Source organism: Kytococcus schroeteri (assembly GCF_042433515.1).
In the GTDB taxonomy this organism is placed as follows: Bacteria; Actinomycetota; Actinomycetes; order Actinomycetales; family Dermatophilaceae; genus Kytococcus; species Kytococcus schroeteri.
In genome coordinates this window covers 1-42,832 of sequence record NZ_JBHLVH010000017.1, presented here as the reverse complement: position 1 = coordinate 42,832, position 42,832 = coordinate 1, and the positions used below count along the sequence as shown (strand labels likewise).

Genomic DNA, 42,832 nt, shown 5'->3' with positions numbered 1-42,832 from the left:
ACTCCGCATGCTCCTCATCGGCGGAGGACTCACCCCATGACCCACGCTCAACTCCGAAGAGCCCGTTATCATTTCGTGACTTGCGCCAATGGTGGCCAGTGTAGCCTCGAAGTGAGTCCTTCGGCAGAAGGTGCAAGGTGAGGTGGCACGTGGCGGGCATCCTGAGCGTTGCGATATGTCTTAGTCTTGATGGTGGTCCAGTTCAAGCTGGGTCGAAGGCGGATGGCGGGCCGCCCGTTGGGCATTCCGGGGTGATCGGTGGTGAAGAGTACACCAGTCTGATCGACTGGGGCTGCAACTACAGTCGCAGCAAGACTCGCATCTCATATCATTTCCGGGATGTGACAACGCGTTATCAAACGGCAACCTACCAAGCACGTGAGGCGTGGAACGACAGCCTGTCGGTGCCACACTTTTATGGTACCGGGAGCACCTCGGCCGACTTCAATGTTTATGATGCCGAGTACCAGTCGAATGACTGGTGGGCTTGGGTGGTGCATGACTGCTCCAGCACTCATGTCAACAAGAAGTACATGCATTGGAACGCTAGAACGATGGCTGGCTTGTCTAGTTCCATGCGTGCGAAGATTGGCATGCACGAGATGGGGCACATCTACGGCCTGCGTCACGATGATGGCCCTTGCGGCGGGCCCACCATCATGGGCCCGAATGTCACCAATTGTGCGGCGAATATCACGTGGCGTGACTATTCTGCCGTCAACTATATTTACTAGGTGAGGGATTTGACATGAGAGCTTCACGCCGGCGGACATGCGTCGTGACGGTCATGGTGGGACTGATCGCCGCCGGGTGCGGGGACAGCAGCGACGGCCGGGCGCAGGGTGCCGACACCGCGCCCTCCTCGGTCGAGAGCAGTTCGCCAGCTCCCTCGTCCCCGTCCCCCTCACCGTCCCCGTCGACCGCACGGCGCCACATCGAGGCGTCCGGGCCCAGCTACCGGGACCTGGAGGACGCCAGTACTCGATCCACGAGTGCTGGGGCGATCCGGGCGACGGTGCTGCGGCAGATCAGGACCACGGACCGTCTCGATCCTGTGCAGGAGGACTCACCGGCGCTGGAGTACGACCTGTGGGAGGTGCGTGTCGACGAGGCCCCCGGGGCCGATGCCACGCCCAGGTCGTTGGTGGTCGCCCAGGTGGCGAACACAGCGAACCAGAGCCACAGCGGTCCCGGGCCCCGGTTGCAGGAGGGTGCACGGGGAGTGCTCGTTCTGGGGACGGCGATGTCGGACGAGTGGGTCCACCCGGAGTTCGGCTGGGTCTACTACCCGGTGGCCTTCTACGGGGAGGAGGGGAAGGGCCAGCTGCGCGACCGGGCCACGGAGCGACTGGCTGCAGCGAGCCCCCAGGGAAAGACGGTGGACGAGGTGCTGCGCGAGGCCAACCAGGGCGTGACCTTCCACGCGTCGACGATGACGGACTGACCTGCTGCACCCGGGCGCCCAGCCATGAGGAGGCCCCCACCGCGGTGCGGTGGGGGCCTCCTTCGTCGTCGAGGGGGTCAGCCCTGCTGGTTCTTCAGCGCGGCGAGGCGGGCCTCCACCTCGGCGGACTTGGTGGAGTCCTCGAGCTGCTCGAACTGGCCCTCCAGCGTCGCGGACTGGGCCTCCTGACGGCCCTGCACCAGCGCCTCCTGGCGGCGCACCTTCTCGTCGAAGCGCCCCAGCTCGGAGGACGGGTCGAGGATGGAGATCGAGCCCATCGCGTCGGACACCTGCTGCTGCGCCTCGGCGGTCCGGGCGCGGGCCACGAGGGCGTCGCGGCGGGACTTCAGCTCGTCCAGCTTGGAGCGCATCTCGACCAGGCCCTGCTTGAGGGTCTCGACCGTCTGGCGCTGCTGGGTGATCATCGGCTCGGCGGTGCTCACGTCGCCCTCGAAGCCGATCTGCTTCTCGATGGCGGCCTTGGCCAGGTTGTCGAACTTGTCCGCCTCGGCGGTCTGGCCGGCGGCGCGCAGGCGGTCGGCCTCGGTGGAGGCGGCGGCGGCCTTGCGGCCCCAGTCGGCAGCCACCTTCTGGTCCTGCTCGAGGTCCTGCTCGGCCATGCGCAGGCCGGCGATGGTCTGCGCCACGGCCTCCTCCGCGTCGGCGATGGCGTTGGTGTAGTCCCGCACCATCTGGTCGAGCATCTTCTCGGGGTCCTCGGCGCGGTCGAGGATCGCGTTGATGTTCGCGCGCGCCAGCGTGCTGATGCGGCCGATGATCGTCTGCTTCTGAACCATGAGGTGTTCCTCTCCTGCCGCGGGGCGCGGCGTCCGTTCGCTCGGTCGTCAGTCTGTCCTACAGGGCCTGCGGGCGCCAGCACAGCCGCAGGGGTCGGTGGGGAGGGGACTCAGAAGCGGCCGCCGCCGCCGAAGCCACCGCCGGAGCTGTCCCCGATGCCGCCGAAGCCGCCCCCGCCGCCTGAGGAGTGGCCGCCGCCGAAGCCCCCTCCGTACCCTCCGCCGCCGAACCCGCCGGAGAGGATGCCGCCCAGCACCAGGGAGCCCACGTCGATGCCCCCGTAGCCGCCGCGGCGACCGCCGTAGCCCCCACCGAAGGGGCCACCGGGGCCACCCCCGAAGGGCCCCTGCTGCAGGTCGTCCTCGGCGGCGGTCCGCGCGGACTCGATGAGGCGCTCGGCCTGGTCGAGCAGGCCGCCCGCACCCTGCGGGTCGGAGCCCAGCTGGGCCTCGGCGGCGTCGAGCAGGCGCCCGGCCTCGGAGATCTCGGTGCGGGCCCGACCACCCACGGCCCCGCGACGGGTGCGGATGAACTCGTCGACGCTCGCATGGGCGGCGCGGAGTCGGGTCAGGCGCTGGCCCACCGTCCCGGCGACCCGCTGGCGGTGGTCGTCGGCGGTCCGGGCCGGTTCGAGGGCGGCGTCGATGGCCTCCTCCGCGGCGGTGAGCTCGGCCAGGGCCGCCAGCGGGTCGCCCCCGGAGTGGCTCCCCTCGGCCTGGGCGATCGCGCGACGGGCGCGGTCCACCAGCGGGGCCAAGGCGGCGTCACCCGGGCGCAGCCGCTCGGCATCGGCGATGTCCTGCGAGATCGACCCGATGGCGCGGGCGAGCTCGTGCTGCGAGTTCTCCAGGGTCTGCCGGGCGCCGTCCACCTGGTCGAGCAGGTCGGCGGCCTGGCCGAGGGCGTCCTCACCGGTGCGGGCGGCCGTCACCGCGGTGCGACGGTCGCTGCCGGTGAGGGCCTTCTGCCCGTTGGTGGCCGCCTGGCGCGCCGAGGCGATGAGGCGCTCGGCCTGCTCGATGTTGCCCGCGACGGTGCCCAGGGTGCGCGGGTCGTAGCTCACCTGCAGGGCGCGCAGCTGCTCGCGGGCGCCGGGCAGCCGGCCCTCGAGCTCGTCGGCCCGGGCGGGGATGCCCTGCAGCACCTCCGGGGCCCGGGCCTCCAGGTCGCGCAGCTGCTCGAACTTCTCACCCTGGGCGTGCAGGGTGGCCAGTGCCTCACCGGCCAGGTCGTCGATGCGCTCCAGGGTGCCGCGCTGGGACTCCTCGGTGGCACCGGAGCGCAGGGCCTCGTCCACCTGCTGCTTGAGCGCGAAGGCCTCGGAGGCTCGACTCCGCGCGGCCTGCACCGCGTCCTCGAACTCCTGCGTGGCCTGCGCGCCGAACTGGGCGCGGGAGTACCGCACCTCCTCGTCGGCCGAGCGCACGGCGTCGTCCACCTGCACGAGGCGCTCGGACACGCGGTGCGCGACCTGCTCGGTGGTCTCGCCGGTGCCCTGGGCGTCGGCGGGCGCCGTGGAGGGCTGCGGTGCGCGGCGGCCGCGCCGCCCCATCCGCGTGAGCATGACGACACCACCCACCAGGAAAGGGGCCGCCAGGAGCCAGACCGGGAAGCCGGTGCCACCGCCGGCGCCCGAGTCCCCGCCGCCGCCGGCGAGGTCGCCGGTGGCCGCGTCCTCGAAGCCGCGCACGGCACCCTCGACGGCGCCGTCCCAGTCGTCCTTGCCCAGGGCGGGCTCCACGTACTCGGTCTCGATGGTCGAACCCTCGGCCTGGCTCACGGTGCCCGTCCCGCCGTACATGCCGTAGCGGCGCTGGTCGGTGGCCACTGCCAGGATCGCGTCCTTGGAGCCGAGCCCGGAGGCGTCGAAGGTCTGCTTGGCCCAGGTCTCCCCGTCGACGGCCTGGCCGGAGGAGTCGGTGAACTCCTCCACGTAGACCACGAAGAGCTGGAGGCCGTGCTCGGAGCGCAACTGCTGGAGCTCCCGCTGGAGTCCCTTCTCGTCCTTCAGCACGCCTGCGTCGTCGACGAGCTGGTCGGGCAGGTCCATCGGCTGGGTGGCCGGGAGGGCGCGCGTTCCCGTCACCACCGTCGTCGCGGGCCGGGCGCCGTGCGGGGTGGCCACGGCCGAGGCGGGCGCGAGGGCCGGCACAACGGCCGAGCCGGCCAGGCTGACGGCCAGGATCCCCCCGGCGAGACGCCCACCGCCTCGGCGGGCGTGGGGCGTGCGGACGGACGAGGAGCGCTGTCGGTGGGCCACGGGGTCGATCCTCACCGAGCCACGGCGTGGACGCAACATCGCACGCCGCCGGTCCACAGGGGTCCGGACCCGGGGCCGACGGGGTGTCGGTGGTGGCACCTACCCTTGGCGTGTGCCCGATGCCGTGACGCCTCAGCCCGCCCCCGCCACCACCCCCGCCGACCAGGACGCCGCACCGCCCCTGGGCGGGTTGCTGGCACAGGTGGCCGCCTCGCCCTGCTTGGCGCGGATGCTGGAGATCCACCGCCGCGGGGACGCCGAGGTGGACCTCACGGCCGTGCCCGGGGTGCGGCCGTGGGTGGCCGCGGCGCTGGCCCGTGAGATGGAGGCCGACGGGGGCGTGGTGCTGCTCGTGACCGCCACCGGCCGCGAGTCCGAGGACCTCGCGGCCAGTCTGCGCTCGGTGCTGCCGCCCTCGTCGGTGGTGGTCTTCCCGAGCTGGGAGACCCTGCCGCACGAGCGGCTCAGCCCGCGCAGCGACACCGTCGGCCAGCGCCTGGCGGTGCTGCGGAGGCTGGCCCACCCGGGCCGCGACGACCACGACGGCCCGGTCCGCGTGGTCATCGCGGCGGTGCGCTCGCTGCTGCAGCCGATCCCCACCGGCCTGGGCGACCTGGAGCCGGTCTCGGTGCAGGCCGGTCAGGAGCGCGGCCTCGAGGAGGTGGCCCAGGCCCTCGTGGCGGCCGCCTACACCCGCACCGACCTGGTGGAGAAGCGCGGTGAGTTCGCCGTGCGCGGCGGCATCCTCGACGTCTTCCCGCCCACCGAGGACCACCCGCTGCGCCTGGAGTTCTGGGGCGACGAGGTGGAGGAGGTGCGCTGGTTCCGGGTGGCCGACCAGCGCTCGCTGGAGGTCGCGCCCGGCGGGCTGTGGGCCCCGCCGTGCCGCGAGCTGCTGCTCACCCCCGAGGTGCGCGAGCGCGCCGCACGCCTGGTCCCGGAGCTGCCGGGCGTGGCCGACATGCTCGAGGCGGTGGCCGCCGGCGTGGCCACCGAGGGCATGGAGTCGCTCACCCCGGTGCTCGTGGACGGCATGGAGACCCTGCTCGACGTGCTGCCCGCCGGGTCGCGGCTGCTCGTGAGCGACCCCGAGCGCATCCGCCGCCGCGCGGCCGACCTCGTGACCACCTCGCAGGAGTTCCTCACCGCCGGGTGGTCCTCGGCGGCGGCCGGCGGGCAGGTGCCGGTGGACCTGGCCGCAGCACTGGGGGAGGGCGCCTACCGGGAGCTCGCCCAGATCCGCGAGCATGCGCTGGAGACCACCGGGTGGTGGGCGCTCTCGCCGTTCGCCCCGGACCTGGACACGCTCGACGACGACGCCACCCACCTGCGCCTGGACGCCGAGGAGGTGCCGAGCTACCGCGGTGAGCCGGACCGCGCCGTGACGGACGTGCGCGCGGCGCTGGCCGCGGGGCGGCGCGTGGTGCTGCTCACCGACGGGCCGGGCCTGGCCAAGCGCCTCGCCGAGGTGCTCGGCGAGGCCGAGGTGGGTGCCCGCCTCGTGGTGGCCCCCGGGCCCGAGGGACCCGCGGGCGTGGCCGAGATCTGCACCGCCTCGTGGGGGCCGGGCGTCAGCCTGCCCTCGGTGGGCCAGGGGCTCGTCGTGGTCTCCGAGCAGGACCTCACCGGGCAGGCCGTCAAGGGCTCCACCAAGGACATGCGCCGTATGCCCTCGCGCCGCCGGAAGATGGTGGACCCGCTGCAGCTCAACCCGGGTGACTTCATCGTGCACGAGCAGCACGGCGTGGGACGCTTCGTGGAGATGGTGCAGCGCCAGGTGGGTGGGGCCACCCGGGAGTACCTCGTGGTGGAGTACGCCTCCTCCAAGCGTGGTCAGCCGGCCGACCGGCTCTTCGTGCCCACCGACCAGCTCGACCAGATCACCCGCTACGTCGGCGGCGAGGCACCCACGCTCAACAAGCTCGGCGGCTCGGACTGGTCCAAGACCAAGTCCCGGGCGCGCAAGCACGTCAAGGAGATCGCCAACGAGCTCATCCAGCTCTACTCGGCGCGCATGGCCACTCAGGGGCACGCCTTCGCCCCGGACTCGCCCTGGCAGCGGGAGCTCGAGGACGCCTTCGCCTACGTGGAGACGCCCGACCAGCTCTCCACCATCGACGAGGTGAAGGCCGACATGGAGAAGTCGGTGCCCATGGACCGCCTGCTGTGCGGCGACGTGGGCTACGGCAAGACCGAGATCGCGGTGCGCGCCGCGTTCAAGGCCATCCAGGACTCCAAGCAGGTGGCCGTGCTCGTGCCCACCACCCTGCTGGTGCAGCAGCACCTGCAGACCTTCAGCGAGCGCTACCAGCAGTTCCCCGTCACCGTGCGGGCCCTCTCGCGCTTCACCCCGGACTCCGAGGTGGAGCAGACCCTCGAGGGGCTCAAGGACGGGTCGGTTGACCTCGTCATCGGGACCCACCGACTGCTCAGCCCCTCGGTGCGCTTCAAGGACCTGGGCCTGGTCATCATCGACGAGGAGCAGCGCTTCGGCGTGGAGCACAAGGAGCAGCTCAAGACGCTGCGCACCGCGGTGGACGTGCTGGCCATGTCGGCCACGCCCATCCCGCGCACCCTGGAGATGGCGGTCACCGGCATCCGCGAGATGTCCACGCTGGCCACTCCGCCGGAGGAGCGCCACCCCGTGCTCACCTACGTGGGCGCCTACGAGGAGAAGCAGATCGCCGCGGCCATCCACCGCGAGCTGCTGCGCGAGGGGCAGGTCTTCTTCGTGCACAACAAGGTGGCCACCATCGACAAGGTGGCCGCCCGGCTGCGCGAGCTCGTGCCCGAGGCGCGGGTGGAGGTGGCCCACGGCCAGATGGGGGAGCACCGGCTGGAGCAGGTGGTCACCGACTTCTGGGAGCGCAAGTTCGACGTGCTCGTCTCCACCACCATCGTGGAGACCGGCCTGGACATCGCCAACGCGAACACGCTCATCCTCGACCGGGCGGACACCTTCGGCCTCTCGCAGCTGCACCAGTTGCGCGGCCGCGTGGGGCGTGGCCGGGAGCGCGCGTACGCCTACTTCCTCTACCCGCCGGAGAAGCCGCTCACCGAGACCGCGCACGACCGCCTGCGCACCATCGCCAGCCACACCGACCTGGGGGCCGGTATGCAGGTGGCGATGAAGGACCTCGAGATCCGCGGCGCCGGCAACCTGCTGGGCGGCGAGCAGTCCGGGCACATCGCCGGGGTGGGCTTCGACCTGTACGTCCGGATGGTGGGCGAGGCCGTGGCCCGCGCCAAGGAGGGCGACGAGGGCGACGGCGAGCCCACGGAGATCAAGGTGGAGCTGCCGGTGGACGCCCACCTGCCGCACGACTACGTGCCGGGGGAGCGCCTGCGCCTGGAGGTCTACAAGAAGCTGGCCGCAGTGCGCGACGACGCGGAGCTCGACGACATCGTGGCCGAGGTCACCGACCGCTACGGCACCCCGCCGCAGCCGGTGGAGGCCCTCTTCGCGGTGGCGCGCCTGCGCACCCTGGCGCGGCGTGCCGGGGTGGCCGAGATCTCCGCGATGGGGTCCAAGGTGCGCTTCGCGCCGGTGGAGCTGCGCGAGAGCCAGGAGCTGCGCCTGCTGCGCATGTATCCCGGCACCGTGGTGAAGCCCGCTCTGGGCGTGCTCCTGGTGCCCACGCCGAAGACCGCCAAGGTGGGCGGCCAGCCGCTGCGTGACGCCGAGGTGCTGGAGTGGGCCGGGCAGCTGCTGCGGGCGGTGCTGCTCGACGACATCGCGCAGGGGCAGGCATGAGCGGCGAACAGCGCGGCGACGGTGCGACGGCGGCACCCGGCGCCTCGCTGGCGCGGGTGGTGGAGCTCATGGCGCGGCTGCACGCACCGGACGGGTGCGCGTGGTCCCGTGCCCAGACCCACGCGTCCCTCGCCCCCTATGCCACCGAGGAGGCCGCCGAGGTCCGCGAGGCCATCGACGAGGGCGACCCCCAGCACCTCTGCGAGGAGCTGGGCGACCTGCTGTGGCAGGTGGTGGTCCACTCCCAGCTGGCCAGCGCGGCAGGGCAGTTCACCATCGACGACGTGGTGGCCACGCTGGAGGCCAAGGTGGTGCGCCGCCACCCCCACGTGTTCGACCCGGAGGTGCCCAACGTGGCCACCGCCGAGGAGGTGGTGCCGATCTACCAGGCGGCGAAGGCCCGCGAGAAGGCCGCGCGGCACCAGTAGGCTCACCCCCGGACCGCACGCACCCCGCGCGCGGCGCACCCCGTCCTGAGCACCCACGAGGAGCACACCTTGGCACTCATCGAAGGAATCCACGCCCGCGAGATCCTCGACTCCCGCGGCAACCCGACCGTCGAGGTCGAGGTGATGCTGGAGGACGGCACCGTCTCCCGTGCGGCCGTCCCGTCGGGCGCCTCCACCGGGCAGTTCGAGGCCGTGGAGCGTCGTGACGGCGACTCCGGCCGTTACCTGGGCAAGGGCGTGGAGCAGGCCGTGGAGGCCGTGATCGACGAGATCGCCCCCCGCCTGGTGGGCGAGGAAGCCTCGGACCAGCGCCTCATCGACGCCGACATGCTGGCCCTGGACGGCACCGACAACAAGGGCGAGCTGGGGGCCAACGCCATCCTCGGCGTCTCCCTGGCCGTGGCCAACGCCGCCGCCATGTCCGCCGACCTGCCGATCTTCCGCTACGTGGGCGGCCCGAACGCCCACGTGCTGCCGGTGCCGATGATGAACATCCTCAACGGTGGCTCCCACGCGGACTCCAACGTGGACATCCAGGAGTTCATGATCGCCCCGATCGGTGCGCCGACCTTCCGCGAGGCGCTGCGCTGGGGCACCGAGGTCTACCACGCGCTGAAGGCCGTGCTGAAGGAGAAGGGCCTGTCCACCGGGCTGGGCGACGAGGGTGGCTTCGCGCCGAACCTGGAGTCCAATCGCGCCGCCCTGGACCTCATCGCCGAAGCCGTGGAGAAGGCCGGCTACACCCTGGGCAAGGACATCGCCCTGGCCCTGGACGTGGCCGCCAGCGAGTTCGCCGAGAAGGGCTCGTACACCTTCGAGGGCGAGCAGCGCACCGCCGAGCAGATGGTGGAGTACTACTCCGAGCTCGTGGACGCCTACCCGCTGGTCTCCATCGAGGACCCGCTGGACGAGGAGGACTGGGAGGGCTGGAAGGCCATCACCGCCGCCCTGGGCGACAAGGTCCAGCTGGTGGGCGACGACCTGTTCGTCACCAACCCGACCCGCCTCCAGCGCGGCATCGACGAGCAGGCCGGCAACGCCCTGCTGGTCAAGGTCAACCAGATCGGTTCGCTCACCGAGACCCTGGACGCGGTCTCCCTGGCGGCCCGCAACGGCTACGCCTCGATGATGTCGCACCGTTCGGGCGAGACCGAGGACGTCACCATCGCCCACCTGGCGGTGGCCACCAACTGCGGCCAGATCAAGACCGGTGCCCCGGCCCGCTCCGAGCGTGTGGCCAAGTACAACGAGCTGCTCCGCATCGAGGAGGAGCTCGACGACGCCGGCGTGTACGCCGGTGCGTCGGCCTTCCCGCGCTTCAAGGGCTGACACCCGCGTCACCGCACCGGCCGCTCGGACCCTCGGGTCCGGGCGGCCGGTCGTCGTCCGGGGGAGCGGGCCGGGCGGGCGGGTGGTGCGGCAGAATGGGGGGATGGCCCCCGGACACCCGCGCACCCCGCGACGAGCTCCCGGCTCCGCGCGCCGCGGTGCCCAGGTGGCCCTGGTGGGAGCCACCCCGTGGCGCGGCGTGGCGCTGCTCGTGACGGTGCTGCTGGCGGCGTGGATCGCGGTGCCGCCGTTCGCCGGGTGGTGGACGCAGCGCGCGGAGATCCGGCAGACGCTGCAGGAGTCGGCCCAGGAGCAGGACCGCACCCGCGAGCTGGTGGCCCAGCGCGACGAGCTGCGCGACGACGAGCACCTGCGTCAGCTGGCCCGCACCCGCCTGGACTACGCCGAGCCGGGCGAGAAGCGCTACCACGTGCTCACCGACGGCGAGGTGGCGCAGGCCGGCCACGACGCCGGGACCGGCGGGAAGGCCGCCTGGTACGAGCAGGTGTGGGGCTCGGTGGAGCAGTCCGCCCAGGGTGTCTCCGTGGAGCCCCAGCCTGCCGAGGAACCGGCCCCCGAGCCGGGCTCCCCGGCCCCCAGCGACCCCGTCCGTGAGGTGGAGCAGCCGGTGCCCGACGGGGTGCCGAGCCTCATCACCGAGGACGGCTTCGACCCCGCAGACATCCCGGCCTCCGACCTGCAGGGCGGCGAGGAGAAGCCGGCAGCCGAAGGAGCACAGTGATCGACCAGTTGACCTTCCCCGGGCCGAGCGAGCCCACCGAGGACGACCTGCGCACGGTGGAGGGCCAGCTGGGCCGTCTGCCGCGCGGTGTGGTGTCCGTGGCCCACCGGTGCCCCTGCGGCTGCCCCACGGTGGTGCAGACCGAGCCGCGCCTGCCGGATGGCACGCCCTTCCCGACGACCTTCTACGCCACCTGCCCGCGCCTGACGGGCGCGATCTCCACGCTGGAGACCACCGGGCTCATGGCCGAGATGACGCAGCGCCTGGCCGACGACCCCGAGCTGGCGACGGCCTACGAGGCCGCCCACGAGCACTACCTGGCCGCCCGCCGGGCACTGGGCGTGGTGGAGGAGATCGACCACGTGAGCGCCGGCGGCATGCCCACGCGCGTGAAGTGCCTGCACGTGCTCGTGGCCCACTCCCTGGCCGCCGGGCCGGGCGTGAACCCGCTCGGCGACGAGGCCCTGGAGGCGCTCGACCCGTGGTGGCACACCGGGTGCTGCGCGGACGCCATCGCGGCCCGGGGCGAGCGGTGAGCGCCGCGCAGCCCGGGCGGGGCGTGCGCGTCGCCGCCGTCGACTGCGGCACCAACTCCATCCGCCTGCTCGTGCTCGAGGCCCACCTGCGCGACGGCGTGGTGGTGGCCGGCGAGCAGCCCCACCGGGAGAACCGCATCGTGCGCCTGGGGCAGGGCGTGGACGCCACCGGGCGCATCGCCCCGGACGCGATGGAGCGCACCGTGGCCGCCGCCGCGGACTACGCCGCCCTCTGCGCCGCGCACGCCGTGGAGCAGGTGCGCTTCGTGGCCACCTCGGCCAGCCGCGACGCAGAGAACGCCGCCGAGTTCACCGCCGCCATCGCCGCGGTGTTCGCCGAGCACGGGTTCACCACCGCTCCGGAGGTCATCTCCGGCGACGAGGAGGCACGCCTGAGCTTCCTCGGGGCCACCGGGCCGCTGCGCGCCCGCGGAGTGCCGGGGCCCTTCCTCGTGGTGGACCTCGGGGGTGGCTCCACGGAGTTCGTCCTCGGTGACGAGGCCGTGCAGGCCGCGCGCTCGGTGGACATGGGCAGCGTGCGCCTCACCGAGCGCCACCTGCACTCCGACCCGCCCACCCCGCAGGAGGTGGCCGCGGCGCTGGAGGACGTGGACGCCGGCATCGACCTGGCCGCCGAGGTGGTGGACCTCTCGGCCGTCACCACGCTGGTGGGCGTGGCCGGGACCATCACCACCACCACGGCGCACGCTCTGGGACTGCCGGAGTACGACCGCGCCGCCATCGACGGGGTCACCCTGCCGGTCGATCAGGTGCGTGCGGCCGCCCGGGACCTCACGGCGCGGATTCGTGCGCAACGGGGCGAGCTGCCCTACCTGCACCCGGGGCGGGTGGACGTCATCGGCGCCGGGGCGCTGGTGTGGCAGCGCGTCGTCCAGCGCGTGGAGCAGGCCGCCGGCATCACCACCGTGACGGTCAGCGAGTCCGACATCCTGGACGGCACGGCCCTGGACATGGCGGCGCGGCACCTATCCTGAGTCCGCCCTCGTGGCCCAACTGGCAGAGGCAGGCCACTTAAAATGGCTCACGGTGCGGGTTCGAGTCCCGTCGAGGGCACGGAATCCCCCCGGCCCGCCCGGCGTTGACCCCAGCGACGGACGCCGACCGCCCCGGCGGCGACCCGACGTCCCCGAAGGAGACACACCCATGGCTTTCAACCCCACCATGAACCGCGTGGAGAAGGAGAGCCGTTCCGGGCAGCCCCGGTACGGCCAGTACGCCGACTTCGACGCGGCCCCGCAGTACGGGCAGGCCACGTACGGCCAGCAGCAGTACGCCCAGGCACCCTACGGGCAGCAGTACGCCGGCATGGAGCAGGCCTACGCCGCGCCGGCCGTCGACCAGGGCCGCACCGGCCGGGTCAGCCTCGACGACGTGTTCGTGAAGACCGCCGTGCTCTTCGGCATCGTGCTCGCGGCGGCCGCGGGCACGTGGGTCGTCGTCGGGGCGCAGCCCCAGCTGGCCATGGTGGTCTGGCTGGCCGGCATGTTCGGATCGCTGCTGCTGAGCTTCGTCATCGGGTTCATGAAGACGGTCAACGTGCCGCTGATCCTCCTGCACGCGGTGTTGCAGGGCGCCTTCATCGGTGCGGTGAGCGCCACCTACGAGTCCCTCCAGGACGGCATCGTGGCCACCGCCGTGGTGGCCACCGTGGGCACCTTCGCCGCCATGCTGCTGGGGTGGAAGGTCGGCCTGGTCAAGGTGAGCAGCCGCGCCATGCGCATCTTCGGCCTCATCGCCCTGGGCTACCTCGTGTTCCAGCTGGTCAACCTCGGGTTCGCCTTCTTCGCCGGGGCCAGCATCTACTCCACCGGCCTCGGCTGGATCGTGGCCCTGGTGGGTGTCGCCCTGGCGGCCTACTCCCTGGCCATCGACTTCGAGACCGTGCAGCGCAGCGTGGCCTCCGGCATGCCGCAGAAGTACTCGTGGCTGCTGGCCCACGGCCTCATCGCCTCGCTGGTGTGGCTGTACATCGAGATCCTGCGCCTGCTGTACGTCCTGCGCTCCAACGACTGACGCAGCGGCAGCCCGCGGGTCCGCCCGCACGCGACGGAGCCCCCGCCGACCAGCTGGTCGACGGGGGCTCCGTCGCGGGGAGCGCTGAGCTCAGGCGCGGCGACGGCCGGCCACGACCAGGCCGGCGCCGGCCAGCAGCGCGGCCACGGCGCCACCGACGGCCGCCGGGGCGGTGGAACGGCCCTGCGCACCGGTGTCCACGATGGGGCCCTGAGCGCCCACCTCGGGCACGTCGGGGTCCTCCGGGGTGTACGGCGAGTTCTGCTTGAGGTACGCGCGGAAGGCGTCGATGTCCAGGCCACCGAAGTACACGTCGCGGCCCTCGGCGAAGGTCGGGAAGCCGTCGCCGCCACCGGCCAGGAAGTTGTTGGTCACGACGCGGTAGGTGCGCGAGTCGTCGTTCGGCACGCGCTCACCGTCGATCATCACCGTGCCCTCCACCAGCTGCGGGGTCTCGGCGTCGTCCACGCCGTAGGTGAAGCCCGCCGAGGTCTGCAGGACCTTGGGCTGGCCAGCGTTCTCGCCGCTCCACTGCTCGGTGAGGATGTCGTGGATCTGGCGGCCCGTGAGGTCCATGGACACCAGGTAGTTGTTGAACGGCTGGGCGCTGAACGCCTCCTCCATGGTGACCTTGCCGTCGGTGCGGCCGTCGGCGCCGGCCTGGTCCAGCTCCGGCACGCGGATGCCGCCGGGGTTCATGAAGGCCACCACCGGCTCCTTGCCGCCGGTCACCACGGACTCGTCGGCCAGCTGGGCGTCGGCGATCATGCGGCCCAGCGAGGAGACGCCGAAGGCGTAGCGGTCGTGGGAGACCTGCGCGGTCACGGTGCCCAGCACCTCGTCGGCGATGGTGCCCACCACGGCCTTGTAGCGCTCAACGATCTCGGCCACCTCGGCATCGGGCGTGACGTCCTGGCTCACCTCCACCTGGGTGGCCTTCGCGGAGCCGGGCACCACGTCCTTCGTCCGCGGGTCGAGCTTCATCCGCACGTCGGTGAGCAGCTGGCCGTAGTTGCCGGACTGGGTGATGAGGCGGCCGTCCACGGTCGTCACGTAGGTCTGGTGCGTGTGGCCGGAGACGATGGCGTCGTACTCGGGGTCCAGCTGGGCGTTGAAGTCCATGACGTCGCCGGAGACGTTCTTGCCGTCCTGGGACTCGCCGCCCTCGTGGATGACGGCCACCATGGCCTCCACGCCCTGCTTCTTGAGCTCGGGCACGAGCTCGTTGGCGCGCTGGGCCGAGTCCACGAAGTCCACGTCCTTGATGCCCTCGGCCGAGACGATGTCCGGGGTGGTGTCCAGGCCCAGGCCCACGTAGGCCACCTTGACGCCGTCGTACTCCTCGATGACGTAGCTGGGCAGCATGGACTCGCCGCTGTCCTTCCACAGGACGTTCGCCGCCAGGAAGGGGAACTGGGCGCCGGCGAAGGGCTGGTCGGGCAGCGGGCAGGAGTTGCGGCCGCCCTCGCCGTCGCCGTCGTCCTTGCAGCCGCCCTTCTGCATGCGCAGCAGCTCGGTGGTGCCCTGGTCGAACTCGTGGTTGCCCACGGCCACGGCGGTGAGGTCCATCTGGGAGAGGACGTCGATGGTGGGCTCGTCGCGGAACGCCGCGGAGAGGAAGGGCGAGGCGCCGATGCTGTCGCCGCCGACCACGGTGGCGGTGTGCTCCTGGCCCTCGCGGAGGCGGTCGAGGTGCGCGGCCATGTTGGCGGCGCCACCGGCCTTGGAGGGGTCCTCCGGGGCCTCGATGTTGCCGTGGAAGTCGTTGAACGACAGGATCTGCAGCTCGACCTCGCCGGACGTGGGGGCGGGGGCGGTCTGGGCGGCGGGGGCCAGCGCCACGAGCAGCGCGGCCGAGAGGCCCAAGGGGGCGGTGCGACGGAACATGTCTCTCCAAGGACGGGGTGGGTGTGTGCCCGCGCAGTGTGCCCAGCCCGTGTGAACCGGTGGTGAACCGCGAGAATGCGCAGCATGACGACCGTGCCGGAGTCCCTGCAGACCGAGCTCGCCCGCGCCCGCCGCATCGCCGCACGGGCCACCGTGGACCCCGCGTGGGTGGAGGGTGCCGCCGCCCTGGCGCAGGAGTGGGCCGATGCCGAGGCCGCCGCCCACGGCTGGCCCCCCGCCCCGGTGCGCGTGCCCTCGGTGGCGGCGCTGCCGGACGTGCTGGCCGCCGTCGCCCGCGGCGTGGTGGCGGGGCAGCACGCCACCCCGGACGCCGGCGAGGTCGGTGACCGCCTGGCCACCGACCTCGCCGCACTGCGCCGCCGTGCGGGCGCCTGACCTCAGCTGAGGCGCTCCAGGATCATCGCCATGCCCTGGCCGCCGCCCACGCACATCGACTCCATGGCGAACTGGGCGTCGCGCTCCTGCATCGCGTTGATGAGCGTGGTGGTGATGCGCGCGCCGGTCATGCCGAAGGGGTGGCCCAGCGCGATGGCGCCGCCGTGCACGTTGAGCTTGTCCAGGTCCATGCCCAGGTCGTCGGCGCTGGGGAGCACCTGCGCGGCGAAGGCCTCGTTGATCTCGTAGAGGTCCAGGTCGCCGATGGACATGCCGGCCCGGGCCATCGCCTGGCGGCACGCCTCCACCGGCCCCAGGCCCATCACCTCGGGGGAGAGCGCGGAGACACCCGTGGACACGATGCGGGCCAGCGGCGTCAGCCCCAGCTCCTTGGCCTTCGTGTCGCTCATGACCACCAGGGCGGCGGCGCCGTCGTTGAGCGGGCAGCAGTTGCCCGCGGTCACGGTGCCGTCCTCGCGGAAGACCGGCTGCAGGCCCTGCAGCTTCTCCAGCGTGGTGCCGAAGCGGGGGCCGTCGTCGGTGGCGTGGGTGGTGCCGTCGGGCAGGGTCACCGGGGTGATCTCACGGGCCAGGATGCCGGCCTCGATGGCGGCCTGCGCCCGGTTCTGGCTGGTGACGCCCCACTCGTCCTGGCGCTCGCGGCTCACGCCTCGGGAGGTGGCCACGTTCTCGGCGGTCTGCCCCATCGCGATGTAGACGTCCGGCAACAGCCCCTCGGCGCGCGGGTCGGTCCACGGGGTGTTCTCGGCGGCGATGCGCTCGGTGCGCTCGCGGGCCTCGGCGAAGCGCGGGTTCTGCCACGCCACCTTGGACATGCCTGCCCCGGTGAAGTCCGCGTAGCGGCTCACGCACTCCACGCCGCCGGAGACGAACACGTCGCCCTCGCCGGCCTTGATGGCGTGCATGGCCATGCGGGTGGTCTGCAGGCTGGAGGAGCAGAAGCGGTTGACCGTGGCGCCCGGCAGGTGGTCCATGCCGGCCAGCACGGACACCACGCGGGCCATGTTGGACCCGTGCTCGCCCCACGGCTCGGCGCAGCCCAGGTAGAAGTCGTCGATCTCGCGCGGGTCGAGCTCGGGCACCTGCGCCAGCGCGGCGGTCACCATCTGGGCGGCGAGGTCGTCGGGTCGCACCTCGGTGAGGCTGCCCTTGAAGGCGCGCCCGATGGGGGAGCGGGTGGCGGCGACGATGACGGCTTCGGGCATGGGGTGACTCCTGGTCCTCGATGCGGTGCGGACGCGTGCGTCCGGCGTCATCCTAGGCAGAGGGCGTGACCTGGGTCACGGGCGGGGCTCCTCCGCCGGCCGGGCGGGGGCCGCGGTGTCCGCGTCGTCACCGGGGTCGCGCCGCCGGCGCTGCACCAGGGCGCGCAGGCGCCCTCGGCCACCCTCGGCGGGCCTGACCTCGGTGCCCTCGTGCGCGGCGGCCCGCAGGGCGGCCTGCTCCAGGCTCAGCGGCACCCCGCGCTCCACCACCGCGCCGGCGGCACGGCGTTCGTCGCGCTCGCTCACCGGCAGGCCGAGGGCGTCGAGCAGCGAGGGCACGAGCACCTGGGCAGCCCGCTTGTACCCGCGGGCCGAGGGGTGGAAGCGGTCGGTGTGGAACATCGCGTCGGGGTCGTCGAGGAAGGCGCGCGTGGTGAGCGCGCCCAGGGACACGGTGCGCCCGCCGCACTCCACTACGGCGACGGTCTGCCGGGCGGCGTAGCGGCGGGAGCGGGCCTGCATGATCCACCGCAGCGGCTGGCCGAGGGAGGCGATCATCCCGAAGTCCGGGCAGGTGGCCACCACCACCTCGGCGCCGGCGGCCCGGAGCCGCAGCACGGTGCGCCGCAGCTCCACCAGGCAGGCCGACAAGTCGGCGTTCTTGGCGATGTCGTTGCCGCCGATGCTCAGCAGCACGAGGTCGGGTCGGGGGAACTTCCGCAGGGCGCGGTCCACCTGCTCGCCCAGCCCCACGGAGGTGACGCCGTTGACGGCCACGCTCTCCAGGTAGACGGGGCGGCCGGAGATGGCGGCGATGCGGCGCGCGCACCGGGCGCCGATGGTCTGCGCGGGGCGCTGGGCGCCCACCCCGTTGGCCACCGAGTCGCCCATCATCACGAACTCCCAGGGCGACTCCACCTCGTCGCGCTGGTGGCCGCCGGACGGCGTGTAGACGCCGTTCTCGTCCGGCGCGTTGCCGGGCGATCCGTCCGAGAGGCGGCTGGCCTGCCACAGCTCCACCCCCAGCGTGCCGACGGTGGCCAGCGCGGCGGTGGCCAGGCCCCACCCCACGGCCGGTGCCCGGCGCGCCAGGGCGGCGCGCGCCTCGTCCCACGTGCTCACGCTGCCTCCCGCAGGCGCTCCAGTCCGTCGTCGAGGGAGACCGCCGGACGCCAGCCGAGCGCCGTGTGGGTCTCCCGCTGGGAGAACCAGTGCGCGGTGGTGAGTTGTTCCACGAGGAAGTGCGTGAGCGGCGGCTCGGTGATGGGGTGCACGTGCTGGCTGGCGGCCACCGCGGCGTCCACGAGGTGACCGACGCCCCCGGCGGGGGTGGTGGGCACGTGCAGCCGGGGCAGCGGGGCGCCGTGGGCCCGCAGGATGCCGGCGATCAGCTCGCCCACCGGGCGCGGCTCGTCGTTGGTCACCACGAACGCCCGGCCGTGGGCGGAGTGCTCGCCGCGGGGGAGGGCCAGGGCGTCGAGCGCGGCCACGAGGGCGTCGCGGGCGTTGTCCACGTAGGTGGAGTCCACCAGGGCCGCCCCGTCGCCCACCCACGGCAGGCGCCCGGCGCGGGCGCGCTCCACGATGCGGCCCACCAGCTGGGTGTCGCCGGGGCCCCACACCAGGTGCGGGCGGACGGCCGTCACCGCCGTCGAGGGGGAGTCCGCGGCCAGCGTGAGCAGCTCCGCGGCGGCCTTGGTGCGCGCGTAGCTCCCGCGGGCACGGCGCGGGTCGGCGGGCTCGGCGCCCACCCCCACCAGCGCGCTACCGGCGTGCGCCACCGAGGGCGAGCTGGTGTGCACGAAGCGCGCCACCCCCTCGCGCCGGGCCGCCTGGAGCAGCAGCCGGGTGCCGGTGACGTTGGTGCGCTCGAACTCCGCGAGCGGACCCACCACGTCCACCTTGGCGGCCAGGTGCACCACGGCCTCCTGTCCGGCCACGGCGCGCTGCACCGCCTCGGGATCGTCCACGCTGCCGAGCACCTCCCGCAGGCCGCTGGACGACGGGCGCCGCTGCATCACGGTCACCTCGTCACCCCGCGCGGCCAGGGCACGCGCCACAGCACCCCCGAGCATCCCGGAGGCGCCGGTCACCAGCACCCGCGTCACGGCCGGAAACCCACCCGGTCGACGCGGCCCAGCAGGCGGGCCGGGGCGGCGGCCACGCGGCGCAGGCGCTGCGGCAGGCTGCGGTTGCCGTCGCCGGCAAGCACCTCCTGCGCCCAGTCGGCCAGGGCGGCGCGGTCGATCTTCGAGGCGTGGCGGATGTCCACCGGCAGGCTCCCGCGCACCAGCACGGCCGCGACCGGTGCGGCGCCCGGCCCCTGCTGGGCGGCGGCCCGCACGGTGGCGGCGAACTCGGCGGAGGCCACTGGGGAGGCGGCGTGCAACCGCAGGTCGGCCCCCTCGTCGGGGCGCACCACCACGGCCACGCGCTGACCGCCCGCGGGTCCCACGCCCACCACGGCGGCCTGGGCCACGCCCTCGAGGGCCTCCACGCGGGACTCGATGCCGCCGGGGGCCACCGGGCCGTCGGCGGTGGTCACGGTGTGGATGCCGCGCCCCTCCACCCAGAGCCGGCCCGCGGCGTCGAGGTGGCCCACGTCGCCGGTCCGGTGCCAGCCGGCCGGGTGGGCGGTGGCGTGCTGCGTGCCCCAGAGGCGGTCGTAGTGGCTCTTGAGGTGCGGTGCGCTGGCCACCACCTCGCCCACCACCCCGGCCTCGGTGGTCAGCGCGTCGTCCCCGGCGGGGGTACCCGCGGCGTCCAAGGGGGCGATGCGCAGCTCTACGCCGGGCACCGGGCGGCCCACGCACACGCCGGCGTTGGCGGAGCGGTCGGCCGGATCCACGGTGCGCGGGTCCACGACGGTCAGGGGCAGGGCCTCGGTCATGCCGTAGGGCGTCACGGTGGACGCGGCCGGAGCCAGCCGGCGCACCTGCTCCAGCAGCTCCACCGGCACCGGGGCACCGGCGGACATCACCATGCGCACACCGGTCAGCGGGGCGGCGGTGGCCTCGTGCGTGGCCACCACGTTGCGCAGGGCGGCCGGAGAGGCGAACACGACGTCGGCGTGCACCGCGTGCACCGCATCGGCCAGGGCCGCGGCGGTGAGCGTGTCGGGCTGCGTGACGTCCATGTCCGGCACGGCCGAGGTCATGCCCAGGGCCGGACCGTAGAGCGCGAACGGCGCGAAGGCCGCCACCAGCGACTCCCCGGCGCGCAGCTCCAGCGCCGCCTCGATGACGTCGCGCTGCGCCAGCAGCTGCCGGTGGCGGTAGACCACGCCCTTGGGCGGGCCGGTGGCCCCGGAGGTGAACAGCACGGCGGCCTCGTCGTCCAGGGCCGGGCGGCCGAGGTCGGTGGTGTCGCCCTCGCCGGCGCGCTCCACGGCCGCCAGGGTGAGGTCGGCGTCCGCCAGCCGGCCCGCCGCGCGGGCGGCCACGGCACGCACACCGGCGGCCTCGGGCTCCACCACCACGCGCTCGGCCTCCACGCCGAGACCGCGGGCCACGGCGAGCCCGGCGGGGATGCCCACCACCAGCTGCGGGTCCGCGGCGCGCAGGGCCCGCGCCATCGGACGCACGCCCAGACCGGCGTCGGCCACCACCACGGCGCCCCCGGCCCGCCACACGGCGTAGACCAGCACGGTCAGGTCGATGCCGGGCGGCACGAGCACCGCCACCCGCGTGCCGCGCTGCACGCCGTGGCGGCGCAAGCCGTGGGCCAGGCGCTCCACGCGCTGCTCGAGCTCCCCGGCGGTCACGGTGCGCCCGGCCCCGGTGAGTTCCACCACCGCGGGGGCCCCGGGCTCGCGGGCCGCCCACTCGGTGAGCCGCGACCACAGGACCGTGCCGTCCGGGCGGCCGGTGCCGGCGTCGTCCACCGGGCGGGCGCTCCCGCGGGCGGCGGGGTCGGTGAGCCACGCCCAGGCCATGCCCACGCCCTCGGGGGCGTCCTCGAGCACCAGGTGCGACGCAGTGCCGAAGCGGTGCACGTCGGCATCGGGGAAGCGCTCCAGCAGGTCGCGCAGGTAGCGGTCGGTGAAGACCGGGTCCTGCGCGCCCCAGAGCACCAGGGCGGGCACGTCGAGGGCGGCGGCGCCGGCGGCCACCTCCTCGAGCGTCGCGCGCGAGGGGTGGTCGGGCTCCAGCGGGATGTCGGCCACGAAGTCGCCCACCGCGCGGCGCCGGTCGCGGCGCACGTACGGGGAGGCCAGCGCGCGGGCGTCGGCCGTCTCGGGGCCGGGACGCCCCACCCACGAGGCGGCGTGCACGAAGGTCGGGGTGTCCACCGTGGCCAGTCGGTGCAGGCGGGCGGCGCGCGCGGCCCGGATGCCCGGGGGCACCCGGTCGTCCGGCTGCCACAGCGCGGTGTTGGTGATGACCGCCGAGGCGATCCGCCCCGGGTGCCGCGCGGCCCAGCCCAGCCCGATGGCGCCGCCCCAGTCGTGCACCATCACCGAGACCGGCAGGTCGCCGTGCTCGCCGCCGAGGACGCCCAGCTGCGCCATCGCCTCGTCCAGGTCGTCGATGCGGTCGCGCAGGCGCCGCGTGGTGCCCGAGCGCTCGCTGTGGCCCATGCCCACGTGGTCCACGGCCACCACGCGCCAGTCGGCCGGGGCGTGCCCCAGCACCCGGCGCCACAGGTACGACCAGGTGGGGTTGCCGTGCACGCACACCAGCACGTGCCGTACGGCGGCAGGGTCGGCGCCGGCGGCCACCATCGCGGGGGAGTGGGTGTCCAGCACGGCCATCCGGGCCGCGGGAAGGTCGCCGCGGGCGGGCAGCTGCAGGTGGTGCTGCCAGCGGGGGTCCACCCCGGGCAGCCCGGTCAGGGGGGTCGCGCGGTCGCCGGTGGCCGGGGGCACGGGGCTCACCACTCGATCTCGGCGCAGCAGGCGTTCAGGCCCGACCCGATCCCCATGAGCAGCAGGCGGTCGCCGCGTTCCAGCTGCGGGGCCTCCATCGCCAGGGTGAACGGCACGGCCGCCGGACCCAGGTTGCCGAACCGGGGGAAGGTCCGCGGCACCTTCGCGCCGTCCAGCCCGAGGCGGTCGCAGACCTGCTCGGTGTGCACGGTGGAGACCTGGTGGATCACGTAGCGGTCCATGTCCTGCCAGTCGAACTCCTCCCGCGCGTCGGCCCACAGCGCCTCGGAGAGCGCGATGCCGGCGTCCTGCAGGGCCACCGAGTCGGTGGTCATGCGGTCGAAGTCGCCCACGCACAGCTCGTGGTGCTCGGTGGCCGCGCGGGAGACGCCGCCGACGAAGCGGTGCCCCTCGGGGTGCTGGTCGGTGCGTCCCAGCACCATCGCGGCCGCGCCGGAGCCCAGGGTGAGCGTCGCCAGCTGCTGCAGCACGTCGTCGGCCGTCGCGTCCTCGCGCTCCAGACGGGCCAGCGTGCGCTCCTGCGTGGCGCGGCTGGTCTCGGCGTTCACCACCAGGGCGTACTCGATCTGCCCGGAGTCGATCATCGCGGCGGCGATCTGCATGCCGTTGACGAAGCCCAGGCAGGCGTTGGTGACGTCGAAGTTCATGGCGCTGCGCGGCATCCCCAGGGCGTCGTGCACGCGCACCGCGGTGGACGGCTCGAGGTGGTCACGGCTCACCGAGGTGTTGACCATGAGGCCCACCTGCTCGGGCCTGATGCCGGCGTCCACCATCGCGCGGCGGCCCGCCTCGGCGGCGGCCTCGGTGAAGTGCACGTCCTGCGGCCACCACCGGCGCTCCTTGACGCCCACCAGGCGCGAGAGCACGCCGGGCACCAGCCTGTTGCGGCGCAGGGTGTCCATGATGCGTTCGTCGAACTCCGCCGAGGTGCGGACCTCTGGGGCCGGGAGTCCGGTGACCGAGAGGATCGAGGTGTTGCTGTGGCGGAAGGTGGCGTTGCCGGGCATGCGAGATCGAAGAACCTTTCAGTGGGAGCCGCGCCAGTCTTTCACGCAGCCTGGGACCGCGCTCTCCGCCGGTGGTCGTGGGGCATACCCTCCGGACATGGAGACCAACGGGGTGGCGATGCAGTGGCGGGGGCTCACCAAGGCCTTCAGCGGCCAGGTGGCGGTGGCGGGGGTGGACCTCGACGTGCCGCGCGGGGCCGTGATGGGGCTCGTGGGCCCCAACGGTGCGGGCAAGACGACGGCGCTCTCGATGGCCACCGGCCTGCTGCGCCCCGACGCCGGCGCGGTGCAGGTGCTCGGCCACGACGTGTGGTCCGCGCCGCACGAGGCGAAGGCCCTGCTCGGGGTGCTGCCCGACGGGCTGCGACTCTTCGACCGCCTCTCCGGCCAGGAGCTGCTGACCTACGTGGGGCGCCTGCGGGGCATGGACGAGGTCACCACCACCGAGCGCACCGGGCAGCTGCTCGCCGCGCTCGGGCTGGAGCCGGCCGCCCACAAGATGGTGGTGGACTACTCGGCCGGCATGACCAAGAAGATCGGCTTGGCCTGCGCCCTGCTCCACGCCCCGCGGGTACTCGTGCTCGACGAGCCGCTCGAGGCGGTGGACCCCGTCTCGGCGCAGGGCATCCGCGATCTCCTGGCCGACTACGCGGCCGGTGGCGGCACCGTGGTCATCTCCAGCCACGTCATGGAGCTCGTGGAGTCCCTCTGCTCGCACGTGGCGATCATGGCCGAGGGGCACCTGCTCGTCTCCGGGACGGTGGAGCAGGTGCGTGGCGGTGACTCCCTGCAGTCCACCTTCATCCGCCTCGTCGGTGGAGGGCGCGAGTACGGGGAGGGCCTGTCGTGGTTGCGCTCCTGATCCGCCTCAAGTGGACCCTGCTCAAGGCCGGCTTCCGGCGCAACGGGTGGGCCCTGGCCGGCTTCGTCCTGGGCACCCTGCTGGGCCTGGCGCTCGCGGTGGGTGCGTGCGTGGCCCTGGCCTCGATGCGGGGCCTGGCCCCGGACCTCGCGGCCGAGCTGGTCACCGTGGTGCTGGCGGCCCTGTCCTTCGGTGTGGTGCTGGTGCCCCTGGTCTCCACCGGTGTGGACGACACGCTCGACCCCAGCCGGTTCGCCCTGCTGCCGGTGACCTCCCGCCAGCTCCTCCCGGGTCTCGTGGTGGGCTCGCTCGTGGGCATCACGGGGCCGGTGCTCGGGCTCGGCGCGGCGGGCGCCGTCATCGGGCTGGCGCGCGGGCCGGTGCTCGTGGCGGCGTCGGTGGTGGCCGCGCTGCTGTGGGGGCTCACCACCATCGTGCTGCGCAGCGCGGCCGCGGCGGGCATGAGTGCACCGGGCACCCCCCGCTGGGTCCGTGACCTCGCGATGGGGGTGGGCGTGCTCCTGGCGGCCAGCACCGGGCTGCTGTCCAACCTCCTCACGGTCGGGGTCGACTCGGCCGAGGCGCTCCGCCACCGGCTCGACCTGGTCACGCAGGTGGTGGGCTGGACACCCTTCGGCCTGCCGTGGGCGGCCGTCGCGGACCTGGAGGCGGGCCGGTGGGCCGCGGCGGGTCTGCGGGGCGTCGTGGGGCTGGGGGTGCTGGGCCTGCTCCTGTGGTGGTGGGAGAGGTCCGTCGCCGGGCGCCTGGTGTCACCGCTGGAGGAGACCGGGTCGGGTCACGACGTGCACCTGGGCCGTCTCGCGCGGCTCGCCCCCGTCACGCCCGCCGGCGGGGTGATGCTGCGCAGCCTGCTCAACTGGCGCCGCGACCCCCGCTACGTCATGAACTTCGCGATGGCGGTGCTCATGCCGGTGCTCGCGGTGGGGCCCATGCTGCTGCAGGGCCTGTCGACCGACGCCTCGCCGCTGCTGCCGTACGCCGGGTGCGCGGTGGTGCTCTCCTTCGCCATGGTCACGATGCAGGACACGAGTTACGACGGGTCGGCCTTCTGGCTGCACGTCTCCTCGGGGATGCGCGGCTGGCAGGACCGGTGGGGCCGCTTCCTGGCGGTGGTCACCGTGGCCGCGCCGCTCGTCGTGGCCACCGTGCTGCTGGGGTGCGCCCTCAGTGGCCGGTGGGACCAGCTGCCCAACGCCCTGGGCGTGTCCCTGGGCCTGCTCGCGGTGGGGTGCGGGCTCGGTCAGGTGACGAGCGCGTTGTGGCAGTTCCCCGCGCCGCAGGCCGGGGCCAACCAGTTCTCCACCCCGCCGGGCAGCACGTTGGCCACCCTCTTGGCGATGGTCGTGGTCTGGATCGGCCTGGGCGTGGTGGCCGGAGGCGCGGTGGCCCTGTGGTTCGCCACCCGCGACCACGGGTGGGTCCACCAGCTGGTCGGGCCGACCGTGCTCTCGGTGGGGGCCCTGGCGGCCTGGGCCGGCGTCGTGGGCTCGGGCCGCTGGCTCGAGCGCCGTTGGCCGGACGTGCTGGCTGCCGTCACCGAGAAGGGCGCCTGACCGGCACGTCCCGGACGAGGGGGCCGCACCCACCCGGGTGCGGCCCCCTCGTCGTGGGGAGGGTCAGTCGGCGCGCCGACGCTGTTCGGCCAGCACCCCGCGCTGCAGCGGGGCCGTGGCCAGCAGGGCCAGGGCCGTCAGGGTTGCACCGGCGGCGAGCGTCCCACCGAGGATCGTCGGGCCGGTGCCGTTCCGCTCGTACCCCTTGCTCACGGCCACGGTGGCCATGGGGGAGGCGAGCAGCACCCCGAGCCCGGCGCCCAGCGCGAGGGCCAGCACCAGCGGGCCCAGCACCTCGAGCCAGGCCACGCGGCGCAGGTACCCGGCCGAGGCGCCCATCCGGTGCATGGCGCGGCTCTGCTCGGCGCGCTCGAACACCGCGGAGGCCTGCGTGATGTACGTGCCGGCGGCCGCCAGCACGAAGCCGATGCCCAGGGTGATGAGCGCGCCCTTGGTGATGTCGAAGGTGGTGGCCACGGCGAACTCCGCGCCCGGCGGTGCGCCGGCCGGGGGCTCGGTGGCCAGCGGCATCATCGAGGTGTAGCCGCCGATGAAGGCCAGGAATCCCAGCGGCGCCACGCGTCGCCAGGTGGCCCGCGGGTCGGCCTGCACGCGGCGGGCCGCCCACACCACGGTGGCCGAGGGGAGGTGGGCCAGCACGCGGCAGACCACCTGCAGCAGCCAGGGGCCCACCACGGCCGTGCCCATGAGCACGGTGGCCAGCGCGAGCCCCATGGCGACCCACGGCAGCAGGGCCGAGCCGGTGTCGGCCGACCTGCCGACCACCACGAACGCACCCACCAGCAGGGCGACGAAGGCCACCGGGCGCCACCAACGCAGGGCGGGACTGCTGGCGCGGCGGGCCACGCCCAGCGGGGAGACCCGCACCCGCCGCAGGCCCCACCAGGCCGAGACCAGGCCGATGAGGACGGTCGCCAGGGCCACCGGCGCGGCCAGCCACACCGGCAGGATCATCTCGGAGGGCTCCACCCGCATCGCCTGGATGGTCAGCAGCGACCAGGCCGGCAGCGTGGCCAGGTAGAGCAGCGCCCCCGCGGCGGTGCCGATGACGGACTGCACGAGGGTGTCCACGAGGGTCATGCGCGTGACGTCACCGGACGAGAGGCCCAGCAGGCGCAGGGCGGCCATGCGGCGCTCGCGCCCGCGGGCACCCAGGACGGCGGCCGAGGCAGCCAGGCCCACCATCGCGGGCACCAGCAGGGCGCAGGCGATGGCGGCCAGGCCCACGTAGAAGCCCAGGATCTGTCCCACCACGTGGTCCTGGGCGAGGTACTCGGCGTGCACGCCGTGCGGTGCCCTCCAGCGCCGGAGGAACATCCACGTACCGCCGGCCACGGTGAAGGCGAGCGCCGAGGAGACCACGTAGGCCAGCGTGGAGACCAGGTAGAGCAGCGACTCGCCCTCCCGCGCACCGAAGCGGGCGCGGGTGAGGCGGAGGGTGAAGTCGAGCAGGGTGCGCAGCCCGGGGCCGTTCGCGGGTGCCCCGGCGGCCGGGCCCGCGGGGGGCGCAGTGGTGTGGGCGGTGGTGCTCATCGGGCCACCCCCACCGGCTCGCGGGTCGGGCGGTCGGTGTGCACCAGCCCGTCGCGGATCTCCACGAGGCGGTCGCACCAGCGGGCCACGCCCGGGTCGTGCGTCACGAGCACCAGGGCGGCCCCGGCGTGGGCCACGGTGGCGGTGAGCAGTTGCATCACCTCGTGGCCGGTGGTCTGGTCCAGGGCACCGGAGGGCTCGTCGGCGAACACCACCTGCGGCTGGCCCACCAGGGCACGGGCGATGGCGACGCGCTGCGCCTGGCCGCCGGACATGTCGCCGGGGCGGCGGCCGCGCAGCTGGGGGATGCCGATCTGCTCCAGGGCGTGGTCGGCCGCGGTGAGGGCCTTCCCGCGCGAGGTGCCGGTGAGCATCATCGGCAGGGCCACGTTCTCGCGGGCGGAGAGCTCGGGGATGAGCTGGTGGTCCTGGAAGACGAAGCCGAACCGGCTCAGGCGGGTGTGCGAGCGGCGGCGGTCGTCGAGGCTCGAGAGCGGCTCACCGCCCAGCCGCACCTCGCCCCGGGTGGGCACGAGGATGCCCGAGAGGCAGTGGAGCAGGGTGGACTTGCCGGAGCCGGACGGGCCCATGACCGCCACCGTCTCCCCGGGGGCGATGGCCAGGCTCACCCCGGCCAGGGCCTGCACGCCGCCGTAGGCGACGGTGATGTCGTCGGTGGCCAGCACGGGTGCTGGCGTCCTGGTCTGCGCGGTGTGGGTGTTCATGGCTCCATTCGACGGCGCGGAGGGCGCTTCCGGAACAGTGTGGGCGATGGTTCGCAGGTGGTGCTGGCACTACCCCGCAGGTGGCCCGCGTCCTCCGGCCGCTCGGGTGGCTCCGGTAGTTTCGCGGCCGTGGACCTCTTCCGTCGCCGCCGCTCGGCCTCCCGCGAGCAGGAGGCCGAACGGCGCATCGCCGCGCTCACCGCATCGCGCCGGGAGGTGGTGCAGGCCTACGAGGTGGAGCGCCGCCGGGTGGAGCGCGACCTGCACGACGGTGCGCAGCAGTACCTCGTGGCCGCCGCGATGCTGCTCGGTGAGGCCCGGTCCCTCGAGGTGGCCACGCAGGACGCCGAACTGGCCGACCTGCTCCGCCGCGCCGCGGGCCAGCTCACCGACGGGCTGGAGGCCCTGCGCGCCACGGTGCGCGGCATCCACCCGGCCACCCTTGCCGAGCAGGGGCTGGAGGCCGCCCTGTGGGAGGTGGCACGGAGCAGCGGCCAGGCGGTGCGTGTGGTGTGCCCGCACCCGTTGCCGGAGGTCCCCGAGGGAGTGCTCGTCTCGGCGTGGTTCTTCGCCTGCGAGGCCATCGCCAACGCCGCCAAGCACGCACCGGGCGCACAGGTGACGGTGCTGCTGGGGGCCGACACCGACCTGCGGGTCTCGGTGGTGGACACCGGACCCGGCGGGGCGGTGGTCGAACCGGGTGGGGGGCTCTCGGGCCTGAGCGAGCGCATCGCGGCCTTCGGTGGGGAGGTCACGGTCACGAGTCCGGCGGGCGGCCCCACCCAGGTGGCGGCCTCGATACCGTTGCTCCTCATGCGAGGCGAGACGGGGGTGCCGCTGTGACGGCCCGGTTGGTGGTGGCGGACGACTCGGCGATCCTCCGCGAGGGCCTCGTGGGCCTGCTCGAGCGCCGTGGCTACGAGGTGGTGGCGCAGGCCGCCCGCGCCGACGACCTGGCGCAGGTGGTGGGCGAGCTCGCCGCGCAGGGGGCCCTCCCGGACGGGGTCGTCACCGACGCCCGCATGCCCCCGGGCATGACCGACGACGGCATCCGCGTGGCGGTGGACCTCAGGACCGCCCACCCCGGGCTGGCGGTGATGGTGGTGAGCCAGTACGTGGTGCCCGTGCACGCGCAGCGGCTGTTCGCCCTCCAGGGGGCGGGTGGCACCGGTTACCTGCTCAAGGACCGCGTGGCCGAGGTGGACGACTTCGTCGCCTCGCTGGACCTCGTGCTCTCCGGCGGCGTGGTGACCGGCCCGGAGATCACCCGCGCCATGATGAGCGCCGGCAGCCCGGGCCTCCGCGAGCTCACCGACCGGGAGCACGAGGTGCTGGAGCTCATGGCCCGTGGGCTGTCCAACGGCGAGATCGCTGCCGAGCTCGTCCTCTCGGGGGCGGCCGTGGCCAAGCACGTGTCCAACATCTTCGCCAAGCTCGGCCTGGCGCCGGGGGAGGACAACCGCCGGGTCAAGGCGATCCTGCAGCTGCTCTCGGCCCGGGGCGACGCACCGGCCTGGTGAGCCTCAGCCCTGCGGGGGCAGCACGTCGGTCTGCGCGGGCAGGGCCACCAGCCCCACGGGGCACGAGAGCCCGTTGGGGCCGTGCATGCAGTACCCGTCGGGGTTCTTGTGCAGGTACTGCTGGTGGTACTCCTCGGCGAGGTGGTACTCGCCCAGCTGCTCCGGCGGCACGATCTCGGTGGTGATCGGCCCGTACCCGGCGGCGGTGAGCTGCTCCTGCATCGCCGCGGCGGTGGCGCGAGCGACGGCCACCTGGTGGTCGGTGGTGCAGAACACGGCCGAGCGGTACTGGGTGCCGACGTCGTTTCCCTGCCGGTCGCCCTGGGTGGGGTCGTGGTTCTCCCAGAACACCTTGAGCACCTCGTCGATGCGGGTGCGCGCGGGGTCGAACACGACCTGCACGGTCTCGGCGTGGCCGGTCGTCCCGCGGCACACCGACTCGTAGGTGGGGTGCGGGTCGGTGCCGCCCATGTAACCCACCGAGGTGGTCACCACGCCGGGCAGCTGCCAGAAGAAGCGCTCCACGCCCCAGAAGCAGCCGGCCGCCAGGTGCACCACCTCGCTGCCCTCGGGCCAGGAGTCCATCGGGACGTCCAGGACGGCGTGCGGGGTTCCGGCGGGAAGCAGCGAGCTCATGGCCCCATCGTCCCACCCGGGGTGTGTCGTGGACACGCGCAGGGCCCCACCGGTTCACGAACCGGTGGGGCCCTGCGCAGGGTGCGGTGGTCAGCCGTCGTAGGGGCGGACCTCCACGATCTTCACGTCGATCTGCTTGCCGTTCGGGGCCTCGTAGGCCACGGTCTCGCCCCGGGTGTGGCCGTCGATGGCCTGGCCCAGCGGGGACTTCTCGGAGTAGACCTCCAGGTCGTCGCCGTCGGCGATCTCGCGGTTGCCGAACAGGAAGGTCTCGGTGTCACCGAACATCTCGATGGTGACGACCATGCCCGGCTCCACGACGCCGTCGTCGGCCGGGGGCTCCTCGCCCACCTCGGCGTTCTGCAGCAGGGTGGTGAGCTGCTGGATGCGGCTCTCCATCTTGCCCTGCTCCTCCTTGGCGGCGTGGTAGCCGCCGTTCTCCTTGAGGTCGCCCTCGGAGCGGGCCTCCTCGATCTGCTGGGCGATGTCCCGGCGGCCCGGGCCCTTGAGCTGCTCGAGCTCGGCGCTCAGGCGGTCGTACGCGGCGCGCGTCAGGTAGGTCGTCTCCTGGGTGGCGTCAGCCATGGTCACTCTCCTTAGCAGAGTGGCGGTCCGGCCGGCGGTGCTCGCCGTGCCGGACTGCGGAAAGGTCCGGCCGCCAGCTTCGCGACCGGACCTGGGTGTACGTGGGTATGAGGGATGAGTCTACGCCGGGTACCCGTTTTCCGCCATTGCGCGGCGGGGAGTCACCCCTCGGGGTACCAGCAGCCCGTCACGTTGCCCACCAGTGGCCGCGAGGTGGTCTGCACCACCGATCGCTCCCGGGTGGAGCCCGCGCCCCGGGGCGGGACGGTGACGTCGCGGGTGCCCACCACCTCGTGGTTCTCGTTCTCGGCCACCAGCCGGCACACCACGGGGCGGTCGGGCTCACGGTGCACGTCGTAGATGACGGTCACCGAGCTGTCGGTGATCTTCTCGTGCCCGGCGTAGAACCAGTTGGGCTTGTTGGTGTTCAGGGCGATGCCGTACCAGACCACCAGGGCGGTGGCCAGACCCACGAGCACCGTGCCGACGACCCACCACCGGCGCTGCGAGGGGGTGGTGCGGGGGCGGGCGGGCGTGGACATCGGGGCTCCTCGGGGATCGCGGCCGCGGCCTCCCGGCCGCAGGGGGCGGCCAGGTCATGGGGGACAATGGCCGACGCACCATTGTGGTCCATCGGCCCGCGCGCCCGATGGCGCGCCCGCCCCCAACGAGGAAGGTGACTCGTGACCGACCAGCTCCGCCTGCTCGCCGTCCACGCCCACCCCGACGACGAGTCGAGCAAGGGCGCCGGCACGATGCTGCGCTACGTCGCGGCCGGGCACCCGGTCACCGTCGTCTCGTGCACCGGCGGGGAGCGCGGCGACGTGCTCAACCCGCGGCTGCAGGACGACCCCCAGGTGCTGCGCAACATCGTGGAGGTACGGCGCCGGGAGATGGCCGCGGCCCAGGAGATCCTGGGGGTCGACCACGTGTGGCTCGGCTTCGTGGACTCCGGCCTGCCGGAGGGGGACCCGCTGCCGCCGCTGCCCGACGGCTGCTTCGCGTTGGAGCCGCTGGAGGTCACCACCGAGGCCCTGGTCCGGGTGATCCGTGAGCGCCGCCCTCACGTGGTGACCACCTACGACGAGAACGGCGGCTACCCCCACCCCGACCACATCATGACCCACGTGGTGACGATGGCGGCGGTGGAGGCGGCAGGGGACGCGGAGCGCTTCCCGCACGCCGGCGAGCCCTGGCAGCCGCTGAAGGTCTACTACAACCAGGGCTTCAACCCGGACCGCATCGAGGCCCTGCACGCCGGGTGCGAGGCGGCCGGTCTGGAGTCGCCCTACGTGGACTGGATGGAGCGGATGCGTGACCGACCGCGCCGCACCCTCACCACGCGGGTGGAGTGCGCCGAGTTCTTCGAGCGCCGCGACGACGCGCTGCGCGCCCACGCCACGCAGATCGACCCGGAGGGCTGGTTCTTCAGCGTCCCGATCGACGTGCAGCGCAGCGCATACCCTTGGGAGGACTACGAGCTGGCCGTGTCCCTGGTGCCCGTGCAGCTGCCCGAGGACGACCTGTTCGCGGGTCTGCCGGCGGACGCGGCGGAAGCCGACGAGATCGCCCGGAAGGCGTCGTGGGACCGGATGGCGCACGACGGCCGGGCACGGACCAAGGAGTCGTGATGGGTGGACCGTTCCTCGCGCAGGGTGGAGGCGACACCAACGTCTCCATCAATGGTGGCCTGGGGGCCTTCCTGGCCCTGTTCGTCATCGCGCTGGCCATCTGGGCGCTGGGGTGGAGCATGACCCGCCACCTGCGCCGGGTCAGCTATCTCGAGAAGCAGCACGCCGGCATGCGCCCGGGGGAGTCCCCGCGCGTCATCCACACGGTCGAGGACCGCGTGCCGGGCCAGCAGTCCACCGCGCGCCGTGACTCCATCCCCGCCGCCGACGACCCTGCCGAGGGTGCGGAGCCCACTGAGGACCCCACACCGCGCGGGGGCCACGGCGCGTGAGCGAGTCCACGGGAGGCTCGGCCGGCCGCGTGCGTGGCCTGGTCTACGGCGCCTACGAGCAGCGGCTCTCCCAGGAGCTCGAGGCCGACCGGCTGCCCCGCCACGTGGGCGTGATGCTGGACGGCAACCGCCGCTGGGCCCGGGAGCGCGGGAGCGACACCGCGGAGGGGCACCGGGCGGGTGCCGAGAACATCGAGCCCTTCCTCGGGTGGTGCGAGGAGCTCGGCATCGAGGTGGTCACGCTGTGGATGCTCTCCACGGACAACCTCAAGCGCCCCGCCACGGAGCTCGAGCCGCTGCTGGCCATCATCGAGAAGGCCGTCACCGACCTCGCCGCGAGCGGGCGCTGGCGCGTGCACCTTGTCGGCTCGCCGGGGCTCCTGCCGGAGTCCACCCGTGGGGTCCTCCAGGAGGCGGTCCGCCGTACCGAGGACGTGGACGGGCTGCTCGTGAACGTGGCCATCAGCTACGGCGGACGCCAGGAGGTCAGCGACGCGGTGGCCTCGATGCTGCGGCAGTGGCACGCCGAGGGCCTCGACATCGCCGAGGCGGCCGACCGGGTGACGCCGGAGGCCATCGGGGAGCACCTGTACACCCGCGGGCAGCCGGACCCGGACCTGGTGATCCGCACCTCCGGTGAGCAGCGCCTGGGGGGCTTCCTGCTCTGGCAGAGCGAGAAGAGCGAGTTCTACTTCTGCGAGGCCTACTGGCCGGACTTCCGGCGGGTCGACTTCCTGCGGGCGTTGCGTGCCTACGCCGGGCGCGAGCGTCGCTTCGGTCGCTGAGCGCCCACCGCCGGCCCGAGGCGGCCGACGTGCTCCCGGCCGCCCCTGCTTGAACGCCGCGTGAACGTCTGGACAACGCTCGGGGACCCCTGCCGGACTGTGCGCCCGGCGTGTCGACCGACCCCTAGATTCGGGGGTGTCAACGAGTCGACCCGCGTCGACCCGGCGCGGGACAGGAGGCGTCATGACCGGTCACACGCAGCACTCCACGGGGGACGGACTGCGAGGGGGTGAGGTGGCCACCGTCACGGCGTCCGGCCACGCCCCGGCGCAGGCGGCCACCGCCGTCCGCACCTACGTGGTGGACACCTCGGTCCTGCTGTCCGACCCCCGCGCGATGATGCGCTTCGCCGAGCACGACGTGGTGCTGCCGGTGGTGGTCATCACCGAGCTCGAGGCCAAGCGCCACCACCCGGAGCTCGGCTACTTCGCCCGCTCGGCCCTGCGGATCCTCGACGACCTGCGGGTTCAGCACGGCCAGCTCGACCAGCCGGTCCCCACCGAGGGCGGGGGCTGGCTGCGGGTGGAGCTCAACCACACCGACCCCTCCTCGCTGCCGGCGGGCTTCCGGCTGGGGGACAACGACACGCGCATCCTCTCGGTGGCGCGCAACCTCGCGGACGAGGGGCTGGACGTCTGTGTGGTCTCCAAGGACCTGCCGATGCGGGTGAAGGCCTCGGCCGCGGGGCTGGACGCCGAGGAGTACCGGAACGAGATGGCGGTCGACTCCGGCTGGACCGGCATGACCTCCCTGACAGTGACCGCCGAGCAGATGGACTCCCTCTACGACGAGGGGCGCGTGGTGGTCGAGGAGGCCCTCACCCTGCCCTGCCACACCGGCGTGGTGCTCACCTCGCCCACCGGGTCCGGACTGGCCAGGGTCTCGCCGGACGGGGCGCTGCGCATGGTGCGCGGGGACCGGGACGCGTTCGGCCTGCACGGCCGCAGCGCCGAGCAGCGGGTGGCGCTGGACCTGCTGCTCGACCCGGACGTCGGCATCGTCTCCCTGGGCGGCCACGCTGGCACCGGCAAGTCGGCCCTCGCCCTGTGCGCGGGCCTCGAGGCGGTCATGGAGCGCCGGCAGCAGAGCAAGGTGATCGTCTTCCGCCCGCTCTACCCGGTGGGTGGGCAGGAGCTGGGCTACCTGCCGGGCAGCGAGAACGAGAAGATGGGGCCGTGGGCGCAGGCCGTCTTCGACACCCTGGGGGCGGTCGTCTCGCGCGAGGTGGTGGAGGAGGTCGTCGACCGCGGCCTCATCGAGGTGCTGCCGCTGACGCACATCCGCGGGCGCTCCCTGCACGACGCCTTCGTCATCGTCGACGAGGCACAGTCCCTGGAACGCAACGTGCTGCTCACGGTGCTCACCCGCATCGGGCAGAACAGCCGGGTGGTGCTCACGCACGACGTGGCGCAGCGCGACAACCTGCGGGTCGGCCGGCACGACGGGGTGGCGGCGGTCATCGAGGCGCTCAAGGGGCGGCCGCTCTTCTCGCACGTCACGCTGACCCGCTCGGAGCGGTCCCCGATCGCGGCGCTTGTCACGGAGCTGCTCGAGCCCTGAGGTCCCCGGGCCCGCCGGGAGGTGCTCCCGGCGGGCCCTGTCGTGCCCGGGAGGACGCAGAATCTGAACACCGGGTGAACACCGGGAGGGGTCGACGGGGGCGGGTGCTCGTCCCCAGGGGGCGCATCGGTGAGTTTGACCTCGTGTGGGTGATGCGCAAGAGTTCAGGGTCGCTCTTCACGCTGTACCGTCCCGTGCGGTGTGGCGACACTGTTCCGACGTCCATCGGGTCGGAGCTCTGACGAGGGCTGGGATGTCCCTTCCCGGCCGTGATCTCGAAGGACAAATCGATGAACGTGTCCCCTGACAACTCCGCCCGTCGTGGCCTGAACACGCTGCGCCGCCACCCCGTGGCCGGTGCTGCCGCAGCTGTGACCGCGCTGGCCACCGCCGCGGGTGTGACCGCCTCGGTGCTGCCCTCGGAGCCGTCGCAGGACGAGGCATCCGCCGCGGCCCTGAGCCACCAGGTGAAGGCCGACGACCGCGAGCAGGGCGCCAGCCGCTCCAACGCCGAGCAGAAGGCGGAGGCCGCCGCCAAGAAGGCAGCCCGCCAGGCCGCCAAGGAGCGTGCGGAGAAGGCCCGTCAGAAGGCTGCCGCGCAGAAGCGCGAGCGAGCCGAGAAGGCCGCCGAGCGCAAGGCCGCCCAGGAGCGGGCCGAGAAGCGCGCGGCCGCGAAGAAGGCGGCTGCTCGCAAGGCCGCTGCCGAGCGCCTCGCGGCCCGGAAGGCGGCCCGCGAGGCCGCGGCGCAGAAGGCCGCCGAGGAGCGGGCCGAGCGCGTGGCTGCCCGCAAGGCGGCTGAAGAGCGGGCCGAGCGCGTGGCTGCCCGCAAGGCGGCTCAGGAGCGCGCCGAGCGCATCGCTGCGCAGAAGGCGGCCGAGGAGCGGGCCGAGCGCGTGGCTGCCCGCAAGGCGGCTCAGGAGCGCGCGGAGCGCATCGCTGCGCAGAAGGCGGCCGAGGAGCGGGCCGAGCGCGTGGCTGCCCGCAAGGCGGCTCAGGAGCGCGCGGAGCGCATCGCTGCGCAGAAGGCCGCAGAGGAGCGGGCCGAGCGGGCTGCTGCTGCCAAGGCCGCTCAGGAGCGTGCCGAGCGCATCGCCCGCGAGAAGGCGGCCCAGGAGCGCGCTGAGGAGCGTCAGCGTGCCCGTGAGGAGGCGGAGCGCAAGGAGCGCCTCGAGCGCGAGCAGCAGCGCAAGGAGCAGGAGCGCCGCGAGCGCGAGGAGGAGCGTCGCCAGACGCCGCCGGTGCGTACGGGCGACCCGCGGTCCATCGGGCGTGCGATGGTGGCCGAGCGTGGCTGGGACGCCGCCCAGTTCCAGTGCCTGGACAACCTGTGGACCAAGGAGAGCAACTGGCAGGTCGATGCCACCAACCCCACCTCGGGCGCGTACGGCATCCCGCAGTCCCTGTACCCGGAGCTCATGGCCGAGGCCGGTCCCGACTGGCGCACCAACCCCGCCACCCAGATCGAGTGGGGGCTGGGCTACATCAGCGGGCGCTACGGCACCCCCTGCGGCGCCTGGGCGCACTCGGTCGAGCTGAACTGGTACTGAGCCCCGGAGCACTCTGACGAAGGGCCCCAGCTCCCGCGGGAGGTGGGGCCCTTCGCGTGGGCGCACAGGGGTGGGGCCGCCGCGGCGGCCCCACCCCGTTCAGCGGCCGTGCGGCGTGGCCATGCCCAGCAGGTCCAGGGCCTCGTCCAACTCGGCCTCGGTGAGGTCGCCGTTCTCCACGTGGCCGCGGTCGATGACCACCTGGCGCACGGTCTTCTTCTCCGCCAGCGACTGCTTGGCCACCTTGGAGGCGGCCTCGTAGCCGATCTTGGCGTTGAGCGCGGTCACGATGGCCGTGGACGCACCGGCGAACTCGGCCAGGTGCTCGACATTGGCCTCCAGACCGGAGACGCACCGGTCGGCCAGCACACGGGAGGCGCCGGCGAGCAGGTCGATGGAGTCGAGCATGTCGGTGGCCATCACCGGCAGCATCACGTTGAGCTCGAAGGAGCCGGTGGTGCCCCCGAAGGCGATGGTGGCGTCGTTGCCCATGACGCGGGCGCACACCATGAGGGTGGCCTCGGGCACCACCGGGTTCACCTTGCCGGGCATGATCGAGGAGCCCGGCTGCAGCTCCGGCAGACGCAGCTCGCCCAGGCCGGCGCGGGGGCCGGAGCCCATCCAGCGCAGGTCGTTGCAGATCTTCGTCAGCGAGACGGCCACGAGGCGGGTGGCGGCCGAGAGGTGCACCACGGCGTCCTGGGTGGACTGCGCCTCGAAGTGGTCGGCGGCCTCGCGCATCTCCACGCCCACCTGACGGGAGAGGTCCGCGATCGCCTTGCCGGCGAACTCCGGGTGCGCGTTGAGGCCGGTGCCGGCGGCGGTGCCGCCCAGTGGCAGCTCGGCCACGGCGTCGGCGGCCTGCGCCAGACGCTCACGGCCCAGCTCGATCTGGCGGGCGTAGCCGCCGAACTCCTGCCCCAGGGTCACCGGCACGGCGTCCATGAGGTGGGTGCGCCCGGCCTTCACCACGTCGGCGAACTCGCGGGACTTGGCCTCCAGGGCCTCCTGCAGGCCCTTGAGGGCCGGCTCGAGGCGCTCGGCCACGCCCTGCACCATCGCCACGCGCATGGCGGTGGGGAAGGTGTCGTTGGACGACTGGCCCATGTTCACGTCGTCGTTGGGGTGCACGTCGGTGCCGGCCTGGCGGGCCAGCGTCGCGATGACCTCGTTGGCGTTCATGTTGGTGGACGTGCCGGAGCCGGTCTGGAAGATGTCCACCGGGAAGTGCTCGTCGTGCTCACCGCGGGCCACGGACTCGGCGGCGGCCACGATCGCCTCGGCCTTGGCGGCGTCCAGGTTGCCCAGCTCGGCGTTCGCCCGGGCGGCGGCGGCCTTCAGCTGGCCGAAGGCGTGGATGACGGCGGCCGGCACGGGGCGGCCGGAGATCGGGAAGTTCTCGACGGCGCGGGCGGTCGAGGCGCCGTACAGCGCGTCGGCCGGAACCTGCATCTCGCCCATGGAGTCGTGTTCAGTGCGGTACTCAGTCATGGGCCCATCATCGCAGGGCCCCTGCTCAGACCTTGCGCAGGAGCACCCGGTGCACGGAGTGGTCCTCGCCCTTGGTCAGCACCGCCGTCGCCCGGCCCCGCGTGGGGGCGATGTTCTGCTGCAGGTTGGGGCCGTTGATGGCGTCCCACACCGAGAGCGCGAACTCCTCGGCGTCGTGCGCCGACATCTGGGCGTAGCGGTGGAAGTAGGACTCCGGGTCGGCGAACGCCGTCGTCCGCAGCTTCTGGAAGCGGTCCAGGTACCACTGCTTCACGTCCTCGGTCCGGGCGTCCACGTAGACCGAGAAGTCGAAGAAGTCGCTCACCGCCAGGCCGGCCGAGCCGTCGCGGCGGGGCACCGGCGGCTGCAGCACGTTGAGCCCCTCGATGATGAGCACGTCCGGCTGGCGCACCACGACCTCCTCGTCCGGGACGATGTCGTAGACCAAGTGCGAGTAGACCGGCGCCGAGACCTCGGGGGAGCCGGCCTTCACCGAGGAGACGAAGCGCAGCAGCTTGCGCCGGTCGTAGCTCTCCGGGAAGCCCTTGCGGGACATGAGCCCCTTCTCCTCCAGCACGGCGTTGGGGTAGAGGAAGCCGTCGGTGGTCACCAGCTGCACGTCGGGGGTCTCCGGCCAGCGCGACATGAGGTCGTGCAGCAGGCGCGCGGTGGTCGACTTGCCGACCGCCACCGAGCCGGCCACGCCGATCACGAAGGGCGTGCGGCCTGTGCGTTCGCCGAGGAACTCGTTGGTCGTCTCCCGGAGGCGTCGCGAGTTGGTGACGTACAGGTTGATGAGGCGGCACAGGGGCAGGTACACCTGCTCCACCTCCTCCACGCTGATCCGGTCGCCCAGTCCCTCGATGCGGCGCACGTCCTCGGCGGTGAGGCTCATGGGGTGCGACTGCCGCAGCCGGGCCCAGTCGTCACGGTCGAGCTCGAGGTAGGGCGAGTGGGAGGTGGAGGGGTGGGACATGCGCGCCATTCTGCCTGCCGCGTCCGGGGTCTGTGGGCCGCGCCACGGCCTCGGGGTGGCGGGCCGACCGTGTGCAGGGGTTAGTGTGAGCGCCATGTGTGGAATCGTTGGTTTTGTCGGGCGTGACCGGAACGAGCGCGCTCTCGACGTCGTCATGGAGGGCCTGGCCCGCCTCGAGTACCGCGGGTACGACTCCGCGGGTGTCGCGCTGGTCGGTGAGGGCCGCGTGGAGACCGCCAAGAAGGCCGGCAAGCTGGTGAACCTCCAGGCGGAGATCCAGGAGCACCCGATGCCGGCGACCAACACCGCCATCGGCCACACCCGCTGGGCCACGCACGGCGGCCCCACGGACGAGAACGCCCACCCCCACCGCGGTGGCGAGGACGGCAAGCTCGCCCTCATCCACAACGGCATCATCGAGAACTTCCACCAGCTGCGCGAGGAGCTCGAGGCCGACGGCGTGGAGTTCACCTCCGAGACCGACACCGAGGTCGTGGCGCACCTGCTGGCCACGGTCTACGCCGGCGACCTCACCGAGGCCATGCGCACCGTCGTGAACCGCCTCGAGGGCGCCTTCACGCTGCTGGCCGTGCACGCCGACTCCCCGGGCACCGTGGTCGGCGCCCGCCGCAACTCGCCGCTGGTCATCGGCCTCGGCGAGGGTGAGAACTACCTCGGCTCGGACGTCGCTGCCTTCATCAGCCACACCAAGCAGGCGATGGAGATGGACCAGGACCAGATCGCCACCATCACCGCCGATGCGGTGGAGGTCATCAACTTCGACGGCACCCCGGCGCAGGGCAAGCCGTTCGAGGTCACCTGGGACGCCGCCGCCGCCGAGAAGGGTGGCTACCCGACCTTCATGGAGAAGGAGATCCACGACCAGGGCGACGCCGTGCGCGACACCCTGCTGGGCCGCACCGACGCCGACGGGCGCCTCACCCTCGACGAGCTGAAGATCGACGAGGAGGCCCTGCGCGGGGTCGAGAAGATCATCATCATCGCGTGCGGCACCTCGGCCTACGCCGGCATGGTGGCCAAGTACGGCATCGAGCACTGGGCCCGCATCCCGGTCGAGGTCGACCTCGCCCACGAGTTCCGCTACCGCGACCCGGTGCTCGACCCGAGCACCCTGGTGGTCTCCATCTCCCAGTCCGGCGAGACCATGGACACCCTGATGGCGGTCCGCCACGCCAAGGAGCTGGGCGCCCGCACCCTGTCCATCTGCAACAGCCACGGCTCGAGCATTCCGCGCGAGTCCGACGCCGTGCTGTACACGCACGCCGGTCCGGAGATCGCGGTGGCCTCCACCAAGGCCTTCGTCGCGCAGATCACCGCCTGCTACGTGCTGGGTCTCTACTTCGCCCAGCTCAAGGGTGGGGAGTACGCCGACGAGGCCGGCCGCGTGCTCAAGGACCTGCACGGTGTGCCGGAGAAGATCGAGACCCTGCTGTCGGACACCTCGCGCATCGAGGAGATCGCGAAGTTCATGTCCGACACCCGCTCGGTGCTCTTCCTGGGCCGCAACGTGGGCTACCCGATCGCCATGGAGGGTGCGCTCAAGCTCAAGGAGCTCGCCTACATCCACGCCGAGGGCTTCGCCGCCGGCGAGCTCAAGCACGGCCCCATCGCGCTCATCGAGCCGGGGCAGCCGGTGTTCATCGTGGTGCCGCCCACCGACGCGCCCCACGGCCTGCACGGCAAGGTGGTCTCCAACATCCAGGAGATCCGCGCCCGCGGTGCCCGCACCCTGGTGATCGCCGAGGAGGGCGACGAGCAGGTCGTGCCCTTCGCCGACGAGGTCATCCGCATCCCGGCCTCGACCCCGCTGCTGCAGCCGCTGCTGGCGATCATCCCGCTGCAGCTGTTCTCGCTGTACCTGTCCACGGCCAAGGGCCTGGACGTCGACCAGCCGCGCAACCTGGCCAAGTCGGTCACCGTCGAGTGACCGAGCGCCCGTGCGCATGACCTCGCGTCACGTCACCGCCCCGTCTCCCGGTTGGGAGGCGGGGCGGTGATCGTGGGTCTGGGCACCGACGTGGTGCAGGTGGAGCGGCTCGGCCGGGCGCTGGACCGCACGCCGGCGCTGCTCGCGCGCCTCTTCACCGAGGCCGAGCAGGGCCTGCCGCTGGAGTCGCTCGCCGCGCGGTTCGCGGCCAAGGAAGCGGTGGCCAAGGCGCTCGGCTCGCCGCCCGGGCTGGGCTTCCGCCAGGCCGAGGTGGCCCGTGGCGAGCACGGCCGCCCCGTCCTGCGGGTCTCCGGTGAGGCGGCGCGGGTGGCTGGTGCCCTCGGCGTCACCCGGTGGCACGTGTCGCTCTCCCACGACGCAGGGGTGGCCGTGGCCACCGTCATCGCCGAGGGGGAGGGGCCGTGCTGAGGGCCTGGCAGCCTGAGGCCGTGCGGGAGCACGAGCGGGCCACGGGGGACCTGTTCACCTCCGGGGCGCTGATGCAGCGGGCCGCGGACGCCGTGGCCGGGGTCGTCGCCGACCGCGTGGGGGAGCACGGTCGGGTCGTCGCCCTGGTCGGTGCGGGGGACAACGGGGCCGACACCCTCTGGGCCCTGGAGCGTCTCGCCTCCGGGCGGGTGGGGCGGCCCGTCCCGTGCACCGCCCTCCTCCTCGTGGAGGACGACCAGCGCGAGGCCGTCGGTGCCGCGCTCCGGGCGGGGGTGGAGCTGGCCCCGGTGGGGGCAGACACCCTCGAGGGTGTGGGCGCCGGGGACGTGGTGCTCGACGGCATGGTCGGGCTCGGCGGACGGCCCGGGCTGGGTGGCCGGGCTGCCCTCCTCGCCGAGGGTGCTGCGGCGGCGCGTTCCCGGGGCGCCCTGGTCCTGGCCGTGGACCTGCCCAGTGGGCTCGACCCCCTCGGTCGCGCGGTGCCCACCCCCGGTGACCACGTCGGAGCCGACCTCACCCTCGCGCTCGTGGCGCCCAAGCCGGTGCACCTGGCGCCTGCCACCACGGCGGCGTGCGGGGAGCTCCTCGTCGACGCGCTGGGCACGGGGACCCCCTCGGCGGAGCACGTGCTGGAGTCCTGGCAGCACGACGACCTCGCCGCCGCGTACCCGGTGCCCGGACGCACTGCGCACAAGTACACCCGCGGGGCGCTCGGTGTCGCGGCCGGGTCGGACACCTACCCCGGGGCAGCGGTGCTCTGCTGCACCGGGGCGCTGGGAGCGGGCACGGGCATGGTGCGTTACCTGGGGCCGCGTCGCGCACAGGACCTGGTGCTCGCCTCGTGTCCCGAGGTGGTGCCGGGGGAGGGCCGCGTGCAGGCCTGGGTGCTCGGGCCGGGGTGCCCGGAGGAGGACACCGACCGGCAGCGGGGTCTGGCCCAGCTCGCCCGACGTCCCGAGCCCGCCGTCCTCGATGCGGGAGCCCTCCACTGCGTGGCTGTCCGCCCGGCGGACGCGGTCACCCTGCTGACGCCGCACGCGGGGGAGCTGGCGGCAATGCTCGGCTGGCGCCGCGAGGAGGTGGAGGCCGATCCCGAGGGCGCGGGCTCCGAGGCCTCCCGCCGCTGGGATGCGACGGTGCTGGTCAAGGGCGCGGTGTCCGTGGTGGTGCCGTCTGTGGCCGAGCGTCGGCGGGGGTGCGTCCCGGTGACCGTGCGGGAGGGGACGTCCTGGCTGGCCACGGCGGGAACGGGGGACGTCCTCGCCGGCGTGCTCGGTGCCCTCCTGGCGGCTGGGCTCGCAGCGGTGGACGCTGCCGTGCTCGGGGCCGCCCTGCACGCGCGCGCCGGGGCTCGGCTGTCGGGCGGCGGGCCGATCAGGGCCGCGGAGCTGGGGCGGGCGATGACCGCCGAGGTGAGGGACCTGCTGGGCTGAGCCCCGGTGCCCCGCCCGATGTCTCGCGGGGGTGGGGCCGGCTCGGTGTGGCCGTTTTGCGTCGGGTCCGGTGGGTGTGTATTGTTCCTCCTCGTTGCCCAGCCGGGTGGCCCGCTCCGGGAGACCGGGGAGTGTGGGTCCGGGGTCTGGGTGGCGGCAACCTCTTTCTCTCAGGTCTGGTGATCCGGTCTGTCCTTCGTGGGGCGGGTTGGTGAGCGGGGCTGGGATGGTGTAAGGTTGTGGATCGCCCCTGAACGAGATCGCGCTGTGTGTGCGGTGGGTGTTGGGGAGTGTTTGGTCCTTGAGAACTCAACAGTGTGTCATGAATCGATGCCAAATTATTTTGTTGTATCCCTTTCGCATCCATGGCGTGGCTGGCCTTTGTGGTTGGTCGTTCGTGGATGTGTTTGGTTGATTTCTTTGGCGATGAAGTTTGAGTCCAGCGACTCATTCTGACTCTGCCAGTATTGAA

The 42,832-nt window shown here is 73.3% G+C and carries 37 protein-coding genes and 1 tRNA gene; 23 read left to right on the top strand and 15 right to left on the bottom strand.

What is annotated here, in order from left to right:
* Positions 1-149: 149 nt before the first annotated feature.
* Entirely contained in the window at positions 150-734 is a 585-nt protein-coding gene (locus tag ACFFHC_RS08770) for a hypothetical protein (RefSeq protein ID WP_141495060.1), read from the top strand.
* A 509-nt stretch (positions 735-1,243) separates the two neighbouring features.
* Complete coding sequence (locus ACFFHC_RS08765; RefSeq protein WP_141495059.1) at positions 1,244-1,444, top strand: hypothetical protein; 201 nt, start codon at positions 1,244-1,246, stop codon at positions 1,442-1,444.
* Positions 1,445-1,521: 77 nt separating this feature from the next.
* On the opposite strand, the gene ACFFHC_RS08760 is transcribed toward ACFFHC_RS08765, so the two are convergent.
* Together ACFFHC_RS08760 and ACFFHC_RS08755 are read right to left on the bottom strand one after the other, a co-directional pair.
* Entirely contained in the window at positions 1,522-2,241 is a 720-nt protein-coding gene (locus ACFFHC_RS08760; protein WP_070705621.1) for a PspA/IM30 family protein, read from the bottom strand.
* A gap of 110 nt (positions 2,242-2,351) precedes the next feature.
* Complete coding sequence (locus ACFFHC_RS08755; protein WP_168168494.1) at positions 2,352-4,502, bottom strand: TPM domain-containing protein; 2,151 nt, start codon at positions 4,500-4,502, stop codon at positions 2,352-2,354.
* Positions 4,503-4,731: 229 nt separating this feature from the next.
* Here ACFFHC_RS08755 and mfd point away from each other — a divergent pair, with 229 nt between their 5' ends.
* The 8 genes from mfd (at position 4,732) to ACFFHC_RS08715 (ending at position 13,346) form a co-directional block, all read left to right on the top strand.
* Positions 4,732-8,256: a transcription-repair coupling factor gene (mfd, locus tag ACFFHC_RS08750; RefSeq protein WP_070705620.1), complete on the top strand. Its 3,525-nt coding sequence runs from the start codon at positions 4,732-4,734 to the stop codon at positions 8,254-8,256.
* The gene (locus ACFFHC_RS08745; protein WP_070705619.1) at positions 8,253-8,684 is read left to right on the top strand and encodes a MazG nucleotide pyrophosphohydrolase domain-containing protein; all 432 of its coding nucleotides are present in this window, start codon (positions 8,253-8,255) and stop codon (positions 8,682-8,684) included. Before mfd ends, ACFFHC_RS08745 begins: the two co-directional genes overlap by 4 nt.
* Positions 8,685-8,753: 69 nt before the next feature.
* Positions 8,754-10,034, top strand: coding sequence for a phosphopyruvate hydratase (gene eno / locus ACFFHC_RS08740; RefSeq protein ID WP_070705618.1), 1,281 nt, complete (start codon positions 8,754-8,756; stop codon positions 10,032-10,034).
* Between the two features lie 103 nt (positions 10,035-10,137).
* Complete coding sequence (locus ACFFHC_RS08735) at positions 10,138-10,776, top strand: FtsB family cell division protein (RefSeq protein WP_141494507.1); 639 nt, start codon at positions 10,138-10,140, stop codon at positions 10,774-10,776.
* The gene (locus ACFFHC_RS08730) at positions 10,773-11,312 is read left to right on the top strand and encodes a DUF501 domain-containing protein (RefSeq protein WP_070705616.1); all 540 of its coding nucleotides are present in this window, start codon (positions 10,773-10,775) and stop codon (positions 11,310-11,312) included. The genes ACFFHC_RS08735 and ACFFHC_RS08730 overlap by 4 nt, the downstream gene beginning before the upstream one ends.
* On the top strand, positions 11,309-12,307 hold the full coding sequence (locus ACFFHC_RS08725; protein ID WP_238329905.1) for a Ppx/GppA phosphatase family protein: 999 nt from the start codon (positions 11,309-11,311) through the stop codon (positions 12,305-12,307). The genes ACFFHC_RS08730 and ACFFHC_RS08725 overlap by 4 nt, the downstream gene beginning before the upstream one ends.
* A 4-nt stretch (positions 12,308-12,311) precedes the next feature.
* Positions 12,312-12,386 (top strand) — tRNA-Leu (locus ACFFHC_RS08720).
* A gap of 90 nt (positions 12,387-12,476) precedes the next feature.
* Positions 12,477-13,346, top strand: coding sequence for a Bax inhibitor-1/YccA family protein (locus tag ACFFHC_RS08715; RefSeq protein WP_101850026.1), 870 nt, complete (start codon positions 12,477-12,479; stop codon positions 13,344-13,346).
* Between the two features lie 90 nt (positions 13,347-13,436).
* Here ACFFHC_RS08715 and ACFFHC_RS08710 read toward each other — a convergent pair whose 3' ends face one another.
* Positions 13,437-15,233 carry a bifunctional metallophosphatase/5'-nucleotidase gene (locus ACFFHC_RS08710; RefSeq protein ID WP_101850027.1) on the bottom strand — a complete coding sequence of 599 codons (1,797 nt, stop codon included), beginning with the start codon at positions 15,231-15,233 and terminating at the stop codon, positions 13,437-13,439.
* A gap of 84 nt (positions 15,234-15,317) precedes the next feature.
* Here ACFFHC_RS08710 and ACFFHC_RS08705 point away from each other — a divergent pair, with 84 nt between their 5' ends.
* Entirely contained in the window at positions 15,318-15,629 is a 312-nt protein-coding gene (locus ACFFHC_RS08705; RefSeq protein ID WP_181443120.1) for a hypothetical protein, read from the top strand.
* A 2-nt stretch (positions 15,630-15,631) separates the two neighbouring features.
* Here ACFFHC_RS08705 and ACFFHC_RS08700 read toward each other — a convergent pair whose 3' ends face one another.
* The 5 genes from ACFFHC_RS08700 to ACFFHC_RS08680 all read right to left on the bottom strand — a co-directional run bounded on the left by ACFFHC_RS08700 (position 15,632) and on the right by ACFFHC_RS08680 (position 22,750).
* Positions 15,632-16,855 carry an acetyl-CoA C-acetyltransferase gene (locus tag ACFFHC_RS08700; protein WP_070705431.1) on the bottom strand — a complete coding sequence of 408 codons (1,224 nt, stop codon included), beginning with the start codon at positions 16,853-16,855 and terminating at the stop codon, positions 15,632-15,634.
* 75 nt (positions 16,856-16,930) lie between these two features.
* The gene (locus tag ACFFHC_RS08695) at positions 16,931-17,977 is read right to left on the bottom strand and encodes an SGNH/GDSL hydrolase family protein (protein WP_083323612.1); all 1,047 of its coding nucleotides are present in this window, start codon (positions 17,975-17,977) and stop codon (positions 16,931-16,933) included.
* The gene (locus ACFFHC_RS08690) at positions 17,974-18,930 is read right to left on the bottom strand and encodes an NAD-dependent epimerase/dehydratase family protein (protein WP_238138222.1); all 957 of its coding nucleotides are present in this window, start codon (positions 18,928-18,930) and stop codon (positions 17,974-17,976) included. The genes ACFFHC_RS08695 and ACFFHC_RS08690 overlap by 4 nt, the downstream gene beginning before the upstream one ends.
* 29 nt (positions 18,931-18,959) lie before the next feature.
* The gene (locus ACFFHC_RS08685) at positions 18,960-21,731 is read right to left on the bottom strand and encodes an alpha/beta fold hydrolase (RefSeq protein ID WP_238138221.1); all 2,772 of its coding nucleotides are present in this window, start codon (positions 21,729-21,731) and stop codon (positions 18,960-18,962) included.
* The gene (locus ACFFHC_RS08680) at positions 21,728-22,750 is read right to left on the bottom strand and encodes a 3-oxoacyl-ACP synthase III (protein ID WP_070705048.1); all 1,023 of its coding nucleotides are present in this window, start codon (positions 22,748-22,750) and stop codon (positions 21,728-21,730) included. Before ACFFHC_RS08680 ends, ACFFHC_RS08685 begins: the two co-directional genes overlap by 4 nt.
* Before the next feature lie 97 nt (positions 22,751-22,847).
* Here ACFFHC_RS08680 and ACFFHC_RS08675 point away from each other — a divergent pair, with 97 nt between their 5' ends.
* Positions 22,848-23,612 (top strand): ABC transporter ATP-binding protein, encoded by a 765-nt coding sequence (locus ACFFHC_RS08675; protein ID WP_070705045.1) that lies wholly within the window; start codon positions 22,848-22,850, stop codon positions 23,610-23,612.
* The gene (locus tag ACFFHC_RS08670) at positions 23,597-25,186 is read left to right on the top strand and encodes a hypothetical protein (RefSeq protein ID WP_070705042.1); all 1,590 of its coding nucleotides are present in this window, start codon (positions 23,597-23,599) and stop codon (positions 25,184-25,186) included. The genes ACFFHC_RS08675 and ACFFHC_RS08670 overlap by 16 nt, the downstream gene beginning before the upstream one ends.
* 63 nt (positions 25,187-25,249) lie before the next feature.
* On the opposite strand, the gene ACFFHC_RS08665 is transcribed toward ACFFHC_RS08670, so the two are convergent.
* Positions 25,250-26,740, bottom strand: coding sequence for an FtsX-like permease family protein (locus ACFFHC_RS08665; RefSeq protein WP_070704404.1), 1,491 nt, complete (start codon positions 26,738-26,740; stop codon positions 25,250-25,252).
* A complete protein-coding gene (locus ACFFHC_RS08660; RefSeq protein ID WP_070704406.1) occupies positions 26,737-27,465 on the bottom strand; it encodes an ABC transporter ATP-binding protein in 729 nt (242 codons plus the stop codon). The genes ACFFHC_RS08665 and ACFFHC_RS08660 overlap by 4 nt, the downstream gene beginning before the upstream one ends.
* A 129-nt stretch (positions 27,466-27,594) precedes the next feature.
* Between ACFFHC_RS08660 and ACFFHC_RS08655 the strand changes: the two genes are divergently transcribed.
* Positions 27,595-28,308, top strand: coding sequence for a sensor histidine kinase (locus ACFFHC_RS08655; RefSeq protein WP_070704409.1), 714 nt, complete (start codon positions 27,595-27,597; stop codon positions 28,306-28,308).
* Positions 28,305-28,985 carry a response regulator transcription factor gene (locus tag ACFFHC_RS08650; protein ID WP_070704412.1) on the top strand — a complete coding sequence of 227 codons (681 nt, stop codon included), beginning with the start codon at positions 28,305-28,307 and terminating at the stop codon, positions 28,983-28,985. Before ACFFHC_RS08655 ends, ACFFHC_RS08650 begins: the two co-directional genes overlap by 4 nt.
* Positions 28,986-28,988: 3 nt before the next feature.
* Here the strand turns inward: ACFFHC_RS08650 and msrA are convergent, their stop codons facing one another.
* The 3 genes from msrA to ACFFHC_RS08635 all read right to left on the bottom strand — a co-directional run bounded on the left by msrA (position 28,989) and on the right by ACFFHC_RS08635 (position 30,748).
* Positions 28,989-29,621 carry a peptide-methionine (S)-S-oxide reductase MsrA gene (msrA, locus tag ACFFHC_RS08645; RefSeq protein WP_070704415.1) on the bottom strand — a complete coding sequence of 211 codons (633 nt, stop codon included), beginning with the start codon at positions 29,619-29,621 and terminating at the stop codon, positions 28,989-28,991.
* Between the two features lie 90 nt (positions 29,622-29,711).
* The gene (greA, locus tag ACFFHC_RS08640) at positions 29,712-30,206 is read right to left on the bottom strand and encodes a transcription elongation factor GreA (protein ID WP_070704418.1); all 495 of its coding nucleotides are present in this window, start codon (positions 30,204-30,206) and stop codon (positions 29,712-29,714) included.
* A gap of 161 nt (positions 30,207-30,367) precedes the next feature.
* On the bottom strand, positions 30,368-30,748 hold the full coding sequence (locus tag ACFFHC_RS08635) for a DUF4307 domain-containing protein (protein ID WP_070704421.1): 381 nt from the start codon (positions 30,746-30,748) through the stop codon (positions 30,368-30,370).
* A 141-nt stretch (positions 30,749-30,889) separates the two neighbouring features.
* On the opposite strand from ACFFHC_RS08635, the gene mca reads away from it, so the two are divergent.
* The 5 genes from mca to ACFFHC_RS08610 all read left to right on the top strand — a co-directional run bounded on the left by mca (position 30,890) and on the right by ACFFHC_RS08610 (position 36,062).
* Positions 30,890-31,837 carry a mycothiol conjugate amidase Mca gene (gene mca, locus ACFFHC_RS08630; RefSeq protein WP_070704424.1) on the top strand — a complete coding sequence of 316 codons (948 nt, stop codon included), beginning with the start codon at positions 30,890-30,892 and terminating at the stop codon, positions 31,835-31,837.
* Positions 31,837-32,169: a hypothetical protein gene (locus ACFFHC_RS08625; RefSeq protein ID WP_070704427.1), complete on the top strand. Its 333-nt coding sequence runs from the start codon at positions 31,837-31,839 to the stop codon at positions 32,167-32,169. Before mca ends, ACFFHC_RS08625 begins: the two co-directional genes overlap by 1 nt.
* Positions 32,166-32,954 (top strand): isoprenyl transferase, encoded by a 789-nt coding sequence (locus tag ACFFHC_RS08620; protein ID WP_070704430.1) that lies wholly within the window; start codon positions 32,166-32,168, stop codon positions 32,952-32,954. The genes ACFFHC_RS08625 and ACFFHC_RS08620 overlap by 4 nt, the downstream gene beginning before the upstream one ends.
* A 184-nt stretch (positions 32,955-33,138) precedes the next feature.
* Complete coding sequence (phoH2, locus tag ACFFHC_RS08615; RefSeq protein WP_083323482.1) at positions 33,139-34,515, top strand: RNA 5'-3' helicase PhoH2; 1,377 nt, start codon at positions 33,139-33,141, stop codon at positions 34,513-34,515.
* A 290-nt stretch (positions 34,516-34,805) separates the two neighbouring features.
* Complete coding sequence (locus ACFFHC_RS08610; protein WP_180802282.1) at positions 34,806-36,062, top strand: aggregation-promoting factor C-terminal-like domain-containing protein; 1,257 nt, start codon at positions 34,806-34,808, stop codon at positions 36,060-36,062.
* A 99-nt stretch (positions 36,063-36,161) separates the two neighbouring features.
* Here ACFFHC_RS08610 and ACFFHC_RS08605 read toward each other — a convergent pair whose 3' ends face one another.
* Together ACFFHC_RS08605 and coaA are read right to left on the bottom strand one after the other, a co-directional pair.
* Positions 36,162-37,553, bottom strand: coding sequence for a class II fumarate hydratase (locus tag ACFFHC_RS08605; protein WP_070703596.1), 1,392 nt, complete (start codon positions 37,551-37,553; stop codon positions 36,162-36,164).
* A 25-nt stretch (positions 37,554-37,578) separates the two neighbouring features.
* Complete coding sequence (coaA, locus tag ACFFHC_RS08600; protein WP_141494836.1) at positions 37,579-38,529, bottom strand: type I pantothenate kinase; 951 nt, start codon at positions 38,527-38,529, stop codon at positions 37,579-37,581.
* 94 nt (positions 38,530-38,623) lie between these two features.
* On the opposite strand from coaA, the gene glmS reads away from it, so the two are divergent.
* The 3 genes from glmS to ACFFHC_RS08585 all read left to right on the top strand — a co-directional run bounded on the left by glmS (position 38,624) and on the right by ACFFHC_RS08585 (position 42,360).
* Positions 38,624-40,477 (top strand): glutamine--fructose-6-phosphate transaminase (isomerizing), encoded by a 1,854-nt coding sequence (glmS, locus tag ACFFHC_RS08595; RefSeq protein ID WP_070703598.1) that lies wholly within the window; start codon positions 38,624-38,626, stop codon positions 40,475-40,477.
* A 66-nt stretch (positions 40,478-40,543) separates the two neighbouring features.
* On the top strand, positions 40,544-40,906 hold the full coding sequence (locus tag ACFFHC_RS08590; protein WP_070703600.1) for a holo-ACP synthase: 363 nt from the start codon (positions 40,544-40,546) through the stop codon (positions 40,904-40,906).
* A gap of 20 nt (positions 40,907-40,926) precedes the next feature.
* Entirely contained in the window at positions 40,927-42,360 is a 1,434-nt protein-coding gene (locus ACFFHC_RS08585) for a bifunctional ADP-dependent NAD(P)H-hydrate dehydratase/NAD(P)H-hydrate epimerase (protein ID WP_141761944.1), read from the top strand.
* Positions 42,361-42,832 lie beyond the last annotated feature (472 nt).

Excerpts from the sequence above, each read along its gene's own strand:
- ACFFHC_RS08765 (WP_141495059.1), top strand. The coding sequence starts at position 1,244 with ATGTCGGACGAGTGGGTCCACCCGGAGTTCGGCTGGGTCTACTACCCG.
- ACFFHC_RS08760 (WP_070705621.1), bottom strand. The coding sequence starts at position 2,241 with ATGGTTCAGAAGCAGACGATCATCGGCCGCATCAGCACGCTGGCGCGC.
- mfd (WP_070705620.1), top strand. The coding sequence starts at position 4,732 with ATGCTGGAGATCCACCGCCGCGGGGACGCCGAGGTGGACCTCACGGCC.
- ACFFHC_RS08745 (WP_070705619.1), top strand. The coding sequence starts at position 8,253 with ATGAGCGGCGAACAGCGCGGCGACGGTGCGACGGCGGCACCCGGCGCC.
- ACFFHC_RS08735 (WP_141494507.1), top strand. The coding sequence starts at position 10,138 with ATGGCCCCCGGACACCCGCGCACCCCGCGACGAGCTCCCGGCTCCGCG.
- ACFFHC_RS08715 (WP_101850026.1), top strand. The coding sequence starts at position 12,477 with ATGGCTTTCAACCCCACCATGAACCGCGTGGAGAAGGAGAGCCGTTCC.
- ACFFHC_RS08710 (WP_101850027.1), bottom strand. The coding sequence starts at position 15,233 with ATGTTCCGTCGCACCGCCCCCTTGGGCCTCTCGGCCGCGCTGCTCGTG.
- ACFFHC_RS08705 (WP_181443120.1), top strand. The coding sequence starts at position 15,318 with ATGACGACCGTGCCGGAGTCCCTGCAGACCGAGCTCGCCCGCGCCCGC.
- ACFFHC_RS08700 (WP_070705431.1), bottom strand. The coding sequence starts at position 16,855 with ATGCCCGAAGCCGTCATCGTCGCCGCCACCCGCTCCCCCATCGGGCGC.
- ACFFHC_RS08690 (WP_238138222.1), bottom strand. The coding sequence starts at position 18,930 with ATGCTCGGGGGTGCTGTGGCGCGTGCCCTGGCCGCGCGGGGTGACGAG.
- ACFFHC_RS08680 (WP_070705048.1), bottom strand. The coding sequence starts at position 22,750 with ATGCCCGGCAACGCCACCTTCCGCCACAGCAACACCTCGATCCTCTCG.
- ACFFHC_RS08675 (WP_070705045.1), top strand. The coding sequence starts at position 22,848 with ATGGAGACCAACGGGGTGGCGATGCAGTGGCGGGGGCTCACCAAGGCC.
- ACFFHC_RS08665 (WP_070704404.1), bottom strand. The coding sequence starts at position 26,740 with ATGAGCACCACCGCCCACACCACTGCGCCCCCCGCGGGCCCGGCCGCC.
- ACFFHC_RS08660 (WP_070704406.1), bottom strand. The coding sequence starts at position 27,465 with ATGAACACCCACACCGCGCAGACCAGGACGCCAGCACCCGTGCTGGCC.
- msrA (WP_070704415.1), bottom strand. The coding sequence starts at position 29,621 with ATGAGCTCGCTGCTTCCCGCCGGAACCCCGCACGCCGTCCTGGACGTC.
- greA (WP_070704418.1), bottom strand. The coding sequence starts at position 30,206 with ATGGCTGACGCCACCCAGGAGACGACCTACCTGACGCGCGCCGCGTAC.
- ACFFHC_RS08635 (WP_070704421.1), bottom strand. The coding sequence starts at position 30,748 with ATGTCCACGCCCGCCCGCCCCCGCACCACCCCCTCGCAGCGCCGGTGG.
- ACFFHC_RS08625 (WP_070704427.1), top strand. The coding sequence starts at position 31,837 with ATGGGTGGACCGTTCCTCGCGCAGGGTGGAGGCGACACCAACGTCTCC.
- phoH2 (WP_083323482.1), top strand. The coding sequence starts at position 33,139 with ATGACCGGTCACACGCAGCACTCCACGGGGGACGGACTGCGAGGGGGT.
- ACFFHC_RS08610 (WP_180802282.1), top strand. The coding sequence starts at position 34,806 with ATGAACGTGTCCCCTGACAACTCCGCCCGTCGTGGCCTGAACACGCTG.
- ACFFHC_RS08605 (WP_070703596.1), bottom strand. The coding sequence starts at position 37,553 with ATGACTGAGTACCGCACTGAACACGACTCCATGGGCGAGATGCAGGTT.
- coaA (WP_141494836.1), bottom strand. The coding sequence starts at position 38,529 with ATGTCCCACCCCTCCACCTCCCACTCGCCCTACCTCGAGCTCGACCGT.
- glmS (WP_070703598.1), top strand. The coding sequence starts at position 38,624 with ATGTGTGGAATCGTTGGTTTTGTCGGGCGTGACCGGAACGAGCGCGCT.